This is a genomic window from Pseudomonas sp. UW4 (genome assembly GCF_000316175.1).
GTDB lineage: Bacteria > Pseudomonadota > Gammaproteobacteria > Pseudomonadales > Pseudomonadaceae > Aquipseudomonas > Aquipseudomonas laurylsulfatiphila.
This window is the reverse complement of the sequence record NC_019670.1, coordinates 4,668,279-4,723,503: the sequence shown is the minus strand read 5'-3', so window position 1 is coordinate 4,723,503 and position 55,225 is coordinate 4,668,279. Positions and strand designations below refer to the sequence as shown.

General features: G+C 59.5%; 52 protein-coding genes, 4 tRNA genes and 1 pseudogene (1 of these 57 running past the window's edge). 41 read left to right on the top strand and 16 right to left on the bottom strand.

What is annotated here, in order from left to right:
• Window positions 1-558: 558 nt before the first annotated feature.
• From cysM to relA, 3 genes are all read left to right on the top strand, one after another.
• Window positions 559-1,461, top strand: a complete 903-nt coding sequence (gene cysM, locus PPUTUW4_RS20845; RefSeq protein WP_015096444.1) for a cysteine synthase CysM — start codon at window positions 559-561, stop codon at window positions 1,459-1,461.
• A complete protein-coding gene (gene rlmD, locus PPUTUW4_RS20840; protein ID WP_015096443.1) occupies window positions 1,461-2,813 on the top strand; it encodes a 23S rRNA (uracil(1939)-C(5))-methyltransferase RlmD in 1,353 nt (450 codons plus the stop codon). Before cysM ends, rlmD begins: the two co-directional genes overlap by 1 nt.
• 122 nt (window positions 2,814-2,935) lie before the next feature.
• Entirely contained in the window at window positions 2,936-5,179 is a 2,244-nt protein-coding gene (gene relA, locus PPUTUW4_RS20835; RefSeq protein ID WP_015096442.1) for a GTP diphosphokinase, read from the top strand.
• A 13-nt stretch (window positions 5,180-5,192) separates the two neighbouring features.
• On the opposite strand, the pseudogene PPUTUW4_RS30390 reads toward relA, so the two are convergent.
• Window positions 5,193-5,273: pseudogene (locus PPUTUW4_RS30390) on the bottom strand (outer membrane lipoprotein carrier protein LolA); the annotation flags it as partial.
• Between the two features lie 44 nt (window positions 5,274-5,317).
• On the opposite strand from PPUTUW4_RS30390, the gene mazG reads away from it, so the two are divergent.
• The 3 genes from mazG to PPUTUW4_RS20820 all read left to right on the top strand — a co-directional run bounded on the left by mazG (window position 5,318) and on the right by PPUTUW4_RS20820 (window position 7,857).
• The gene (gene mazG / locus PPUTUW4_RS20830) at window positions 5,318-6,151 is read left to right on the top strand and encodes a nucleoside triphosphate pyrophosphohydrolase (RefSeq protein ID WP_007988772.1); all 834 of its coding nucleotides are present in this window, start codon (window positions 5,318-5,320) and stop codon (window positions 6,149-6,151) included.
• 28 nt (window positions 6,152-6,179) lie between these two features.
• Entirely contained in the window at window positions 6,180-6,722 is a 543-nt protein-coding gene (locus PPUTUW4_RS20825) for a DUF2058 domain-containing protein (protein WP_015096441.1), read from the top strand.
• 187 nt (window positions 6,723-6,909) lie between these two features.
• On the top strand, window positions 6,910-7,857 hold the full coding sequence (locus PPUTUW4_RS20820) for a hypothetical protein (protein ID WP_015096440.1): 948 nt from the start codon (window positions 6,910-6,912) through the stop codon (window positions 7,855-7,857).
• Between the two features lie 57 nt (window positions 7,858-7,914).
• Here the strand turns inward: PPUTUW4_RS20820 and PPUTUW4_RS20815 are convergent, their stop codons facing one another.
• The 6 genes from PPUTUW4_RS20815 to PPUTUW4_RS20790 form a co-directional block, all read right to left on the bottom strand.
• A complete protein-coding gene (locus PPUTUW4_RS20815; protein WP_007974549.1) occupies window positions 7,915-8,103 on the bottom strand; it encodes a hypothetical protein in 189 nt (62 codons plus the stop codon).
• 398 nt (window positions 8,104-8,501) lie between these two features.
• A complete protein-coding gene (fabB, locus tag PPUTUW4_RS20810; RefSeq protein WP_015096439.1) occupies window positions 8,502-9,722 on the bottom strand; it encodes a beta-ketoacyl-ACP synthase I in 1,221 nt (406 codons plus the stop codon).
• Window positions 9,723-9,733: 11 nt separating this feature from the next.
• Window positions 9,734-10,249, bottom strand: coding sequence for a 3-hydroxyacyl-[acyl-carrier-protein] dehydratase FabA (gene fabA, locus PPUTUW4_RS20805; protein WP_015096438.1), 516 nt, complete (start codon window positions 10,247-10,249; stop codon window positions 9,734-9,736).
• A 247-nt stretch (window positions 10,250-10,496) separates the two neighbouring features.
• Entirely contained in the window at window positions 10,497-12,398 is a 1,902-nt protein-coding gene (locus PPUTUW4_RS20800; protein ID WP_015096437.1) for an ATP-binding protein, read from the bottom strand.
• Window positions 12,395-13,327 carry a hypothetical protein gene (locus PPUTUW4_RS20795; RefSeq protein WP_015096436.1) on the bottom strand — a complete coding sequence of 311 codons (933 nt, stop codon included), beginning with the start codon at window positions 13,325-13,327 and terminating at the stop codon, window positions 12,395-12,397. The genes PPUTUW4_RS20800 and PPUTUW4_RS20795 overlap by 4 nt, the downstream gene beginning before the upstream one ends.
• Before the next feature lies 1 nt (window position 13,328).
• The gene (locus PPUTUW4_RS20790) at window positions 13,329-15,452 is read right to left on the bottom strand and encodes a TonB-dependent receptor (protein ID WP_015096435.1); all 2,124 of its coding nucleotides are present in this window, start codon (window positions 15,450-15,452) and stop codon (window positions 13,329-13,331) included.
• Between the two features lie 195 nt (window positions 15,453-15,647).
• Between PPUTUW4_RS20790 and PPUTUW4_RS20785 the strand changes: the two genes are divergently transcribed.
• From PPUTUW4_RS20785 to pyrF, 11 genes are all read left to right on the top strand, one after another.
• A complete protein-coding gene (locus PPUTUW4_RS20785; protein ID WP_015096434.1) occupies window positions 15,648-16,673 on the top strand; it encodes an NAD(P)H-dependent glycerol-3-phosphate dehydrogenase in 1,026 nt (341 codons plus the stop codon).
• 31 nt (window positions 16,674-16,704) lie between these two features.
• A complete protein-coding gene (locus PPUTUW4_RS20780; protein ID WP_007974561.1) occupies window positions 16,705-17,052 on the top strand; it encodes a DUF4389 domain-containing protein in 348 nt (115 codons plus the stop codon).
• Window positions 17,049-17,504 carry a phosphohistidine phosphatase SixA gene (gene sixA / locus PPUTUW4_RS20775; RefSeq protein WP_015096433.1) on the top strand — a complete coding sequence of 152 codons (456 nt, stop codon included), beginning with the start codon at window positions 17,049-17,051 and terminating at the stop codon, window positions 17,502-17,504. The genes PPUTUW4_RS20780 and sixA overlap by 4 nt, the downstream gene beginning before the upstream one ends.
• Window positions 17,505-17,704: 200 nt before the next feature.
• Window positions 17,705-19,372, top strand: coding sequence for an AMP-binding protein (locus PPUTUW4_RS20770; protein WP_015096432.1), 1,668 nt, complete (start codon window positions 17,705-17,707; stop codon window positions 19,370-19,372).
• A gap of 32 nt (window positions 19,373-19,404) precedes the next feature.
• Window positions 19,405-19,848 (top strand): hotdog fold thioesterase, encoded by a 444-nt coding sequence (locus tag PPUTUW4_RS20765; RefSeq protein WP_015096431.1) that lies wholly within the window; start codon window positions 19,405-19,407, stop codon window positions 19,846-19,848.
• A 126-nt stretch (window positions 19,849-19,974) separates the two neighbouring features.
• Window positions 19,975-20,781, top strand: coding sequence for an alpha/beta hydrolase (locus PPUTUW4_RS20760; RefSeq protein WP_015096430.1), 807 nt, complete (start codon window positions 19,975-19,977; stop codon window positions 20,779-20,781).
• The gene (locus tag PPUTUW4_RS20755; protein WP_015096429.1) at window positions 20,778-21,632 is read left to right on the top strand and encodes an alpha/beta hydrolase; all 855 of its coding nucleotides are present in this window, start codon (window positions 20,778-20,780) and stop codon (window positions 21,630-21,632) included. The genes PPUTUW4_RS20760 and PPUTUW4_RS20755 overlap by 4 nt, the downstream gene beginning before the upstream one ends.
• A gap of 50 nt (window positions 21,633-21,682) precedes the next feature.
• Window positions 21,683-22,342 carry a glutathione S-transferase N-terminal domain-containing protein gene (locus PPUTUW4_RS20750; protein WP_015096428.1) on the top strand — a complete coding sequence of 220 codons (660 nt, stop codon included), beginning with the start codon at window positions 21,683-21,685 and terminating at the stop codon, window positions 22,340-22,342.
• A gap of 8 nt (window positions 22,343-22,350) precedes the next feature.
• Window positions 22,351-23,157 (top strand): DUF4892 domain-containing protein, encoded by an 807-nt coding sequence (locus tag PPUTUW4_RS20745; protein WP_015096427.1) that lies wholly within the window; start codon window positions 22,351-22,353, stop codon window positions 23,155-23,157.
• 69 nt (window positions 23,158-23,226) lie between these two features.
• On the top strand, window positions 23,227-24,282 hold the full coding sequence (locus tag PPUTUW4_RS20740) for an AI-2E family transporter (RefSeq protein ID WP_015096426.1): 1,056 nt from the start codon (window positions 23,227-23,229) through the stop codon (window positions 24,280-24,282).
• A gap of 292 nt (window positions 24,283-24,574) precedes the next feature.
• Complete coding sequence (pyrF, locus tag PPUTUW4_RS20735) at window positions 24,575-25,273, top strand: orotidine-5'-phosphate decarboxylase (RefSeq protein WP_007974578.1); 699 nt, start codon at window positions 24,575-24,577, stop codon at window positions 25,271-25,273.
• Window positions 25,274-25,399: 126 nt separating this feature from the next.
• Here the strand turns inward: pyrF and PPUTUW4_RS20730 are convergent, their stop codons facing one another.
• Window positions 25,400-26,404, bottom strand: a complete 1,005-nt coding sequence (locus PPUTUW4_RS20730; protein ID WP_007974579.1) for an NADP-dependent oxidoreductase — start codon at window positions 26,402-26,404, stop codon at window positions 25,400-25,402.
• Window positions 26,405-26,640: 236 nt separating this feature from the next.
• Between PPUTUW4_RS20730 and PPUTUW4_RS20725 the strand changes: the two genes are divergently transcribed.
• The 3 genes from PPUTUW4_RS20725 to PPUTUW4_RS20715 all read left to right on the top strand — a co-directional run bounded on the left by PPUTUW4_RS20725 (window position 26,641) and on the right by PPUTUW4_RS20715 (window position 31,118).
• Window positions 26,641-27,402: an SDR family oxidoreductase gene (locus PPUTUW4_RS20725; protein WP_015096425.1), complete on the top strand. Its 762-nt coding sequence runs from the start codon at window positions 26,641-26,643 to the stop codon at window positions 27,400-27,402.
• A 257-nt stretch (window positions 27,403-27,659) separates the two neighbouring features.
• A complete protein-coding gene (locus PPUTUW4_RS20720; RefSeq protein WP_015096424.1) occupies window positions 27,660-29,045 on the top strand; it encodes a PLP-dependent aminotransferase family protein in 1,386 nt (461 codons plus the stop codon).
• 108 nt (window positions 29,046-29,153) lie between these two features.
• Window positions 29,154-31,118: a methyl-accepting chemotaxis protein gene (locus PPUTUW4_RS20715; protein WP_015096423.1), complete on the top strand. Its 1,965-nt coding sequence runs from the start codon at window positions 29,154-29,156 to the stop codon at window positions 31,116-31,118.
• Window positions 31,119-31,259: 141 nt separating this feature from the next.
• On the opposite strand, the gene PPUTUW4_RS20710 is transcribed toward PPUTUW4_RS20715, so the two are convergent.
• Window positions 31,260-32,018 carry a hypothetical protein gene (locus PPUTUW4_RS20710; RefSeq protein WP_041474938.1) on the bottom strand — a complete coding sequence of 253 codons (759 nt, stop codon included), beginning with the start codon at window positions 32,016-32,018 and terminating at the stop codon, window positions 31,260-31,262.
• A 383-nt stretch (window positions 32,019-32,401) separates the two neighbouring features.
• Between PPUTUW4_RS20710 and PPUTUW4_RS20705 the strand changes: the two genes are divergently transcribed.
• The 4 genes from PPUTUW4_RS20705 to PPUTUW4_RS20690 all read left to right on the top strand — a co-directional run bounded on the left by PPUTUW4_RS20705 (window position 32,402) and on the right by PPUTUW4_RS20690 (window position 32,814).
• A tRNA-Glu gene (locus PPUTUW4_RS20705) sits at window positions 32,402-32,477 on the top strand.
• Between the two features lie 2 nt (window positions 32,478-32,479).
• A tRNA-Gly gene (locus tag PPUTUW4_RS20700) sits at window positions 32,480-32,555 on the top strand.
• A 104-nt stretch (window positions 32,556-32,659) separates the two neighbouring features.
• A tRNA-Glu gene (locus PPUTUW4_RS20695) sits at window positions 32,660-32,735 on the top strand.
• Between the two features lie 3 nt (window positions 32,736-32,738).
• A tRNA-Gly gene (locus tag PPUTUW4_RS20690) sits at window positions 32,739-32,814 on the top strand.
• Window positions 32,815-32,872: 58 nt separating this feature from the next.
• Here PPUTUW4_RS20690 and PPUTUW4_RS20685 read toward each other — a convergent pair.
• On the bottom strand, window positions 32,873-33,742 hold the full coding sequence (locus PPUTUW4_RS20685; RefSeq protein WP_015096421.1) for a DNA-binding response regulator: 870 nt from the start codon (window positions 33,740-33,742) through the stop codon (window positions 32,873-32,875).
• On the opposite strand from PPUTUW4_RS20685, the gene PPUTUW4_RS29990 reads away from it, so the two are divergent.
• The 12 genes from PPUTUW4_RS29990 to PPUTUW4_RS20630 all read left to right on the top strand — a co-directional run bounded on the left by PPUTUW4_RS29990 (window position 33,689) and on the right by PPUTUW4_RS20630 (window position 44,263).
• Window positions 33,689-33,838: a hypothetical protein gene (locus tag PPUTUW4_RS29990; protein ID WP_162139250.1), complete on the top strand. Its 150-nt coding sequence runs from the start codon at window positions 33,689-33,691 to the stop codon at window positions 33,836-33,838. The genes PPUTUW4_RS20685 and PPUTUW4_RS29990 overlap by 54 nt on opposite strands.
• A 310-nt stretch (window positions 33,839-34,148) precedes the next feature.
• Window positions 34,149-34,340 (top strand): Flp family type IVb pilin, encoded by a 192-nt coding sequence (locus PPUTUW4_RS20680; RefSeq protein ID WP_041474937.1) that lies wholly within the window; start codon window positions 34,149-34,151, stop codon window positions 34,338-34,340.
• 196 nt (window positions 34,341-34,536) lie between these two features.
• Entirely contained in the window at window positions 34,537-35,064 is a 528-nt protein-coding gene (locus tag PPUTUW4_RS20675; protein ID WP_015096419.1) for a prepilin peptidase, read from the top strand.
• 2 nt (window positions 35,065-35,066) lie between these two features.
• Window positions 35,067-36,395, top strand: a complete 1,329-nt coding sequence (locus PPUTUW4_RS20670; RefSeq protein ID WP_015096418.1) for an ATPase AAA — start codon at window positions 35,067-35,069, stop codon at window positions 36,393-36,395.
• A 15-nt stretch (window positions 36,396-36,410) separates the two neighbouring features.
• Complete coding sequence (gene cpaB / locus PPUTUW4_RS20665; protein ID WP_015096417.1) at window positions 36,411-37,226, top strand: Flp pilus assembly protein CpaB; 816 nt, start codon at window positions 36,411-36,413, stop codon at window positions 37,224-37,226.
• A 75-nt stretch (window positions 37,227-37,301) separates the two neighbouring features.
• Complete coding sequence (locus PPUTUW4_RS20660) at window positions 37,302-38,645, top strand: pilus assembly protein TadG-related protein (RefSeq protein ID WP_015096416.1); 1,344 nt, start codon at window positions 37,302-37,304, stop codon at window positions 38,643-38,645.
• Window positions 38,646-38,654: 9 nt separating this feature from the next.
• Window positions 38,655-39,134 carry a TadE/TadG family type IV pilus assembly protein gene (locus tag PPUTUW4_RS20655; RefSeq protein WP_015096415.1) on the top strand — a complete coding sequence of 160 codons (480 nt, stop codon included), beginning with the start codon at window positions 38,655-38,657 and terminating at the stop codon, window positions 39,132-39,134.
• Window positions 39,134-39,628 (top strand): TadE/TadG family type IV pilus assembly protein, encoded by a 495-nt coding sequence (locus tag PPUTUW4_RS20650; RefSeq protein ID WP_015096414.1) that lies wholly within the window; start codon window positions 39,134-39,136, stop codon window positions 39,626-39,628. The genes PPUTUW4_RS20655 and PPUTUW4_RS20650 overlap by 1 nt, the downstream gene beginning before the upstream one ends.
• Entirely contained in the window at window positions 39,622-40,842 is a 1,221-nt protein-coding gene (locus PPUTUW4_RS20645; protein WP_015096413.1) for an AAA family ATPase, read from the top strand. The genes PPUTUW4_RS20650 and PPUTUW4_RS20645 overlap by 7 nt, the downstream gene beginning before the upstream one ends.
• 3 nt (window positions 40,843-40,845) lie before the next feature.
• Window positions 40,846-42,288: a CpaF family protein gene (locus PPUTUW4_RS20640; protein ID WP_015096412.1), complete on the top strand. Its 1,443-nt coding sequence runs from the start codon at window positions 40,846-40,848 to the stop codon at window positions 42,286-42,288.
• Window positions 42,285-43,271, top strand: a complete 987-nt coding sequence (locus tag PPUTUW4_RS20635) for a type II secretion system F family protein (RefSeq protein ID WP_015096411.1) — start codon at window positions 42,285-42,287, stop codon at window positions 43,269-43,271. The genes PPUTUW4_RS20640 and PPUTUW4_RS20635 overlap by 4 nt, the downstream gene beginning before the upstream one ends.
• Before the next feature lie 29 nt (window positions 43,272-43,300).
• Entirely contained in the window at window positions 43,301-44,263 is a 963-nt protein-coding gene (locus PPUTUW4_RS20630) for a type II secretion system F family protein (protein WP_015096410.1), read from the top strand.
• A 299-nt stretch (window positions 44,264-44,562) separates the two neighbouring features.
• Here the strand turns inward: PPUTUW4_RS20630 and PPUTUW4_RS20625 are convergent, their stop codons facing one another.
• The 4 genes from PPUTUW4_RS20625 to PPUTUW4_RS20610 form a co-directional block, all read right to left on the bottom strand.
• Window positions 44,563-44,838 carry a DUF3613 domain-containing protein gene (locus PPUTUW4_RS20625; RefSeq protein ID WP_015096409.1) on the bottom strand — a complete coding sequence of 92 codons (276 nt, stop codon included), beginning with the start codon at window positions 44,836-44,838 and terminating at the stop codon, window positions 44,563-44,565.
• Window positions 44,839-44,856: 18 nt separating this feature from the next.
• The gene (locus PPUTUW4_RS20620) at window positions 44,857-45,570 is read right to left on the bottom strand and encodes a tetratricopeptide repeat protein (protein ID WP_015096408.1); all 714 of its coding nucleotides are present in this window, start codon (window positions 45,568-45,570) and stop codon (window positions 44,857-44,859) included.
• Between the two features lie 119 nt (window positions 45,571-45,689).
• Entirely contained in the window at window positions 45,690-46,913 is a 1,224-nt protein-coding gene (locus PPUTUW4_RS20615) for a type II and III secretion system protein family protein (protein WP_015096407.1), read from the bottom strand.
• 648 nt (window positions 46,914-47,561) lie between these two features.
• Entirely contained in the window at window positions 47,562-48,188 is a 627-nt protein-coding gene (locus tag PPUTUW4_RS20610) for a hypothetical protein (protein ID WP_015096405.1), read from the bottom strand.
• Window positions 48,189-48,277: 89 nt separating this feature from the next.
• Here PPUTUW4_RS20610 and PPUTUW4_RS20605 point away from each other — a divergent pair, with 89 nt between their 5' ends.
• Window positions 48,278-49,276, top strand: coding sequence for a LysR family transcriptional regulator (locus PPUTUW4_RS20605; protein ID WP_015096404.1), 999 nt, complete (start codon window positions 48,278-48,280; stop codon window positions 49,274-49,276).
• Window positions 49,277-49,367: 91 nt separating this feature from the next.
• Here the strand turns inward: PPUTUW4_RS20605 and PPUTUW4_RS20600 are convergent, their stop codons facing one another.
• The gene (locus PPUTUW4_RS20600) at window positions 49,368-49,775 is read right to left on the bottom strand and encodes a PA2817 family protein (protein ID WP_007972361.1); all 408 of its coding nucleotides are present in this window, start codon (window positions 49,773-49,775) and stop codon (window positions 49,368-49,370) included.
• A 74-nt stretch (window positions 49,776-49,849) separates the two neighbouring features.
• The gene (locus PPUTUW4_RS20595; RefSeq protein ID WP_015096403.1) at window positions 49,850-52,297 is read right to left on the bottom strand and encodes an acyl-CoA dehydrogenase; all 2,448 of its coding nucleotides are present in this window, start codon (window positions 52,295-52,297) and stop codon (window positions 49,850-49,852) included.
• A 225-nt stretch (window positions 52,298-52,522) separates the two neighbouring features.
• On the opposite strand from PPUTUW4_RS20595, the gene PPUTUW4_RS20590 reads away from it, so the two are divergent.
• The 4 genes from PPUTUW4_RS20590 to PPUTUW4_RS20575 all read left to right on the top strand — a co-directional run.
• Window positions 52,523-53,182 carry a transglutaminase family protein gene (locus tag PPUTUW4_RS20590; RefSeq protein ID WP_015096402.1) on the top strand — a complete coding sequence of 220 codons (660 nt, stop codon included), beginning with the start codon at window positions 52,523-52,525 and terminating at the stop codon, window positions 53,180-53,182.
• A gap of 43 nt (window positions 53,183-53,225) precedes the next feature.
• Window positions 53,226-53,849 (top strand): glutathione S-transferase, encoded by a 624-nt coding sequence (locus tag PPUTUW4_RS20585; RefSeq protein ID WP_015096401.1) that lies wholly within the window; start codon window positions 53,226-53,228, stop codon window positions 53,847-53,849.
• Window positions 53,850-53,981: 132 nt separating this feature from the next.
• Window positions 53,982-54,914: an ABC transporter ATP-binding protein gene (locus tag PPUTUW4_RS20580; RefSeq protein WP_015096400.1), complete on the top strand. Its 933-nt coding sequence runs from the start codon at window positions 53,982-53,984 to the stop codon at window positions 54,912-54,914.
• Window positions 54,911-55,225 carry the beginning of an ABC transporter permease gene (locus PPUTUW4_RS20575; protein ID WP_015096399.1) on the top strand. Its footprint extends 465 nt past the window's final position, so only the first 315 of its 780 coding nucleotides appear in the window; it begins with the start codon at window positions 54,911-54,913; its stop codon lies beyond the right edge, outside the window. The genes PPUTUW4_RS20580 and PPUTUW4_RS20575 overlap by 4 nt, the downstream gene beginning before the upstream one ends.

Here is a 55,225-nt window from a genome sequence, read left to right as displayed (position 1 = left end):
GGTGAGCCGCTTCCTACTGCGGTAATCGTGGAGGAAATGTTTGCTTGTAGACAGCCATTCGTGCTGTTAATCGTAAAAGGGCCCTGTGCAATGACATCTGTATTAGCAGGTACGGAGCCGTTGTAGGTATTAAGAATGCTGGTACATGCTGCCGAAGCTTGAGTACTCGCCAGAATCAGGCTGGCGAGAGAAAGCGCAAAAAGTGTTTTCATCTCTATGCTCATTTGAAGTGGTCATCAATGTGATAGGTGGTGCGGAATTGCGTGAAGTGCACATTCCGCGTTACAAAAGACTATCCATGAAAACCATTGCCAACTAGTTCATGCATGCCGTCATGGGTTGCAGGAAATTTCTGATGGAGTGAGTTTTTCGTTCATATGGATCGAAGACTTCCGAGAGCCATTTAATGGGGGCAGCCCTCTGCTTGGTCCGGGCAGGACGCCGGATCAATAACCAGCCTTATTCCCATTAGCCATAAGCACCACACTTTGCGTGATATGGTCTGCGAACGTTTGCCGGTATGATAGGCGCCCCCGCAGTCTGGATTGCGAATACGCCATGACCTTGCAGTACCCAACCATCGCCGATTGCGTCGGCAACACTCCGCTGGTCCGTTTGCAGCGCCTGCCCGGCGCCACCAGCAATACCCTTTTGCTCAAGCTCGAAGGGAACAACCCGGCGGGTTCGGTCAAGGACCGTCCGGCGCTGTCGATGATCACCCGCGCCGAACTGCGCGGGCAGATCCACGCCGGCGATACGCTGATCGAAGCGACCTCGGGCAACACCGGGATCGCCCTGGCCATGGCCGCGGCGATCAAGGGTTACAAGATGATCCTGATCATGCCGGACAACTCCAGCGCCGAACGCAAGGCAGCCATGACCGCCTATGGCGCCGAACTGATCCTGGTCAGCCAGGAGCAGGGCATGGAAGGCGCCCGTGATCTCGCGCAGAAGATGGAAGCCGAAGGTCGCGGCAAGGTACTGGATCAGTTCGCCAACGGTGACAACCCCGAAGCGCACTACACCACCACCGGCCCGGAAATCTGGCGCCAGACCGAGGGCACCATCACCCATTTCGTCAGCTCCATGGGCACCACCGGGACCATCATGGGCGTGTCGCGCTACTTGAAAGAGCAGAACGACAACGTGCAAATCATCGGCCTGCAACCGATGGAAGGCTCGGCGATCCCGGGCATCCGCCGCTGGCCCCAGGAATACCTGCCGAAGATCTACCAGGCTGACCGCGTGGACCGCATCGTCGACATGGCCCAAAGCGAAGCCGAAGACGTGACCCGTCGGCTGGCCCGCGAAGAAGGCATTTTCTGTGGCGTGTCCTCGGGCGGTGCCGTGGCGGCAATGCTGCGCCTGTCCAAAGAAGTTGAAAACGCGGTGATCGTCGCGATCATTTGCGACCGTGGCGACCGTTACCTGTCGACCGGCATTTTCGACGCGCCCAACTGATGGCCAAGCATGAAAGAGGCCTGCGCTTCCAGCCCGCCGGTGGCAGCAAGGCCCCGCAAATCCCGACCGGTAAAAAGCAGCGCCTGACTATCGAGCGCCTGGCCAATGACGGTCGCGGCATCGCGTTTTTCGAAGGTCGCACCTGGTTCGTCATCGGTGCATTGGCCGGTGAGGAGATTGAAGCGCGTGTGCTCGGCGCCCACGGCAAAGTGGTCGAGGCGCGCACCGAGCGGGTGTTCAAGGCCAGTGAATCGCGCCGCCCGGCACCGTGCGCCCATGCCGGCCGTTGCGGCGGTTGCAGCGTGCAGCATTTGCCTCATAACGAACAACTCGCCCTGAAACAGCGCATGCTCGCCGAGCAGTTGTCGAAGGTCGCAGGCGTCGAACCCGAAGAGTGGGCGCCACCTTTGAGCGGTGCGGAATTCGCCTACCGGCGTCGCGCCCGCGTGGCGGTGCGCTGGGACATGAAGGCGAAAAAACTCGAAGTCGGTTTCCGTGCCGCCGGCAGCCAGGACATCATCGGCATCGATGATTGCCCGGTGCTGGTACAGCCCTTGCAGCCGATCATGACCCGCTTGCCGGAAATGTTGCGGCGCTTGAGCAAACCTCAGGCACTGGGGCACGTGGAGTTGTTCAGCGGCTCGACGCTGGCGGTTTTGCTGCGGCACATGGCACCGTTGTCTGAAGGTGACATGACCATCCTCAAGGATTTCTGCGCCTTCCATGAGGCCCAGTTGTGGCTGCATGGCGACGGTGAACCGCAACCGGTCGAGGCTGACCAGTCGTTGGGCTATCGTCTTGAACAGTGGGATCTGGAGCTGGCGTATCGGCCGGGAGACTTCATCCAGGTCAACGCTGGCGTCAACGAAGCGATGGTCGCCCAGGCGCTGGACTGGTTGAAGCCGACGGCGGATGAGCGCGTACTCGATCTGTTCTGCGGCCTGGGCAACTTTGCCTTGCCGCTGGCCAAGGCTGCTCGCGAAGTGGTGGCAGTGGAAGGTGTGCAGGTGATGGTCGACCGGGCGGCGGCGAATGCGGCTAGCAACAATCTGCATAACGCGAAGTTTTTTCAGGCCGATTTATCCCAGCCTTTGACGGGCGCAGAATGGGCCGCCGAAGGCTTTTGTGCGGTACTCTTGGACCCACCGCGTGACGGTGCTTTCGAGGTTGTGCGCAAGCTCAAGACCCTGGGCGCCGAGCGGTTGGTGTATGTGTCATGCAACCCGGCAACGCTGGCGCGCGACACGGTCGAATTGATCAAGCAGGGCTACCGGTTAAAACGTGCCGGGATTCTCGATATGTTTCCTCAAACGGCACATGTCGAGGCCATGGCGTTATTTGAAGCGAGCTAGGACGCTCGTCTGGTCCGACTGGCCCGCCCGTGCAGCCGCGCACCGAGCCCGACGTGGGCGCACAGGCAACGAAGGTCAGCGATTTGACGCATTGAATCTGCGTCGTAGGGAAGGTAAGCAAGATGGTACAGGTGAGAGCACACCAGCCGATCAACACTGACGGCAGTATCAATCTCGAGGCTTGGCTCGATCACGCGGTGAGTGTCGATCTGGCACTGGATCGCGAAGCCTTGAAGGAAGCCTGCGAGTACGCTCGCGAGGCCGAACAACAAGCCAATGCGGCACAGAATCTGTGGTCGGAAGGTAATTCGACTTTCCGTACCGGACTTGAGATCGCCGAGATCCTCGCCGATCTCAAACTCGACCAGGACTCTTTGGTCGCCGCGATCCTGTATCGAGGCGTACGCGAAGGCCAGATCAAGTTGCCGGCGGTCAGCCAGCGCTTCGGTCCGGTGGTGGCCAAACTCATCGATGGCGTGCTGCGCATGGCCGCGATCAGCGACAGCCTGAGCCCGCGAAAATCCCTGGTGCTGGGCACCCAGGGCCAGGTGGAAAACCTGCGCAAGATGCTGGTGGCCATGGTCGATGACGTTCGCGTCGCCCTGATCAAGCTGGCCGAACGTACGTGCGCCATCCGTGCGGTGAAAACCGCCGATGACGAAAAGCGCAACCGCGTGGCCCGTGAAGTCTTCGACATTTATGCGCCACTGGCCCACCGCCTGGGTATCGGCCACATCAAGTGGGAACTGGAAGACTTGTCCTTCCGTTACCTGGAGCCGGACCAGTACAAGCAGATCGCCAAGTTGCTCCATGAGCGGCGACTGGATCGCGAGCGCTTCATCAGCGACGTGATGAGCCAGCTGAAAAACGAATTGCAGGCCACCGGCGTCGATGCCGACATCAGCGGCCGGGCCAAACACATCTATTCGATCTGGCGCAAAATGCAGCGCAAAGGCCTGGAGTTCAGCCAGATCTACGACGTGCGTGCCGTTCGCGTGCTGGTGCCGGAAATGCGCGACTGCTACACCGCGCTCGGCATTGTCCACACCCTGTGGCGGCACATCCCGAAAGAGTTCGACGACTACATCGCCAACCCCAAGGAAAACGGCTATCGCTCGCTGCATACGGCGGTGATCGGGCCTGAGGGCAAGGTGCTGGAAGTGCAGATCCGCACCCACGCGATGCATGAGGAAGCCGAGCTCGGCGTGTGCGCGCACTGGCGCTACAAGGGCACCGACGTCAAGTCCGGTTCCAATCACTACGAAGAGAAAATCTCCTGGCTGCGTCAGGTGCTCGAATGGCATGAGGAGCTGGGCGACATCGGTGGCCTGGCCGAACAGCTGCGGGTCGATATCGAGCCCGACCGGGTCTATATCTTCACCCCGGACGGCCATGCCATCGACTTGCCCAAAGGCGCGACGCCGCTGGACTTCGCTTACCGCGTACACACCGAAATCGGCCACAACTGCCGTGGCGCCAAGATCAACGGGCGCATCGTGCCGCTCAACTACAGCCTGCAAACCGGTGAACAGGTCGAGATCATCACCAGCAAGCACGGCACCCCGAGCCGTGACTGGCTGAACCCGAACCTGGGCTACGTCACCACGTCGCGGGCACGGGCGAAGATCGTTCACTGGTTCAAGTTGCAGGCTCGCGACCAGAACGTCGCGGCCGGTAAAACCCTGCTTGAGCGTGAGCTCAATCGCCTCGGTCTGCCGGCGGTGGATTTCGACAAGCTGGCCGACAAGGCCAACATGAAAACCGCTGAAGACCTGTTCGCCGCCCTCGGTGCCGGCGACTTGCGTCTGGCGCAACTGGTCAACCTGGCGCAGCAACTGGTCGAGCCGGAGCGCGGCAACGAACAGCTGGAATTGATTCCGCGCAAAGCCACGGGCTACAAACCGGGCAAGCGCGGTGATATCCAGATCCAGGGCGTCGGCAACCTGATGACCCAGATGGCTGGCTGCTGCCAGCCATTACCGGGCGATGCCATCGTCGGCTACATCACCCAGGGTCGTGGCGTGAGCATTCACCGTCAGGACTGCGCTTCGGTGCTGCAGCTGGCCGGGCGCGAGCCCGAGCGGATAATCCAGGTCAGTTGGGGGCCGGTACCGGTGCTCACCTATCCGGTGGACATCGTCATCCGCGCCTACGACCGTTCCGGTTTGCTGCGTGATGTGTCGCAAGTGCTGCTCAACGAGCGGATCAACGTGCTGGCGGTCAACACCCGCTCGAACAAGGAGGACAACACCGCGCTGATGTCCCTGACCATCGAGATTCCGGGGCTGGATGCGTTGGGGCGGTTGCTGGGGCGGATTTCCCAGTTGCCGAACATCATCGAAACGCGGCGTAACCGTACGCCATAAAACGGGAGCGCTTTATTGTAGGAGCGAGCTCGCTCGCGAAGAACCGGAGGGCGACGCGTTGATTCAGAACGCCCGCGTCATCGTTAACGTCCATCGCGAGCAAGCTCGCTCCTACAGGGAGCGGGCAGAGATTGATCGATGTATTCACTTGAAGATTTGCTACACCTGATGAACCGCCTGCGCGACCCGCAGTACGGTTGCCCATGGGACATCAAGCAAACTTACGCCACCATCGTCCCGCACACCCTTGAGGAAGCCTACGAAGTCGCCGACGCGATCGAACGCGGTGACTTCGATCACTTGCAGGGCGAGTTGGGCGATCTGCTGTTCCAGGTGGTGTATTACAGCCAGTTGGCTCGCGAAGAAGGGCGCTTCGAGTTCGCCGGCGTAGTCGACAGCATCACCCGCAAACTGATCCGCCGTCATCCCCACGTGTTCCCCACCGGTGACCTGTATGCGCCTCTGGATGTTCCGCGCCTGAGTGAAGAGCAGGTCAAGCAGCGCTGGGAAGAGATCAAGGCCGAAGAACGTGCGGAGAAATCTTCGGCACCCGAACAGTTGTCGTTGCTCGATGACGTCCCCGCGGCATTGCCGGCGCTGTCCCGTTCGGCAAAATTGCAGAAACGCGCGGGGCAGGTCGGCTTTGACTGGCCGGACGCCTTGCCGGTGCTCGATAAAGTGCGTGAGGAGCTCGATGAAGTGCTCGAAGCCATGTCGGAAAACGATCCCGAAGCCGTTGCCGACGAGATCGGCGACCTGCTGTTTTCCGTGGTCAATCTGGCGCGGCATCTCAAGGTTGATCCGGAAACCGCACTGCGTGGTGCCAACGGCAAGTTTGAAAGACGCTTTCGTTTTATCGAACAGGCATTGCGCGATACCCGTCGTCCCATGGAAGATTGCACCCTCGAAGAGTTGGACGCCTTGTGGGGCGAAGCCAAACGTCAGGAAAAGAATTTGCCCAGCTGCGGTTGAGCCGTAGCCCAAGTGAGTAATAAGCACCATGAGCATTTCCCTTCGCGACCAGTTGCTCAAAGCAGGGCTGGTCAACCAGAAGCAGGCCAAGCAGGTCAGCAAAGACAAGCAGAAACAACAGCGCCTGGCCCACAAAGGCCAGATCGAGCTGGATGACTCCCAGCAGCGCGCGGCGCAGGAAGCCATGGCCGAGAAGGTCAAGCGCGATCAGGAACTCAACCGCCAGCAGCAGGAGAAAGCCGAAGCCAAGGCCCGTGCCGCGCAGGTCAAGCAACTGATCGAAGTCTCGCGCCTGCCGAAACTGACGACCGAGGATTACTACAATTTCGTCGACGACAAGAAGGTCAAGCGCATCTGCGTCAACACCCTGATGCGCAACAAGCTCAGCAGCGGATCGTTGGCCATCGTGCATCACGCTGGCGGCTACGAAGTGATTCCGCGCGAGGCGGCGCTGAAGATTCAGGAGCGCGATCCGCAGCGCATCGTGCAGCTCAATGTGCAGACTGAAGAGGTCATCGCCGAGGACGATCCGTACGCGGCCTATAAGATTCCTGATGACCTGATGTGGTAACAGATTCAATGCTCTAGCGGGCTTACATGTTTGCTAGTACTTTGCATGATTTATACATTGAGCCCGAAAGATTGTATCGATACGATCTTTCGGGTTTTCTTTTGCCAGGAAATAATGTCTTTTTATAAGGGTGTTTGTGTCTTGAGAAAGCAAATGGAATGAACTTTAGTGTCCAAGGATGGAATAAATGTTTGTCAGTATCGCTTCGTTACGCCAATCCACTTTCAAGTCGCAGCTTTCACAGGCGCGACCGCTCGGGCAATCCATTCACGATTATCTGGACGATGAACTTGTCGCTCGTGCCGAGCTTGTACGCCGAAAAATCAAGATCGCTGCAAAAGCTGCTCGCGAGGATCATGGCGAGACCGCTTGTGTTTTCTTTACCCTGCCTGAGTTCTTCTGGAACATTCCCTGGCGCGAGGTCCGCAATGAAGAGGAGCTCCATGAGCTGAACTCTGCCTATCTGGAGAAAGTGCCAGCGTGTATAGCTTTGTTGATGACCGAACTGCCAGTGGAACGCTATGGCAAGATTGTATTGCTGGCGGGAAGCTGTGCGACCCTCATCAAGGTTGGAGAAGGTGAGTCGAGTTATTACGATGTTATTAATTACTTGCTGGCGATCACCAATAAAGAATATGAAGGTGATATTCCTTTGATGTCGATGTGGCCAAAGCGCCATGTGTCAGGTATCGATTTTGGCAAGCACCTGGCTTCGGTAGGAGACTTTTGGCTATTCAAAATTTCCGAGGAAATCGAGATCAGGGTGAAGAAGCTCGGCAGCGTGTGGGCTGAGCACAGTTATTTCGGGGGTTATGAAGGGAAGTTCATCAATAGCCTCGTCAATGGCTGCCCTTTTGCAATCAACTTGTGCCTGGATTACGACAGTCTCAAAGAAGGCGAGCGCGACGTTCAGGTTGAGCTGATCGAGGCGAAAATCGATTTCCTGATCGCCTGCGGCATGAGTTTCGACTATGCCAAGCGTCATCCGTCTTCGCTGCAGTTTTCGATCCGCAATGACGGAATGGGCGATGGCGAGGTCGAGGTGGTCAGGCTTCAAGCGGGCTGGATTGTTGAAAGTGTCCCTTCGGTGCCGATCGAAGATGACCTTCATTTGACGCTGATCGAGGTTGTCTGATGTGGATGCAGCCTGCCCGGCAGTAAAGGGCAGGCTGCACCGTGGTCGAGTCTGTTTTCAACCGGTTGCGAGCTCGCGTTTGCGCTCGAGCATTTCCAGTTCGGCCCTGTAGTTTTGCGCGTCGGCCTCGGAATGGAACATACCGACCAGCAGGTCTTGTTGGTGCACGTCCCAGATCCGGATGCCGGCGGCTACACCCTCGTGGGATTTATGTGAATCGTCGCGTTCAGTTACTTTGACAGTCATCTGCTAGCTCCAATCTCTGTTATCTGCAGCAAGGCGTGTGCAGGTCTCTGTTATAGAGTTTGGTAGCTTGCTAAGTAAATAACCGAGTTTGGTAACGGTTTTTTGCAAAAACGGATACAGTCCTGCAGCCCGCTAAATGCGCGACATTCGGTCGCAGGCCATTGAGTTTCATGACAAAGGTTTCATGTTTGTGACGATGAAACTGCAGGCTGAATGCAAAACCTGTGGGAGCGGGCTTGCTCGCGAAAGCGATTTAACATTCAACATGGATGTCGGCTGACTCACCGCTTTCGCGAGCAAGCCCGCTCCCACAAGGATGTGGTGTTGCCCTGTTTTCAGACGAAAAAAACGCCCCGAACCAGTCGGGGCGTTTTTTTGTGCGGCTCAGCAGCGGGAAATTACTTGCCTTCCCAGCGCTTCAGTACCAGCGTGGCATTGGTGCCACCGAAACCGAAGCTGTTGCTCATCACGGTGTTGATGGTGGCGTTTTCGCGGGTCTTGGTCAGCACCGGCAGGTCGGCCACTTCAGGGTCCAGTTCGTCGATGTTGGCGGAGCCGGCAATGAAGTTGCCTTCCATCATCAGCATGCAGTAGATCGCTTCGTGAACGCCGGCGGCGCCCAGGGAGTGACCCGACAGGCTCTTGGTGGAGCTGATGGCCGGAGCCTTGTCGCCGAACACTTCACGCACGCCTTTCATTTCCGCGACGTCGCCGACCGGGGTCGAGGTGCCGTGGGTGTTCAGGTAGTCGATCGGGGTGTCGACGGTGGACAGCGCCTGCTGCATGCAGCGGATTGCGCCTTCGCCGCTCGGGGCGACCATGTCGTAGCCGTCGGAGGTCGCGCCGTAGCCGACGATTTCCGCGTAGATCTTCGCGCCGCGGGCCAGAGCATGTTCCAGCTCTTCGACCACGACCATGCCGCCACCGCCGGCGATGACGAAACCGTCACGGTCGGCGTCGTAGGCGCGGGAGGCCTGTTCCGGGGTGTCGTTGCGCTTGCTGGACAGGGCGCCCATGGCGTCGAACAGGAACGACTGGCTCCAGTGCTCTTCTTCACCGCCACCGGCAAAGACGATGTCCTGCTTGCCCATCTGGATCTGTTCCATGGCGGTACCGATGCAGTGAGCACTGGTGGCGCAGGCAGATGCGATGGAGTAGTTCAGGCCCTTGATCTTGAACGGAGTGGCCAGGCAAGCGGAAACGGTGCTGCTCATGGTCCGCGTGACGCGGTATGGGCCGACGCGCTTGACGCCTTTCTCGCGCAGGATGTCCAGCGCTTCCATCTGGTTCAGGGTCGATGCGCCACCGGAGCCGGCGATCAGGCCGGTACGCGGGTTGGAAACCTGCTCTTCGGTCAGGCCCGAGTCGGTGATGGCGTCTTTCATGGCCAGGTAGGCATAAGCTGCCGCATGGCCGACGAAGCGATAGATCTTGCGATCGATCAGTTCTTCAAGGTTGAGGTCGATGGAGCCGGAAACCTGGCTACGCAGACCCATTTCGGCATATTCCGGGTTGAACCGGATGCCAGGGCGGCTTGCACGCAGGTTAGCGGAGACGGTCTCTTTGTCATTGCCCAGGCAAGAAACGATGCCCAGACCAGTGATAACGACGCGGCGCATGCGGATAACCCTTAGAAGTTGTCAGTGGAGGTGAACACGCCGACCCGGAGGCCTTCGGCGGTGTAGATTTCGCGACCGTCGACAGTGACCGAACCGTCGGCGATAGCCAGGTTCAGCTTGCCTTTGAGGACGCGCTTGATATGAATGTTATAGGTGACTTTCCTGGCGGTCGGCAGGACCTGGCCGAAGAATTTCACTTCGCCCGAACCCAGCGCACGGCCACGGCCCGGCAGGCCTTGCCAGCCCAGGAAGAAGCCGACCAGTTGCCACATGGCGTCGAGGCCCAGGCAGCCCGGCATCACCGGATCGCCTTCGAAGTGGCAGGCGAAGAACCACAGGTCCGGATTGATATCCAGCTCGGCGACCAATTCACCTTTGCCGTACTTGCCACCTTCTTCGCTGATCAGGGTGATGCGATCAACCATCAGCATGTTCGGGGCGGGCAGTTGCGCGTTACCAGGGCCGAACAGCTCACCGCGACTGCAGCGCAGCAGGTCTTCCCGGGTAAAGGCGTTTTGTTTGGTCATGCGAGCTCCTCAATAGTCCCATGCGGCAGGTGGGGCAAATCTTCCCGGCCGATCGAAGCGTTCATGCCTCGAACCGGCAGCCTACTCATAGACTATTGCGTTGTGGTGAAAGTCACAGCACCAAGGACATGAATGTACACTTGTGCACTGAAATTATTATTCAAGCCCCTTTTCGGGCCTGTCGAGGTGCCTAAGACTGCCGCACTTTCGCCTTTCACGCCAGTCGCAGATGGTCGAAAGGCCTGTACTACTGCACCCACCGCTGCAGAATTTGTTGCAGATCAGTCCGTTTGAATGGCTTGGCCAGGTAATCGTTCATCCCTGCCGACAGACAGGCCTCTCGATCGCCCTGCAAGGCGTTGGCGGTCAGGGCGATGATCGGCAGGTCGGTGCACCCGGGTAACTGGCGAATTTGCCGGGTGGCTTCATAGCCATCGATGATCGGCAAGCGGCAGTCCATCAGGATCGCTTCGAAAATCAGGCTCTCGGCACTGCGTACCGCCTGCGCGCCGTCGGCGGCGACACTGACCTTGAAGCCGAGGCTGCGCAACATGGCTTCGATGACCGTCTGGTTGACCGGGTTGTCTTCGACCAGCAGCACATTGCGCCCTTCGCCGTCGCTGTTGCCGGTTTGCGCGCGGGGGAGCAACAGTGGCTGCGTCTGCTGGTGCAGGGCCAGGGGAATTTCCAGGGTGAACACCGAGCCGCGGCCTTCCTCGCTCTGCGCGCGCAAGGTGCCGCCCATGCGCTCGGCGAGGGTGCGGGCAATCGGCAGGCCCAGTCCGGTGCCGCCGTAGCGTCTTGAAATGGAGCTGTCGGCCTGCTGGAAAGCGTTGAACATCAATTCCAGGCTTTCGGCCGGGATGCCAATGCCGCTGTCGCGCACGGTGCAGGTGAACCACAGCAGTTCGTGATCCAGCGACTGCCATTGCGCCTCCAGGGTGACGCGGCCCTGCTCGGTGAACTTCAGCGCGTTGCCGACCAGGTTGACCAGTATCTGCCGGATACGCGTCGGGTCACCCTTGACCTGCAGGCCGCGCATGTCGTCGGGGATCATCAGTTGCAGGTCGAGACCGCGTTGCGCGGCGCTGTGCTGGAACGACTGGGCGCAACTGCCTATCAGGTCGGCGAGGTTGAAGGGGATGTGCTCCAGTTCCAGCTCCGAACGTTCGATCCGCGAGAAATCCAGGATGTCGTTGATGACCTTGAGCAAGTGCTCGGTGGACTCCGAGGCCAGCGCCGCGTACTCCACCTGCTCTTCGGTCATGTCGGTGGTTTCCAGCAACTGCAGCATGCCCAGAACGCCATTCATCGGCGTGCGCAGTTCATGGCTCATCATGGCGAGGAAGTCGGATTTGGCGTTGTTGGCTTTTTCCGCCTCTTCGCGGGTCTGGATCAACTGCGCCATGGCCTGGTGCTGTTCGCGGCTGGCCTGTTCGAGGCCGCTGGCGAGGTTGTTGATGTGTTGCGACAGTGCCCCCAGCTCAGTGTCATCGACAATCGGCAGCGGTGTTTTGTAATCGCCGGCCTGGATCGCCTTGACGGCATTGCCGATATCACGGATCGGTTGCGACAGGCTGCTCGCCAGGCGTCGGGCCACGAGGAAGGTAAATAGCAGGGCAAACAGCGCCAGAATGGCAGCCTTGAGCACGATTTCCTGCTGGCGCCGGCTGAACGCATCGTTGGACAGCCCGACGATCACCCGGCCGAGGTAGTCCTCGGTGGGGGCGGCAGTGGCGGTTTTGCTGCTCTGGAAAAAGTCATTGTGCAAAGCGATTCGCTGGAGCCGTATGGGTGCCTGGAACACTTCGAGCTGTTGCGCGCGATTGTGGTGTTCGTTCGGTTGTTCGACGTATACCAGAACCCGGTTGGCGCTGTCCTGGACTTCCAGAAAGCTCACGTTGGGCGTGGCCAGCGTCGCCTTGAGCAAGGTTTCAAGTACTTCGCTGTTGCCCGAAATCACCCCGTACTCGGCGGCGGGGGCCAGTTGGTTGGCAATCAACTGGCCGGTGTGGGAGATTTCCTGACGCAGATCCTGGATGCGCACGAAGGTGAAGAAGCTGATCAGCAACAAGGTCAGCAGCAGGGCAGGGCCGAGGCTGATGAGTTGGGTGCGGGTGTTGATGTCCCAGCGACGGCGCAGGTTCATGGGCGGCGTTCTCCTTCAGCCAGCAATGTGGCGACAGACGCTTCGTTTATCTCTTCGATACCCAGGGAGCGCGCCACCTGGGGATTGCTCGCGACCTTGAATCGATGGGGATAGTGCGAGCGCGGCCAGGTGGCCGGTGGCCGGTCGAGCAATTCGTCGAGGACCGCCAGCCAATCACTCTGGTCGCTGTAGGTGCTGGCCAGGCTCCCGGCCTTGACGAAACTCGCGTTGGGGCCGATCAGTGCCATTTGCCGCGAGTAGCTGCTCAGCAGCAGGTTCTTTGCGGTTTGCGGGTTGTACAGGTCGGCGTCGTCCAGTCCCAGCAACACGTCGCTGTTCTTGAGCAAGGACTGTAACGGGCGGCTGTCGTGAATGTTGTCCCAGCGTTGGGTGACCACCTCAAGGCCCAGGGGGAGGGCGGCCTGACGCAGCTCATCCAGCAGGAATTCACTGTGGTTGTCGTAGAGCACGCCGATGCGTTTGGCTTGGGGTAACAGGGTGCGGGTCAGGCGTAACTGGCGGTCCGGCGGTGGATCGCTCCACAGCAGGCAAAGGCGCGCCGGCAGCGAGCTGTTCAAGCGTTGCCGGGCTTGCAGGCGGCTGATGCGCAGCACCAGTGTCGCCGGGCCCTGGACGTCCTGCAGGCGCCAGTCGAGGCTGGGCAGGTCGAGGAGAATCAAGCGGATATTTTCCGGCAGTTGTTCCGGTACCGGCAAACTGGCCAGCGCCTGGAATCGCACGTTGTCGTTCGGTCGCAACTCGCTCAGGGCCTGGGTAAACGCCCGCACACCGGGGCTGTCTTCGGTCCCCGTGAGCAAAATCTCGGCCGCGTTGCTCGCCAGGCTGCCCAGCATGCCGGTGAACAACAGGCAAAGCATCGCCAGTAACCGGCCCAAGGTCGGTGTTCTCCAGGCCGGGCGATACGGCATCTTAAAGTTCCAGCTCAGCACTGAAGTACATCACATGGCGCTGGTCATAATGGTTATCGATGAAGGTGGTCGGCTGATTGTCCAGACGTTGCTGGAGCACCCCGGCCAGCTCCAGGCTGGCCTTGCCCAAGGCGATACGTTTGGCGATGCGCGCATCGACCCGTTCGAAGCGGTAACCATTGAGGGCGTCGTCGCCATAATAGAAAAGCGCACTGTTCCAGCCCTGGCCCCAATCGCGCAGCCATCCGGCCGAACCACTGTTGCTTGCAGTCTGCCTGGCATCCAGCGGATTGCTGGCGTCGGCATCGACGTAGGCAAAGGTCAGTCGCAGCCGATCGAAGCTGCCGACACGCCAGTCGAGCTGGGTTTCGGCTCCCGAAAAACGCTCCTTGTTGGCGTTGCTGGCGATGTACTGATTGTTGCGCAGCGGTTCACTGATCATGCCGGTGATTTCGTCGTGGAACAGCTTCACGTCGAGTGCCAGCCCCGCTTCGGGGAAGTAGCCGTTGTAGCCCAGCTCCCGGGAGCGCATGTGCTCTTGATCGAGGTCGCCGGGGCCACGGGTCTTGACGAAGTAACGGGCGCTGGACTGGCCAAAGGCACCGGGCCTGAGGTTGGTGACCTGATAACTCCAGTTGACGTTGTTCTCGAACATGTCCGGCGAACGGATGGCCTCGGAGTACACCGCACGCAAGCCGTGGCGCGGGTTGATCAGGTAGTTGACCGCCACGCGGGGTGTCAGTGAGCTGCCGATCAATCGGGCATCTTCGAACATGGCACCGCCTTGCAGCAGCCAGTGTTCGCTGGCACGCCACTCGATCTGGCCAAACACCCGCCAGGTTCTGTCATCGAGTGTGCCATTGAAGTAAGTCTCGGAATCCGCCCGGTCGTAACGATAGTTCATCCCGCTGACCAGTCGCAGGTTATCGGCAAGGCTCAGGGTGTCCTGCAGTTCAAGGTCGTAGCGCGTTTCCCGGGTGCTCTGGTCGATGTCACCGCAAACGGTCTGGTTCGCACCGTTGCGCCATTGATCGAGTACCTGGTTGGCCAGCGCCTGCTCGGCGGGTGTGCCAGCCGGGGCACCACGGTCGGTGAAGCGTGTGATATTGCGGGCCAGGCGTTCGGTGTAGTTCGGGTTCAGTTGCCAGAGCTCGGTCAGTTGCGGGCTGAACGAAATTTCTGCGTCGCAGGCGCGCCAGGTTTGCTGGCGATCCCAGTGTTGGGCCGAGCCCTGAATATAAAGGCTGTGATCGGGATTGATGTCCAGGTTCCAGCGCAATGACCCGGCGTAGTCCTTGGAGGTGACGTCGGAGTCGTTGCCGGCGCGGGTAATTCCCGGAAACACCGGCCGGTAGGTATAGGGCCGCTGGTTGGTGCCGTCCTTGGCATTCAATTGCCAATCAAGGCTTTGCCGTTCGTCGAGGCTCTGGCTGACGGCGAGGTTGAAGCGATCGAGGCGACGACTGTCATGGTAATCAGCGCCGGTTCGGTCGGTGTCGAAGCCGTCGTCTTGCTGACCGGACAGGGACAGGCGCATGTCACCATCCTCCCAGCCCAGGCCCTGGCTGGCGTAAAAGTCGTTGATGCCGCGTTGGCCCCGGGTGACCTTCATGCGCGTACCGTGACTGTCGGCCGGCCGCCGGGTAATGATGTTCACCACCGCCATCAGCGCGTTGGCACCGTAGCTGACGGTATTGGGTCCGCGAAAGACTTCGATGCGCTCGATGTCTTCCATGGCCACCGGAATGTCGCTCCAGTCGACGGTGGAAAGGCCGGCGCGATACACCGAGCGCCCGTCGATCAGCACTTGCATGCGTCGCGCTTCAGTTGCATTGGTGCCGTGGTAGTTCACCGCGGCCTGGTTGCCGCTGATGTTGCCGACCATCATCCCCGGCACCAGGCGCAGCAGTTCGCTGATGTCACGGGCACCGGTGGCGTGGATCAGGGCGCTGTCGATCACCGTCATGCTGCCCGGCACGGCAGCGGGCGACTGCTTCAAGCGCGTGGCGGTGAGCACTTGCGGCAGCGGTTCGCTGTCCAGGAACAGGTCGTCGGCCAGCACCGGCGAGCTGAAAATCAGCGCCAGTACCAGAGGCGAACGCGGTGAAGGAGCACCCGGAGACACAACACATCCCTGTCAGTGATTGATGGCGCGCATGTTAACCGAGCCGAATGACTTTTCCATTCACGATGTCTGCATTTTCCTCGGTTTTATTGGTCTTCTTCCTACGGGTGCAGGTATTTGATGTCGGGGCTGGCCGCCGATGGGCTGCCCCGTATAATGCCGACATCGCCACTGGTATGGATTAACGGATTGCATATGACTGAACAGCGCCCGATTGCGGTCCTGGGAGGCGGAAGTTTTGGAACCGCCGTGGCTAATCTGCTGGCCGAGAACGGGCATCAGGTCCTTCAGTGGATGCGTGACCCCGAACAGGCCGAGGCCATTCGGGTCAATCGCGAAAACCCGCGTTACCTCAAAGGCATCAAGATTCTGCCCGGTGTTACCCCGGTCACCGACTTGCAAGCCACCCTGGATGCCTGCGACCTGTGTTTCGTCGCATTGCCCTCCAGCGCGCTGCGCTCGGTGCTGGTGCCGCACGCCGAACGCTTGCGCGGCAAAATGCTGGTGAGCCTGACCAAAGGCATCGAAGCCCACACGTTCAAGTTGATGAGCGAGATCCTTGAAGAGATCGCCCCGCAGGCACGCATCGGCGTTCTGTCCGGCCCCAACCTGGCCCGCGAAATCGCCGAACATGCGCTGACGGCCACGGTGGTTGCCAGTGAAGACGAAGAACTGTGCCAGCAGGTTCAGGCCGCGCTGCACGGCCGCACCTTTCGTGTTTATGCCAGCGCCGACCGTTTCGGCGTGGAACTGGGCGGTGCGTTGAAAAACGTCTACGCGATCATCGCCGGCATGGCGGTGGCGCTGGGCATGGGGGAAAACACCAAGAGCATGCTGATCACCCGGGCACTGGCGGAAATGACCCGCTTCGCGGTGAATCAGGGCGCCAACCCGATGACCTTCCTGGGCCTGGCCGGCGTGGGCGACTTGATCGTGACCTGTTCTTCGCCAAAGAGCCGCAACTATCAGGTCGGCTTTGCCCTCGGTCAGGGCCTGAGCCTGGACGAGGCCGTCACGCGCCTGGGTGAAGTCGCCGAAGGGGTCAACACCCTTAAAGTACTCAAGGCCAAGTCCCAGGAGGTTGGCGTGTACATGCCGCTGGTCGCCGGGTTGCACGCGATCCTGTTCGAAGGCCGCACGCTGGAGCAGGTCATCGGTCTGTTAATGCGTGGCGAGCCGAAAACCGACGTCGACTTTATTTCCACCAGTGGTTTCAATTAATCACGCTTGCCAGAAAAGCAGGGAGTTGCGCATGAACGATCCAAAAGTAGAAGCCAAGTATGAATCCATCCTGTTGCGCGTGTTGTGGATGATCGTCTTCGTGCTGGTGTGGCAAGTCGCGCAGTTCATCCTCGGCGCCGTCGTGCTGGTGCAGTTGATCTATCGTTTGTTCTATGGCGCCCCAAGCGCCAGCCTGATGAACTTTGGCGACAGCCTGAGCCAGTTTCTGGCGCAGATCGGTCGTTTCGGCAGCTTTCACAGCGACCAGAAGCCTTGGCCGTTCGCCGACTGGCCGACGCCGCGTACGCCGGAAGGTGAGGCGCCGCATGTCGTGGCACCGGCACCGCATCCGGCCCGAGATGAGGAACCCAAGCTATGAAACTCTGGGTATTGCGTCATGGTGAAGCTGTACCGCACGGCTCCCGGCCCCACGATTCGGAGCGGGAGTTGACGGACCACGGTCGTGAAGAGGTGCTGCGCAGCGCCGCGCTATTGATCGGGCAACCGCTGACGGCGATATACGCAAGTCCGTACCTGCGAGCGCAGCAAACGGCACAACTGGTGCGCGAAACACTGGGGTTCGAGCCGGAAATCCGCACTGTCGAGTGGCTGACACCGGACACCGAGCCGGACAAGGTCGCCGAGCAAATGGTGGCGGTGAGCGATGTCCTGTTGGTCAGTCACAATCCGCTGGTGGGGAATTTGTTGAGCTATCTGCAACATGGCGCGGGACATCCACCGGATCGGGTTAGCACCGCGGGCCTGGCCGAACTCGAGAGCAATGAGTTGGTGGTCGGGTCGATGAGGCTCAACAGCATCAAGCATCCTTAGCTCCGCTTTTCTGTGGGAGCGTGGCTTGCCCGCGAAGGCATCGACTCGGTTATGCCTGATAAACCGCGGAGCCTGCATCGCGGGCAAGCCACGCTCCCACAGGTACGTCATAACCCGAAAAGTTTTGTATGAAATAGTCAACCAAGCACTTGCTTGGTTGACTACGCTTGCTCCAGACCAAAAACAAAGGAGCGAGTCGCATGTCTGCTGCTTTTCGTTTGCCGCTGGACGTTTTCTACGAGCGTGAGGCCCGTCATCCCCGCCAGCGCTTTCTGGTCCAGCCTGTCGGCGGCGGCCAGGTCGAGACCCTGACCTGGGCCGATGTCGGTCATCAGGCACGCTGTGCCGCCCACTGGCTGCGAGCACGGGAACTGCCACAGGGCAGCCATATCGCCCTGATCTCGAAGAATTGTGCGCACTGGATCATTGCCGACCTGGCGATCTGGATGGCCGGGCACGTTTCGGTGCCGTTGTATCCCAACCTCACCGCCGAGTCGGTTGCCCAGGTGCTCGAACACTCGGAGGCGGCCCTGGCGTTCATCGGCAAGCTCGACGACTGGCCAGGCATGTCCCGTGGCGTCAGCCCCGACCTGCCGACCATCAGCCTGCCCCTGCATCCGCCAGGTACGTTCGACTTCAGTTGGGCTGACCTGCAAGGCAGCTCGCCGATCCAGGACGATCCGAAACCTGCCGCCGATCAACTGGCGACCATCATTTACACCTCCGGCACCACGGGCATGCCAAAAGGCGTGATGCACAGCTTCGGCACTCTGGGGTTCGCCACCACACGCGGCACTGCGTTGTTTGGCCTCAACGAGTCGGACCGGTTGTTGTCCTACCTGCCGCTGTGCCACGTTGCCGAACGGATGTTCGTCGAACTTGCGTCGATTTATACTGGCCAAACGGTATTTTTCGCCGAGAGTCTCGATACCTTCCTCACCGACCTGCAGCGTGCACGCCCGACCGCACTGTTTGGCGTGCCGCGTATCTGGACCAAATTCCAGATGGGCGTGTACAGCAAGATCCCGGCAAAACGTCTCGACTTCCTGCTTGGCCTGCCGATCATCGGCAAACGGGTCGGGCATAAAGTCCTCGTCGGGTTGGGTCTGGATGCGTTGCGCATTGCGTTGTCCGGCGCGGCTCCGGTGCCGCAGACCTTGTTGCAGTGGTACCGCAAACTGGGACTGGACGTGCTGGAGGTCTACGGCATGACCGAGAGTTGCGGTTACTCCCACATCGGCATGCCGGGCCAGAACAAACCGGGCTGGATCGGCAAGCCGTGCCCGGAAGTTGAAGTGCGGATCGCCGAGACGGGGGAGGTCATGGTGCGCAGTGGCGCGACCATGCTCGGCTATTTCAAGGAACCGGAAAAAACCGCTGACACCATTACCGAGGATGGCTTCCTGCGCACCGGCGACAAGGGCGAGCAAGACGCCGAAGGCAATCTGCGCCTGACCGGGCGCCTGAAGGAAATCTTCAAGACCAGCAAAGGCAAATACGTGGCGCCGGCACCGATTGAAAACCGCCTGGCCGTGCATTCGCGTATCGAACAGGTGTGCGTGGTGGGCGATGGCTTGAGTGCGCCGTTGGGGTTGTGCGTGTTGTCGGCGGTCGGCCAACAGGATGCCGGCGGGGCCGCACGCGCCGGTCTGCATTCGAGCCTGGAAAAGCTGCTGGAAGAAGTCAACGGCGCGCTCGACAAGCATGAACAGCTGCGGCGCCTGGTGGTGGTCAAGGACAGTTGGGCCGTGGAAAACGGCTTTCTCACCCCGACGCTGAAGATCAAGCGCAATGTGATCGAAGCGGCGTACGGTGAGCGTTTTGAAGAATGGAGCGAGCGCAGCGAAGCGGTGCTGTGGCAGGATTGATCCACCAACAAAACCAACAAGGAACCCCTGCGATGAGTCTGTGGCGCACCACTCCCAACATCGAGCAGTTGAACGCGATCCAGAAAAATACCATCGGCGAATTGCTGGACATCCGTTTCGAAGCTTTTGACGATGAGTCCCTGACCGCCAGCATGGTCGTCGATCACCGCACCCATCAGCCTTACGGCTTGCTGCATGGCGGTGCGTCGGTGGTGCTGGCCGAATCGGTCGGCTCGATGGCCAGCTACCTGTGCATCGATGCCAGCAAGTTCTATTGCGTGGGCCTGGAAATCAACGCCAACCATTTGCGCGGCCTGCGCAGCGGGCGGGTGACGGCGGTGGCCAAGCCGATCCACATCGGCCGCACGACCCATGTCTGGGACATTCGGCTGACCAGCGATGAGGGCAAGGCCAGCTGTGTGTCGCGGTTGACCATGGCGGTGGTGCCGCTGGGTGAGAATCCGCCGTTACGTTGACGGTTTGAAATCAAAAGATCGCAACCTGCGGCAGCTCCTGCCACCATTCCTGGTAGTTATGGTCATTGCTGTAGGACACGGTCTTACGGACAATCAACGCCTGTTCTCGCTTATGGATTTGCAGGTATGTCGCAACAGATCTTTTTCGCCCACGCCAATGGTTTTCCTTCGGGGACCTACGGCAAGTTGTTTGCGGCGCTGGCACCGGAGTTTCAGGTGACGCATCTGGAGCAGCACGCCCACGACCCGCGTTATCCGGCGGACGACAACTGGTACAACCTGGTGGATGAGCTGATCCATCACCTGCAACAACAGGCCGAGCCCGTGTGGGGCGTCGGTCACTCCTTCGGCGGGGTGTTGCACCTGCATGCGGCCTTGCGCTGCCCTGAGCTGTATCGCGGGGTGGTGATGCTCGACTCGCCAGTGCTGACCCGAGCCGATCAATGGGTCATACGTGCGGCCAAACGCTTCGGTTTCATCGACCGTCTGACGCCGGCCGGCCGTACCCTGGGTCGCCGTGAAGAGTTCACCGACCTGGAAAGCGCCCGGAAATACTTTGCCGGTAAAACCCTGTTTCGCGGTTTCGACCCCGAATGCTTCGATGCCTACCTGCAACATGGCTTGCACCAGGTCGGCGACAAGCTGCGCCTGCGGTTCGACCCGGCCACGGAAATCAGCATCTATCGCGGCGTGCCGCACACCAGCCCGGGCAGCACCCGCAAGTTGCAAGTGCCACTGGCGGTGGTTCGCGGGCACAACAGCCGCGTGGTGATGCGCCATCACGCCAGTTCGGTCGACCGCCTGCCGTTGGGTGAGTCGTTGACCATGCCCGGCGGCCACATGTTTCCGCTCGAGCGTCCCCTTGATACCGCGCAAATGCTCAAAGGCCTGTTCCATCGCTGGGACGGCCGTCGACAACAGGATTGCGCATGAGCCACGCCGTCGAAGAAGTTCGCCTGAGCCTGCCGCACATCGAGCTGGCGGCACACCTGTTCGGTCCTGAAGACGGTTTGCCGGTCATTGCCCTGCATGGCTGGCTGGACAACGCCAACAGCTTTGCCCGTCTGGCCCCCAAGCTCAAAGGCCTGCGCATCATCGCGCTGGACATGGCCGGTCACGGTCATTCCGGGCATCGCCCGCCGGGAGCCGGTTACGCCATGTGGGACTATGCCCACGATGTGCTGCAAGTCGCCGAACAGCTTGGACTGAAGAAGTTTGCGCTGATGGGGCATTCGATGGGCGCCATCGCTTCGCTGATCATCGCCGGATCGATGCCGGATCGGGTCACCCACCTGGCGTTGATCGACGGCATCATTCCTCCTACAGACAAAGGTGAAAACGCTGCCGAGCGCATGGGCATGGCCCTGCAGGCGCAACTGGATCTGCGGGAGAAACGCAAACCGGTCTACGACACCCTCGACCGCGCCATCGAAGCTCGCATGAAGGGCCTGGTGGCGGTCAGCCGCGAGGCCGCGGAACTGCTGGCGCAGCGTGGTCTGATGCCGGTATCGGGCGGTTATACCTGGCGCACCGACAATCGCCTCACGCTGCCATCGCCACTGCGCCTGACCACCGAGCAGGCCATGGCCTTCGTCCAGCGGGTCAAATGTCCTGCAACGCTGGTGGTCGCTGCCGACGGCATGCTCGCCAAACACCCCGAGTTGCTGGAGCGTCTACCCTTTAGCCGGGAACAACTGCCAGGCGGCCACCATTTGCACCTGAATGACGAGTCCGGTGCCGACCTTGTCGCAGACTGTTTCAATCGGTTTTTCGCCATTCCTTGACTTGCGCCGGGCAACTGTCGAGGCTTGGCGGGTTGAAAAGGGAGACAACCATGATAGATCTCTACACCGCTGCGACCCCGAATGGCCACAAGGTCTCTATCGTGCTCGAGGAACTCGGCCTGCCCTACAGGGTGCATGCCTTGAGTTTCGACAAGAAGGAGCAGAAGTCCGCGGACTTCCTCAAGATCAACCCCAATGGCCGGATTCCGGCGATTGTCGACCGCGCCAACGGCGATTTCGCTGTGTTCGAGTCCGGCGCCATCCTGATCTACCTCGCAGAACAGACTGGCAAACTGATGCCGAGCGACCCGAAGGGGCGTTCGCTGGTGTTGCAGTGGCTGATGTTCCAGATGGGGGGCATCGGCCCGATGCAGGGCCAGGCCAACGTATTTTTCCGCTACTTTCCGGAAAAACTCCAGGGCGCCATCGACCGCTATCAGCATGAAACCCGTCGCCTCTACGAAGTGCTCGACACGCGTTTGCAAAGCGTGGAGTTCCTCGCCGGCGAGTACAGCATTGCCGACATCGCTACCTTTCCCTGGGTGCGCGGTTACGAGTGGTCGGGCGTCTCGGTGGAGGGCTTGACAGCGTTGCAACGCTGGATGGCAACCCTGGAGGCCCGACCGGCGGTACAGTGTGGTCTGCAGGTACCGCAACGCGCCGATGAAGCCAGTGTCATCAAGGGCGCCCAGGCCATGCTGATCCGATGAGTCTATCCATGCGTTCATTCAGTTTGCTGGTGCTGTGCAGTTTCAGTCCCTTGTTGTTCGCCGCCGATGTTCCGGGCAGTCAGGACCTGCCGATAGTGCCGCGCATGGTCGACGCCCAGATTGTCGACTATCGCCCCGCCGTCGAACTGGAGCGGATCTACCCCTTGGGCTCGATCCGCAAGATCAGTGGCCAGTTACGTTTCGACGGTCAGGTCAGTGCCCGTGGCAACGTCACTTCGGTGACCTACGAGTTGCCACCGGAGCATTCATCCATCGAGGCGTTCACCGCTGCCCGCGAGGCTTTGCAAAAACAGGACGCCGGGTTGCTCTTTTGGTGCCAGGCGCGCGATTGCGGCGAAAGCAGCCTCTGGGCCAATGAAGTCTTCGGCAACGCCAAGCTGTACGGCGCCGATGATCAACAAGCCTATTTGCTGCTGCGACTTGCCGCGCCACGGGACAACACGCTCGTCGCGCTGTACAGCATCACCCGCGGCAATCGCAAAGCCTACCTGCATGTCGAGCAGTTCGACGCTACGGCACCGCTGGGTGAGTTGTTGCCGACCTCCGCGACTTTGCTGCGTGAACTCAAGAGCACCGGCGAACTGGATTTTTCCACGTTGAGTGGCGCACCTGACGAGACCTGGCTGCGCCTGATTTCCCGCGGACTGAATCTGGACACCACCTTGCGGGTCAGTATTTCCGGAGCGAACGCCGAAGCCTGGCGTCAGGCCCTGATTGCCCAGGGCGTGCGTGCCGCGCGGATGGAAGCCGGCAGTGCCGAGGGCTCTGGCCTGCACATCGAGCTATTGCGGTAGGCTGTACCGGGCGAGCGTGCACACTGCGTTCGTCTACTCTTTTGCTGACTGATATTTTCGGGATTTTCGATGATCAATAACGATCGCCTGTTGGTGCAGATCCTGCTCGTGGTGCTGTTCGGCGCGAGCTTCTGGGTGATGGCACCGTTCTGGTCGGCGATGTTCTGGGCCGCAGTCCTGGCATTTGCCAGTTGGCCGCTGATGCGCTTGCTGACCCGTTGGCTCAATGGCCGCGAGTCTCTGGCGGCGGCATTGCTGACACTGGGCTGGATGTTGCTGGTCGCGGCACCGCTGGTGTGGCTGGGTTTCAACCTTGCCGATCATGTGCGTGATGCCACCGCATTCATCAAGGATGCGCAGGTCGAGGGGTTACCCGAAGCACCGGTCTGGCTGGGTTCGATTCCCTTGGTGGGCGAGCGGTTGGTCGGGATCTGGAACAGCATCGATGAGCAGGGCGCGGCGATGATGGTGGCGCTCAAGCCTTATCTGGGGCAGGTGGGTAACTGGTTGCTGGCGCGCAGCGCGCAGATCGGCGGCGGTATTCTCGAACTGACCCTGAGCATGGTCTTCGTGTTCTTTTTCTATCGTGACGGACCGCGCCTGGCGGCGTTTGTGCACACATTGCTGGAACGGCTGATCGGTGAACGGGCCGGCTACTACATTGAACTGGTGGCAGGCACGGTGCAGCGGGTGGTGAACGGTGTAATTGGCACAGCGGCGGCCCAAGCGATCCTGGCGCTGATCGGGTTCCTGATTGCTGGCGTACCGGGTGCGCTGGTACTCGGCATTGTCACCTTCATGCTCAGCCTGATCCCGATGGGGCCGCCGCTGGTGTGGATTCCGGCGACCGCGTGGCTGGCCTGGAAAGGCGAGTACGGGATGGCCATATTCCTCGGCATCTGGGGCACATTCGTCATCAGCGGTGTCGACAACGTGCTCAAGCCGTACCTGATCAGCCGTGGCGGTAACCTGCCGCTGGTCATTGTGCTGCTTGGGGTGTTTGGCGGGTTGATTGCCTTTGGCTTTATCGGCCTGTTCATCGGCCCGACATTGCTGGCGGTGGCCTATAGCCTGTTGATCGACTGGAGCAAGACTCAGGCACGGGCTGAGGATCGCCTGCCCTGAAGGTCCAGGATCCGTAGCCCACTGAGCCGCTGAGGGGCAGTGGGCTTTTTGTTGCGGTACAGGGCCTCATCGCGAGCAGGCTCGCTCCCACAAAGGGTAGGTGTGGCTTACAAATACGTGGTAGACGGATAACTGCAGTCACGGGGGTTCTTCCAGTGTCAACTGCCCGCCCTATGGCCTCGGGGGCTAGTCTTGCCTGAGCCATTTCGACGATTTACCGATCATCGGGTCCCGCAGCGGCGCTGGTTCCGCTACAATGCGCGCCGATTTCGACTTGCCTGAGAGCCCACTCATGTCCGCCTGCCAGACTCCTATCATCGTCGCCCTGGATTTCCCTACCCGTGACGCCGCACTGAAGCTGGCCGATCAGTTGGACCCGAAGCTGTGCCGGGTCAAAGTCGGTAAAGAACTCTTCACCAGCTGCGCTTCGGAAATCGTCGGCACCCTGCGCGACAAGGGTTTCGAAGTGTTCCTGGACCTCAAGTTCCACGACATCCCGAACACCACCGCGATGGCCGTCAAGGCCGCTGCGGAAATGGGCGTGTGGATGGTCAACGTGCATTGCTCCGGCGGCCTGCGCATGATGGCCGCGTGCCGTGAAGTGCTGGACCAGCGCAGTGGTCCCAAACCACTGCTGATCGGCGTGACCGTGTTGACCAGCATGGAGCGTGAAGATCTGGCAGGTATCGGTCTGGACATCGAGCCGCAAGAGCAGGTTCTGCGTCTGGCCGCCCTGGCGGAAAAAGCCGGGATGGACGGCCTGGTGTGCTCGGCCCTGGAAGCCCAGGCGCTGAAATCGGCACATCCGTCGCTGCAACTGGTGACCCCGGGGATTCGTCCGGCGGGCAGTGCCCAGGACGATCAGCGTCGCATCCTGACGCCACGTCAGGCACTGGATGCCGGTTCCGACTATCTGGTGATCGGCCGTCCGATCAGCCAGGCGGCTGATCCGGCGAAGGCGTTGGCTTCGGTCGTGGCTGAACTGGCTTAACCCGACACCGAAAATCAAAATGTGGGAGCGGGCTTGCTCGCGAATGCGGTGGATCAGTCAATAAATATGTCGGCTGACACTCCCTCTTCGCGAGCAAGCCCGCTCCCACATTGGTTTGTGGTTGCCTTAGATCTTCAGCACCAACTTCCCGAAGTTCTCGCCGTTGAACAATTTCATCAGCGTCTCCGGGAACGTCTCCAGTCCTTCGACGATGTCTTCCTTGCTCTTGAGTTGCCCCTTGGCCATCCAGCCGGCCATTTCCTGGGCGGCGCTGGCGTATTGGGCGGCGTAGTCCATCACCACAAAACCTTCCATGCGCGCGCGGTTGACCAGCAGCGACAGGTAATTGGCCGGCCCCTTGACCGCTTCCTTGTTGTTGTACTGGCTGATGGCACCGCAGATCACCACCCGCGCCTTCATGTTCAGGCGGCTCAACACCGCGTCGAGAATGTCGCCCCCCACATTGTCGAAATACACGTCGACACCTTTCGGGCACTCGCGCTTGAGGCCGGCGAGGACGTCTTCGCTCTTGTAGTCGATAGCACCGTCGAAACCCAGTTCATCGATCAGGAACTTGCACTTGTCCGCGCCGCCGGCGATGCCAACCACCCGGCAGCCTTTGATCTTGGCGATCTGCCCGGCAATGCTGCCCACGGCGCCGGCCGCCCCCGACAGCACCACGGTGTCACCGGCCTTCGGCGCGCCAACGTCGAGCAGGGCGAAGTAGGCCGTCATCCCGGTCATGCCCAGTGCTGACAAGTAACGTGGCAGCGGTGCCAGTTTCGGATCGACCTTGTAGAAACCTCGCGGCTCGCCGAGGAAAAAATCCTGCACCCCGAGGGCGCCGTTAACGTAGTCCCCGACTGCGAAGCCCGGATTGTTCGACGCGATGACTTTGCCCACGCCCAAGGCGCGCATGACTTCGCCGAGTCCGACCGGCGGGATGTAGGACTTGCCCTCGTTCATCCAGCCGCGCATGGCCGGATCCAGGGACAGGTATTGGTTTTCGACCAGGATCTGGCCCGCTGCCGGCTCACCGACCGGTACTTCCTGGTAGGTGAATGTCTCGCGGGTCGCCGCGCCAACCGGACGTTTGGCGAGCAGGAATTGGCGATTGGTCTGGGAGGTCATGACAGGCACTCAAGATGAATGAAGCTTTGTTGATAGCCGGTCAGCGCCGATGCCGCAAGTTCGGCTGATGCGGCGAATGCAGGTTGATCCAGTGCAGTGATAGTTGGTACGGCAGTTCCATCACTGCAACTCATGGGCGCCCAACCGGAGTCCTGATAGTGCTGCCGCGTTCAGCACCTCCATGGCTAGACTGGCCCTGCGCGATTCCCCGCTTAATTCTCTTCGAGGACATAACAATGAGCATGACGTTTTCCGGCCAGGTGGTTGTGGTGACAGGCGGGGCTGCCGGTATTGGCCGCGCGACCGCCCAGGCATTTGCCGCCGAGGGGCTTAAGGTCGTAGTGGCCGATATGGACACGGCGGGCGGCGAGGGCACGGTGGCGCTGATTCGTACGGCCGGTGGCGAGGCGACCTTCGTGCGCTGCAACGTTACCCTGGAAAGCGATGTTAAAAATCTGATGGAGGAGGTGATCAATACTTACGGTCGCCTTGACTATGCCTTCAACAATGCCGGCATCGAAATCGAGAAAGGCAAGCTGGCCGACGGTTCGCTCGACGAGTTCGACGCAATCATGGGCGTCAACGTCAAAGGCGTCTGGCTGTGCATGAAGTACCAGTTGCCGCTGCTGCTGGCGCAAGGGGGCGGCGCGATCGTCAATACGGCTTCGGTGGCGGGCCTGGGGGCAGCGCCGAAAATGAGCATCTACGCAGCCTCCAAGCATGCGGTGATCGGCCTGACCAAGTCAGCGGCCATTGAGTACGCCAAGAAAAAGATCCGGGTCAACGCCGTATGCCCGGCGGTGATCGACACCGACATGTTCCGTCGCGCTTATGAAGCCGACCCGAAAAAAGCCGAGTTCGCCAACGCCATGCATCCGGTCGGTCGCATCGGCAAGGTCGAAGAAATCGCCAGCGCGGTGCTGTATCTGTGCAGCGATGGCGCGGCGTTCACCACAGGGCACTCATTGGCCGTGGACGGTGGCGTGACAGCGTTCTGAAGCAATGCATCGCTACCAAGGAAAAGTTGCAACCTGTGGGAGCGAGCCTGCTCGCGAAGAGGGCGTATCAGTCGAAATTAATATCGGCTGACACAGCGCTTTCGCGAGCAGGCTCGCTCCCACAGTTTTTTGGTTCCGGGCCGGGCAATGTGTTTCAAATAAATAGATCGAATGGTTTTGGCGGCGTTGTCGCACATGCCTTCGAACTCTCCTGTGATTAACTGCTTCCCGCAAAATCAACAGGAGTTTGCTTGCTCATGGAGTTGAGAATCGACCGACAGGCGCTGGTGCCCGTCGTACAGCAAATTGTTGACGCGCTGACTTGCTGGCTCCATTCCAGCGGGGTATCGCCCGGTACACGCCTGCCTTCGGTGCGACAGATCGCGCGGATCAATTTGCTCAGTCAATCAAGCGTCACTCAGGCCTGTGAACGCCTGGTGACGCAGGGGATGCTGGTGGCAGGTCATGGGGCCGGCTATACGGTTGCCGACCCGGCATTGGTCGCGAACGCAAGGCACGAGCCCGCGTGGTTTGAGGGGGGCGAACATGAGTATGGGCCGTGGTCGGGTGAGTTGAGGCTGGGCTGTGGCGGGCTGCCTGAAAGCTGGCGCGAGACCGACGATCTGATCTACGCGATCCGGCAAGTCAGTCGTACCGATACGGCCAGTCTGTTCAACTACAGCACCCCGCTGGGTTTGCCAGCCTTGCGGCAACAGATACTCAAGCGCCTCAGGCAACTGGACATCCAGGTACAGGACAACCGGATCATGACCACGGCGGGTGCCAGTCAGGGGCTCGACCTGATTGTGCGGGCACTGTTCAAGGCCGGTGATTGTGTGGTCGTGGAGAGTCCCGGTTATCCGGTGCTGTTCGATCTGCTCAGGCTGCAAGGCATCCACATGGTCGAGGTGCCGCGAACACCGCGCGGGCCGGACGTGGACGTACTTGAGTCGGTGCTGGCCAAGCACCGACCCCAAGGGCTGTTCATCAATAGCTTCTTTCACAACCCGACCGGCAGCAACCTTTCGCCCGGGGTGGCGCGTCGTGTGCTGCAACTGGCCAGGGCCTTTGGCGTGCAGGTGATCGAGGACGACGTTTATGCGGATTTGCGCAGCGGTTGCGGTACGCGACTGGCTGCGCTGGACGACAGCGTGGTCTACGTTGGCAGCTATTCCAAGACCCTCAGCAGTTCCTTGCGGGTCGGTTTCGTGGTGGCCGATTGCACAGTCATTACGCGTCTGGCCGAGGTCAAGATGATCTCTGGCATGGGCGCCTCGCGATTTTGCGAGTCCGTGCTGGCGTGCCTGTTGGCTAACGGTGCCTACGGCAAACTGGTGCAACGTCAGCGCCAACGCTTGAACAACGACCGGCTGGCAGTGTTGCAAATGCTCGAGGATGCCGAATGGGAAGTCTTCGGCAAGCCGGCGGGAGGCCTGTTTATCTGGGCGCGGTCACGAATGTCCGACTACGATCAGGTGCTGGCCCGGGCACGGCGTCTGGGTGTGGTGTTGTCATCGAAGACCGCCTTCAACGCCTCGGGTGGGGCCAGTGACTGGCAGCGTATCAATGTGGCTTATGCCTGCGACCCGCGTGCCCGTGCGTTCTTTCAGGTCACTGCTCGGGATCGACCTCAAGCGTTCTGAAAGCGACGTTGGCGTAGCTTTTTGCCATTATTCCGGCGCCAGAGCCTTGTGTTGCCACTGGCCCGTTGCGAATCTGCGTCTACAGACTTTGGCAGGGGACTAAGTGCAATGAATTCGGCCGTGCAAGGACGTTTTGCCAACCTCGGTATGGCGAAAAAACTGGGTGTCGGGTTTGTCCTGGTGCTGTTATTGACTGCGCTGGTGGCGGGCATTGGCGTGTGGTCCCTGCAAACCATCAGCCAGCGCTTCGACGGACTCAAGCAAATGTCATCGCTCAACAGCGGTTTGCTCAAGGTCCGGTTGCTGGAGCAGGAATACGCCTTGCACGGCAATCCGAAAACCGTCGATGCCCTGCACGAGGGCGTCGATGGCTTGATCGCACTGGCCGGCCAGCTCAAGGCCGCGTCGGCGGCCAATGTGCCGGTGATGAATGATGTCGAACAGTCACTGAGCGCTTATCGCAAGGCCTTCGACGAGTTTGTCTCGCTCACCCAGGCCAAGGACCTGGCGCTGGAAATGGCCAGTTGGTCGGTGTCCAGCGTGGCCAATAATCTTGATGTATTGCAATCCGGGCTTGCCGATGACGGCGCTTATACGCTGAAAGATTCCGAAGGCAAGGACGGCGCGCAATTCATCGAGCAGGCCGGTCAGGTCAGCCAGGTTTCGCGCTTGATGCTGCAAGCCATGAATGAAGCGCGCGTGCGCCTGGATCAAAGCCGCAAAGGCGACGACAGCGCCGGGCAGGGCAAGATCGAACAGGCCAGCCAGGCATTGGCCCAGGCCGAGCAGCTCAAGACCACGGTCAAGGACGAGGGTTACCAGACCGTCCTCAATGAGGTGACGGGTCATATCGCCGGTTTCAGTGACAAGCTCGCCGAGTACACCGGCCTGCTGGAACAGGAAAAAACCGTTTATCAACAACTGCACCAACGCGCAGCCCAAGTGGTTGAGCGGGTGGATCAGGCTTATGTCGCTGAAGATCAGGCGATGCAGGCCGAACTGAAAAAGAACTCGATGCTGATCCTTGGCTCTTCCGCTCTGGCGTTGCTGGTCGGGCTCGTTGCTGCGTGGTTCATCACCCGGTTGATCGTGGCCCCGCTGCGCAGGGTGATTCATGTGGCGCAGCAGATTGCCTCAGGGGATTTGAGTGCGACCATTGACGTGACCCGGCGTGACGAAATTGGCCAGTTGATGCAGGCCATGCAACAAATGGGCGCCGGGCTCAGCCATATCGTCAGCGGCTTGCAGTCGGGTATCGAACAGCTGGCCACTTCCGCCCAATCGCTGTCGGCAGTGACGGAACAGACCAATCTCGAAGTCAGCACGCAGAAAGAGGAAACCGAACAGGTCGCCACCGCGATGAATCAGATGACGGCCACGGTGCATGATGTCGCGCGCAACGCAGAGGAAGCAGCCCTGGCGGCGCAAACGGCTGACGGCAAGGTTGAAACTGGTCAGCAGGTGGTGCGCCAGAGCATGGCGCGGATCGAGCAGTTGGCGGACTCGGCCAACTCGGCCAGCTCGAGCATTGAAAGCCTGAGTGCGGAAATCCAGAACATCGGCACGGTCTTGAGTGTGATCAAAAGCGTGGCAGAGCAGACCAACCTGCTGGCATTGAACGCGGCGATCGAGGCGGCCCGGGCGGGTGAGCAGGGCAGGGGCTTTGCGGTGGTGGCCGATGAAGTGCGTGCACTGGCCAGGCGAACCCAGCAATCGACCGAGGAAATCGAGCGCCTGGTCAGCGCTTTGCGCTCGGCGGCGCAGTCGTCGGTGCAGCAGATCCAGAGCAGCGGCGAGTTGGTGAAGCTGGCGGTCAGCGATGCCTTGCAGACCGAGAGCGCACTGGGAAGTATTGCGGCGGCGGTATCGTTGATTCAGCAGATGAACCAGCAGATTGCCGCGGCGGCCGAGGAACAGAGCTCGGTGGCCGAAGAGATCAACCGCAGTGTCACCAGCATTCGTGCCAGTGCCGATCAATCATCGCTGGCGATGCAGGGCAATGCCGCCTCCAGTATCGAGTTGGCGCAACTGGGGGTTGAGCTGAAGGGGATGGTGGGGCATTTCAGGCTGTAGGAGCGAGCTTGCTCGCGATGGCCGCAAAGACAACGCGCGTTGACTGGTTGAGCGCGGTGTTCTGGAGTCCATCGCGAGCAAGCTCGCTCCTACAGAAGAACAAAAAAAGCCACCTTGCGGTGGCTTTTCTGTTTTCGCTGATCAGTCGTAGATCACTTTCTTTTTCCAGTCCGCGTCAGCTTCGACGTCTTTGAGGCCTTCGGTCAATTGGTTGACCTCGCCTTCGACCGGCGCAATGCGATCCATGACCTGGTCATTGGCGCGGGCCAGGAGTTTTTCCAGGTATTCCAGTTGCTCGGCGTAGACCTGTGGTTCCTGTTGCTTGCGCAGGTATTGCACGCCGCGCTCGAATGCCAGGCGAGCCTGCCCGGGCTGGTTCTGTTGTAGAGAGTGCTGGCCGAGGTTGTTGAAGAACTCGATGTGCAGCAGCACCAGGATATGGCGCACTTCACGAATCCAGCGCTTGGCTTCGCTGGGGGGCAGGAAGCCGTCTTGTGCCGCGCGGGTGATTTGCCCGTGCAGGGCTTCGAGCAGGAAACGTACATCCTTGGCCTTGGCTTCGGTCTGGATTGGTGCCGGCGGATTGTTGACCGGGATCGATTCACCTTGGCCGACAAGGGCTTCCAGTTCGGCGATCCGTGCCTTGAGGTTGGCACTGGATTTTTCCAGGTTGAGCAGGCGCTGGCAGACGTTCAGTTCCAGGCGGGTCAACAGCAGTTTGAGTGCAGGGGTCATCAACTGGCCGGGGAAAGTCTCGGTGATTTCGCCGCAGCGTCGCAGGCGATCGTTGAGTTCAATCTTGGTACGGGCTTTTTCCAGTTTGCTGTTTTCCACCACATGGTTCATGTAGCCAATGGCGATCAACAGTGCGATCCCGGCTACAACTAGCAGGGTGATCATGAGTGGCGTCACCGGTAAGACCTCTTTTTAGGGTACGCATGCGAGTCTGGTGGCTTGGCATTTGAGCGCCTGGGCCCGCATGAAGGGTTGGATCGGACATGCCTGCGCTTATATCGGCCGCAGCCTCGCTTCTATAAATGGTGGCACGCGATATACAGATTGCCATCACTGGAGGACTATAACGCCTTGGCGGGTGCCAGAATATAGGCGTCAAACACCGGGCAGCGGAAAATCCGCAAAGGCGTCCAAAAGCAGGGGGAAGTCATTGATTTAAATAAATTTATATCAGGGGGTTGACGACCTCTCAATCCATCCATAGAATGCGCGCCACTTGCAGCGTAAAGCACACAGCGAAACGAAGCAGGGAGTGAATGTTGTAGTGTGTCCCCTTCGTCTAGTGGCCTAGGACACCGCCCTTTCACGGCGGTAACAGGGGTTCGAGTCCCCTAGGGGACGCCAATGCGGGAATAGCTCAGTTGGTAGAGCACGACCTTGCCAAGGTCGGGGTCGCGAGTTCGAGTCTCGTTTCCCGCTCCAATTTTAAACAGCGTTGCTTTCGGGCAGGGCTGAGTGAAACCAGAACCAAGTCTTCGGATGCGGATCTGGGCACCGAAACACACACCATGTGTTCCGGGCAGCGTGTCCCCTTCGTCTAGTGGCCTAGGACACCGCCCTTTCACGGCGGTAACAGGGGTTCGAGTCCCCTAGGGGACGCCATTTGCGGGAATAGCTCAGTTGGTAGAGCACGACCTTGCCAAGGTCGGGGTCGCGAGTTCGAGTCTCGTTTCCCGCTCCATATTTAACGAAAACGCCGCTCATTGAGCGGCGTTTTTGTTTGCGCGTGAAAAACCGGATCAACCGCTGAGGCTCTGTACCAGGCTTTCGAGCGCTTCAGTGGTTTTCTCATCCTGCACCTGTTGCGCAACTGCGGCCGCTTTGAGTTGGCGTGTCAGGCGGTATTCGCTGGGTGTGCAGTTTGCGAACTGTTTGAAGGCACGGGCGAAGTAGGAAGGATCCTTGAAACCGGCCTCATAGCCGATGCTGGTAATCGGCATCTGGCTGTTGTCGAGCAGATCTTTGGCGAAGTTCATGCGCTTGTCCAGGATGTAATCCGTGAAGCCAAGCCCATTGGCTTCCTTGAACAGGCGGCTGAAGCGAAATGTTGTCATGCCGCAACGCTGCGCCAATTCCCTCTGATCGATGCTGTCTCGAAAGTGCTGTTCGATGTACAGCATGACATTGCTCAGCGCCTGGTGTTTTTGGTGTCCTGAGGTCCGCCGGATGCTGTCCGGCAGGGTCGGAGAGTGGTCGATTTGCGATGACTTGCCCTGGCCGTTGGCATTTCGGCGCAGCTCGCAGAGCTGCACCACCGCCGTCAGGTAGCGCTTCTTCTCGGTGGTCGAGAGCGGGAGCACCATGTATTCCCAGACGCTGGAGCGCATGGCCCATACAGCCAGTTCCTCCGAGTGCTGCACGGTGAACATGGTGATCGGGATGCTGGGGGTGGTGCGCTTGATCTCCAGCAATAGCTTCAAACCCGGAGTGTCAGGGCGATCAAAATGGACGCAGATCATGTCTGCCTGTTCCCTGACGGGCAACACGGAGTTTTTTGCCAGTTTGCAGTCGCAGGCGTCCTCGAACTGCGTGACGAGTTCTTTCGTGGACCGATCATGAGTCAGATCGAACCACAGGAGCGATGGCCTTTTGGTCAAATTGGACGTCATGTCTCTACTCTTGAGGTTCTGGTGACTCTCTTTGCCAGTATTACCAATGTGCCATCAATTTGCAGATTAAATCCTGATATAAAAGATGATTTTTAGTTCTATTCGCTCTATGGGTTATCTGGAAGGCAGCTCCGGGCGATTATTTGCTCGGGTGTCTTCGGAAAAACCGGGCTTAACCGCCTGTCGCTTGTGAATCAATGGCAATTGCCTTTGCGTTTCAATACCTTGTTTACCCCCTCCGTTACTTCTGTAAAGGCCAAAGCTGCATATTTGGCCACCCCGCAAAAAAGTCCTAGCGATGCGCAAAATCTTCCTAACGCCTTTGCCTTGCCCCTGACTAGTGTTGCATCAGGCAGCGCAGAAAGTACTGCCTCAGAAAAAACAACATTCGAGTGAGGTGGGCAAAATGATCATGCAAACAATCAAGGCTTCGGTAGTGAAGTTCATCAAAGACGAAGATGGTCTGACCGTTGTGGAGTACGCGGTAGCCGGCGGGTTGGTTACTGCGCTTGTCGTCACAATCTTCACGAACCTTGGAGTAGCAGTTCAAACCAAAATGCAGACACTGTGCACCGCGATCAGAGGAAGCGCTTGCTGAAAACTCCCGCTGGGGGACGCGTCGATGTACATGGGACAGCCGGTTGCCGCTATTTCTGATAGGGCGCCGGTCCCCTACTTAATGGACTTCGCGTTGTTCCTGTCAATTTGCGTAGGGAACGCAAATCACTGCGCTGTTCAAGGCCGCCAACAGCAATGTTGGGTGCTAACGATTAATACCCGCAGGGAGACATGCCATGTCCACGGAACTGGTATCGATGGTTTTACTGATAGGACTTTTGGGCGTGGCGGTGGTGAGCGATCTGCTTCGCCACCGTATTCCCAACATGCTCGTCCTGGTGGGTCTTGCCTTGGGATTGATCGGCCAAATGTATTCAGGTGGTGTCAGCGGATTAGGTGACAGCCTGCTGGGCATCCTGATCTGTTTTGCGCTGTTTCTGCCGATGTACGCCTTCGGTGGCATGGCTGCCGGTGACGTCAAGTTGATGGCCATGGTCGGCAGTTTTCTACCGTTCCAGTTCGCGTTGGGGGCTGCAATGTTCAGCCTGATAGCCGGCGGCGTATGCGGTTTGTTGATCGTGCTGGTTCGCGGTCAATTGCGTCAGACTCTGGGGCGCTATTGGCTGATTCTTAGGGCGCAGGCTTATCTGGCGCCAACTTCAGATGAAGTAGCCGGCAAGCCTTTCCCATATTCGATTGCAATATTGATCGGCACTTTGAGCAGCATCTACTGGCAACTCGTTGTCGTTGGATTCGGAGGTTAGACATGCACGTCATCGTCGATAGTGATGCCTACCCCAGCGATCGGGGTGCGGTGCAACGGCTGGCTCCTCAACCTTGCACTATCCGTGAAACCGGTCTGACCGACAGTTTTCTCGGCGAGTTGGTGTGCAAACATTTGTTTGATGCTGGCGTGCTGGACATGACGCGGCTGGTGGAGCGCCTGGCGCTGACCGGCGCGGTACTTGAAGAGGTCCTGGCGTTTCTGCGCAAGGATGGCCGTGTCGAAGTGCTGGGTCAGGCGAGTCAAACGGGCGGACAGATGCTGCGCTACGGCCTGACCGAACGTGGTCGCAGTGCAGCCCGCGATGCCCTTTCGCGCAGTGGTTACATCGGTGCGGCACCCTTCCCGGTGAGTACCTACCGCTCCCTGATCAAGCTACAGACCATTCACCATGGTCGCATCAACGCCAACGATATGCGCAATGCCCTGGCTGGCGTTGTGCTCACGGAGGAGATGCTCGATCAGTTGGGTGTGGCGATGAACTCCGGGCGCGCGATCATGATCTATGGCCCCGCCGGTACCGGCAAGACTTATGTCAGCAGTCGACTGATCCGTCTGTTTGCCGAGGCCATCTGGGTCCCTCATGCCATCGTCATCAACGAGTCGGTGATCGAGATTTATGACCCGCAGGTGCATCAGCGGCTCGATGACAACGTTCAGCAGAACAGTCTGATGCTCAACGAAGGGATCGACCGTCGTCTGCTGTGCTGCAAACGCCCGATCGTCATCACGGGCGGAGAGTTGAGCATGGAACAGCTGGACGTTCGCTATGACCCCTTTACCCGTCAATACCAGGCCGCCTTGCAGCTCAAGGCCAGCAATGGCCTGTTCATCATCGACGACATGGGGCGTCAGCGCATGGCCCCCGCCGAACTGTTGAATCGCTGGATCGTCCCGATGGAAGAGAAGCGTGACTTTCTCAACCTGGGCGGCGGTCGGCATTGTGAGCTGCCGTTCGATCTGATTCTGGTGTTTTCCACCAACCTCAATCCCCTGGAACTGGCTGATGAGGCCTTCCTTCGCCGGATTGGCTACAAGGTGCAGTTCGGTTACCTGAAGCCCGAGCAGTACGAAAAGATCTGGCGTCAGGAAAGCGAGCGTCTGGGCATTTCCTATGACCCGCTGTTGGTGCGTTATGTACTGCAAAGGCTTTATGCAAGTGAAGGCATGCCCCTGGTGCCTTGCCATCCCCGCGATCTCCTGAACATGGCACTCGATCGCCAGCGTTATATAGGCGGTTCCGGACCACTGTCACCGAAAGAGTTGGAATGGGCCTGGCACAACTACTTCGTCCAGCTCGACTTTCTTTGATGCGGAGATACTGACATGAGCTCTCGTACGCTAACCCTGATAGGCGTTTCCCTGGCCATGGGCCTTGGGGCTGCATGGATGGCCGACTCCTGGCTGAGCGCGCGGCTCAATGCCAGCCCGGATGACCACCTTCGAAGCGTGGTGGTCGCCACGGTGGAGATTCCATTCGGGCAGATGGTCGAGGCCCAGCAGGTCACGACCGTACGCATGCCCATGGATACGATCCCGGACGATGCCTTCGATGCCAGCGAAAAAGCCGTGGGCAAGATCGCAACCTTCGACATTCTGCGGGGCGACATCGTGCGTGGTGCACGTCTGAGCGAGCACCTGGGTGGCAGCACCCTGGCCTCTTTGATTGCGCCTGACAAACGCGCCATATCGGTGCGGGTGGACGATGTGGTCGGCGTGGGTGGATTCCTGTTGCCGGGTAACCGTGTCGATGTACTGGCAACCAAAACCACCAATGCTGGCAGTAACAGCGCCATGTCCAGGACCATTCTCGAGAACTTGCGGGTGTTGGCGGTGGATCAGACTGCAGGTACCGACAAGACGCAACCGGTAGTGGTGCGAGCAGTGACCCTGGAGATGTCGACCGCTGAAGCGGAAGCCCTGGTCACGGCGCAGACGGAAGGCAAGTTGCAACTGGCGCTGCGTAACCCGCTGAACCTCGAGAAGAAAGCAGCGAGCGTTGCGCCTGCCACGCCTGTTGCCCCGGCCATGGCTGTGGCCACCGCCGAGGCGCCAAAACGTGTGGTACCGCGCAGCAGTGGCGAGGGTGGGGGTATCACTGTTATCCGCGGGACCGAAGCCAAAGTAGTCAACATCCGCTGACAGGGCACAACCGGTATCCGGGCACCAGGGTATTGGCGGAGCCGATCCAGACCAGTATCGGCAATCGAGGGCTTGATGATGAATCTTAATATTCAGCGGCCGTTAACTTCGACGCCAAGGCGCCAGGAAGGATCGGTGAGTGCATTGATGGTGATCGCGTTGGCGGCGATGGCCATGATGGCGGCGTTGGCTCTGGACGGCGGGCATCTGATGCTGAACAAAACGCGGTTGCAGAATGCGGTGGACGCCGCCGCCCTCAGTGGCGCCAAAACCCTGAGTCAGGTAGAGGGTGGTGCCAATAGTGCTAGCACGACGCGTACCGCCGCCCTCAATACGTTGGTACAGAATGCCAATGCCACGGGCAACAATGAATTGGCCACGGCGGTCGGCGGCAATGCAGGTGCATTTGCAGTGGTGGAACTGGCAAGCAGCGTCTACGGCCCGTTCTCCTACCCTGGGCCGGCGAATGCCAAGTACGTTCGGGTATCGGTATCGAGCTATAACCTGACGGGATTTTTCTGGAACTTCGCCCAGGCATTCGGCTCTGGTGGCTTGGGAACCAAAGCGGTGGCGGCGATCGCCACCGCTGGGCCCAGCCCTACCAGCCCTTGCGATCTGGCACCTTTGATGGTTTGTGGCGACCCGACTCAATACAACCCGAGCGCTGGCATGTTCTGGGGCTTCCAGTTTGGTGATTTGCAGGTATTGAAGACGGCTGCCGGCAATTCCTCGCCCATTGGTCCTGGCAACTTTCAGTTGCTCGATTTTGGCTCGGGTGGCAGTGCGGTCCGGGAGGATCTGGCCGGTGGTGGCAAGGTCTGTCGCAATGTGGGGCAAAGTGTTCAGACCTCCCCTGGCAATATGGTCGGCCCTGCGTCTCAAGGCCTGAATACGCGCTTCGGCATCTACAACGGTCCGGTCAGTGCCTCGGACTATCCGCCAGACCTGGTGACCACGTCCAGCAACCCCGCGATTACTTACGACGACTCAGTCAATCCCCCCCAAGTGAAGTACCAGGGGCAAACCGTCACCTCGAACAATGGCAATCTCACGGCGGGCACCAACGCGATATTTGACTACAACGACTGGCGTGGGAGTGTTGCCGCGTGTGTGGCAGGGGGCAGTGGCTGTGAGAGCAATGGGGTGTTCGAGCGCCGGATGCTGAAAATCGTGGTGGGCGACTGCTCCGGGAAAAATAACGGTGCAACCTCGATCCCTGTCCTCGGTTTTGGCTGCTATTTCGTGGTGCAGCCAATGGATGGCGGTGGCGGGGACGCGCAGATCTTCGGCCAGTTCGTGAAGGAGTGCGAAGGCGACAACGTGGCCGGCCCCTCGCCGTCAACCGATTCCGGCCCGCAGATCATTCAGCTCTACAAAACCTATCTCAACGGCAGCGGTACTCCGAGCACTGACTCGTAGGGGGGCGTCATGAGACTTCATGGGTTTAAACATCCGCAGCGCCAGCAAGGCCTCGCCATGGTGGAGTTCACCCTCGTCCTGCCGGTGTTGCTGCTGATGTTGCTGGCATTCGGTGAGTTCGGCCGCATGCTCTATCAGTACAACCTGCTACTGCAGGCCAGTCGCGATGCCGACCGTTTCGTCGCCAGTCAGGCCTGGGACTCGACGCTGGGTACTGTCGCTCTTAGCGATACGCTACTGACCCAGACGAAAAACGTTGCGGTGTATGGCGTACCAGCCAATACCGGGACCGCTGTGGTGTCAGGGTTGACGACTGGCAACGTGGTCGTTGCCGCAGTGGGCACCGACCATGTGCGGGTCACCATCACTTACACGTTCTGCCCGGTGATTGGCGCTGGCAATTGCGCCGGATCGATTCCCGGTTTTTTTGGTAATCAGATTGCACTGGGCATTCCGCTGGTTGCCACTACCGTGATGAGGGCCCTGTGATGAATAGAAAACACATGCGCGGCACCTATACGGTGGAGTTCGCCATCGTTGGTCTGCTGGTGTTCACGCTGTTGTTCGGCGTAGTGGAAATGGGCCGCCTGTACTTTACGGTCAATGCGCTGGATGAAGCCGTGCGCCGTGGTACACGCCTGGCGGCGGTGTGCAATATCAGCGATCCAGTGGTGTTGCGGCGGGCAATATTCAACGCGGCGGGCGATGCAGGCAATAGCCAGCTGATTGGCAACCTGGCCACCACCAACCTGACGTTGACCTATCTGGACGCAAACGGTGCCCAGGTGGCCAACCCCGCTGACACTGTCAGCGCCAACGGTTTTCGTGCCATCCGCTATGTCCAGTTGAGTCTTCAAAACTTCGTTTTCAATCTGTTTATTCCCGGGTTCGGCGCGTCCATTACCTTGCCTGCATTCAGGGCAACGTTGCCACGTGAAAGCCTCGGGCGTCATTCCGATTCCGGGGAGATCACGCCATGCTGAATACCAAGGATACCCCGCTCTCCAGTTCGACCGGCAAAGCCGGGCTCAGGTTGCTGATCAGCAGCCGTGATGCCACGTCGTTGCGCGACCTGCAGAGCGTCTGCCAACGCATGCCCAGCCTGGAGGTGAGTACTCGGCTGGTGAGCAACGGGCATGTCGACCCGCTCTACGGTCTGGACCGGATGCCCGATCTGTTGCTATTGCGCGTTAGCCATCTGTGGCGCGAGGAGCTGGCGGCACTGTTGCAGCGCCCGGCCCATGAGCGTCCGCCGATGTTGGTGTGCGGACTGCTGAGCGAACAGGAAGGCATGCGTCTGGCGATGCAGGCCGGCGCCCGTGACGTGCTGCCCGAGCCCGTAGCCGAGACGGAACTGGTCGCCGCCTTGAATCGGCTGGTCATGGAGGTTCGGACCGGCAGCGGGACAGAAGGGAAATTGCTCGCCGTGATCAGCGCCAAGGGTGGATCGGGCGGCACCATGCTGGCTTGCAACCTGGCTCAGCAGCTGAGCATGAAGGGCGGCAGTACCCTGTTGCTGGATATGGACTTGCAATTTGGCAGCGTGACGCATTACCTGGATGTGGCGCAAACCCACAGCCATCTTGAGGTGTTGCATCAGATCGACGGCATGGACAGTGTTGCACTACGGGGTTTTTGCAGTCACTTCAGCCCGACCTTACATGTGCTGGGTGGCCGGGCCGGTGAGCTGTGTCTGCCGCAGGATGCCCAACCCGAGCAACTTGATACCTTGATGCAGTTGGCTCGTGCCAGCTATGACTGGGTAGTGATCGATCTGCCGCGGCAAATCGACCACCTCACCGGCTCCGTGCTGGAACAGGTCGATCGGGTGTACGTGGTGGTGCAGCAGAGCGTCAGCCATCTGCGGGATGCCAGCTCCCTGGTGCGGATTCTTCGCGAAGACCTGGGCGTGCGCGGGGATCAATTGCAGATCGTGGTCAACCGCTATGACAAGTCGGCAGCGGTCAGCCTCAAGGATATCGGCGAGGCGCTGCGCTGCACGAACCTGTCGAAATTACCCAACGACTTCAACCTGGTCAGCCAGAGTCAGAACACTGGCGTGCCGTTGGGTCTGCATGCGCCGAAGGCGGCGATTACCGTTGCCCTGCGCAACGTGGCCGATGACCTGCTGGGCAACCAGATGGCTGGAAAAAAAGGTGTATTCAAACGCGCCTTCAACCGTTTTTTCGGGGGGTGACCCATGATCAGCGACTTTCGTAACCGCTTGCGTAAACAGTCCGGTAAACCCGCCACATCGCAGGCTAACCTGCCGGGTGACGATCTGCTGGATCCGGCAGTGGAAGAAATGGCGTGGGAACGTGCAACGCCGGACGTTCTTTATGAAACCAGAAGTCAGGTCACCCCTGTGGAAGCCGAGTGGCGAGAAAAGATCTACCAGCAGTTGCTCAAGGTCATGGACCTGTCCTTGCTGGACTCCCTTGAGCAGGCAGAGGCCACGCGGCAGATTCGCGATATTTGCCAGCGCCTGCTCGATGAGCATTCGGCACCGGTGAGTACGTCCAGCCGCCAGTTGATCATCAAGCAGATCACCGACGAGGTGCTCGGACTTGGTCCTCTGGAGCCGTTGCTGGCCGATCACAGCGTGTCCGATATTCTGGTCAATGGCTTTGCCTCGGTCTATGTCGAGCGCTTCGGCAAACTGCAACGCACCGATGTGCGCTTTCGCGATGATCAGCATTTGCTGAACATCATCGACCGCATCGTCTCCAGCCTGGGGCGGCGTATCGACGAGTCCTCGCCCTTGGTGGACGCCCGGCTCAAGGACGGTTCGCGGGTCAACGCGATTATCCCGCCGCTGGCCATCGACGGCCCGAGCATGTCGATCCGGCGCTTTGCGGTGGACCTGCTCAATACCGATAGCCTGATCCAGGTGGGGACGTTGACCCCGGCCATTGCCTTGCTACTCAAGGCGATTGTCCGTGGGCGCTTGAACGTGCTGATTTCCGGCGGTACCGGCAGCGGCAAGACCACCATGCTCAATGTCCTGTCCAGTTTCATTCCGCAAAACGAGCGGATCGTCACCATCGAGGACTCGGCCGAACTGCAACTGCAACAGCCCCACGTGGTGCGCCTTGAAACCCGACCTTCGAACATCGAGGGGCGCGGCGAGGTGAGCCAGCGGGAGTTGGTGCGCAACAGCCTACGGATGCGTCCGGACCGCATCGTGATCGGCGAAGTGCGCGGCGCCGAGGCGCTGGACATGCTGACGGCGATGAACACCGGTCACGACGGTTCGCTGACCACGATCCACGCCAACACCGCGCGCGATGCGTTGGGGCGGATCGAGAACATGGTATCGATGACCGGGGCGACCTTCCCGATCAAGGCCATGCGTCAGCAGATCGCATCGGCCATCGATGTGGTGATCCAGCTGGAACGCCAGGAGGACGGCAAGCGCCGCCTGGTCAGTGTGCAGGAAATCAACGGCATGGAGGGCGAGATCATCACCATGACCGAAATATTCTCCTTCGCGCGCCATGGCATGGGCGAAAACGGCGAGGTACTCGGGGAATATCGACCCAGCGGCATGATCCCCGCTTTCCGCGATGTGCTGGCCAAGCGCGGCATCGAGTTGCCGCTTGCGATGTTCAGGCCTGAGTGGATGGAGGCACGGCAGTCATGAACAATATTCCTGGTGAATTCATTCTGATGTTCCTCGGCATGGTGTTTATCGCCGTCTTCCTCCTGTCCCAGAGCGTGGCTGTACCAGTGTTTGGCGAGGCCGGCAAGATGCGCAAGCGCATCCGCGGCCGCTTGCATGTACTGGAGAAAGCCAACAATCAGCCCAACATGCAGACAGTGTTGCGACAGAAATACCTGACACGTTTGTCGCCCCTGGAGGCCAGGCTTGAGCAGCTGCCCTTTATGGAAGCATTGACGCAAATGATTGAGCAGTCCGGGCACGAATACCGGGCTTATCGGGTATTGCTGCTCGGGCTGGTGTTGGGTGTTTGGGCGGGTTTCTTGATCTGGGTGGTCTCTCCCGTCTGGTGGATGGCGCTGATGGCGGGCTTCGTAGTTTTCTGGATACCCATACTGAAAATCTCTCGCGACCGTGGCAAGCGTTTCGCAGCGTTTGAGGAAGGCCTGCCGGATGCGCTGGATGCCATGTGCCGCGCTCTGCGCGCCGGGCACCCATTCAACGAAACCCTGCGTCTGGTGGCCGAGGAACACAAGGGGCCGGTCGCTCAGGAATTCGGCCTGACCTTCTCCGATATCAACTATGGCAACGATGTACGCCGGGCCATGCTCGGCCTGCTGGAGAGGATGCCAAGCATGACGGTGATGATGCTGGTGACCTCGATCCTCATTCATCGCGAGACCGGCGGCAATCTGACCGAGGTGCTGGAGCGTCTGAGTCGGCTGATTCGCGGGCGCTTTCGCTTTCAGCGCAAAGTCAAAACCCTGTCGGCGGAAGGGCGCATGTCGGCCTGGGTGCTGGTGGCTATTCCCTTCGTGCTGGCGATCTCGATCATACTCACCACCCCCAGTTACATGCCTGTGCTGATCAATGATCCCATCGGCCACAAGCTGATCATCGGGGCGTTCTGCGCCATGTTGATCGGGATTTTCTGGATACGCAAAATCATCCGGATTCAGGTTTAAGCGGTGTTCGCTACCGGGAGGTACAGATCATGGATTTTTTGCTCGGGTTGCTCAGTCGGGTCACGGGAAACGAGGAGATGGCACGCCTGTTGTTCCTTGGCGCTATCGGTTTGAGTACGGTGCTTGTGGTCGTCGCTGTGATCTTGCTGATGCAGGGTCTTCAGGACCCGGTGCAGCGTCGACTGGCGCTTATCAAGCGTGGTCATTTAGGCAACACGACCGGGCAGGACGCTCCAGGTAACCTGCAACTGTTGCTGGAGCGGGTCGGCCAGCGCTTTGCCTCGGCCGATCCGGCTCAGACGTCTGTCACCCAGACCCTGTTGATCCATGCGGGATACCGCTCCTCGTCGGCGGTACAGATGTACTGGGCAGTGCGCTTGATGTTGCCGCTGTTTTTGATCGGCGTTGCCTTGCTGCTGTTGCCGATGATTCCCAAGATTTCCCTGATCACGGGGTTGCTGTTGGTATTCGTGGTGGCCGCTATCGGATGGTTGGTGCCGGCGCTGTATGTCGCCAAGCGCAAGCAGTTGCGACAAGGTCGGCTGCGTGCTGCGTTTCCGGATGCACTGGATCTGATGGTGGTGTGCGTGGAGTCGGGCTTGGCCTTGCCCACGACCATCGAACGGGTGGCTGAGGAGATGTCGGTCAGTCAGGTCGAACTGGCTGAAGAACTAGCCTTGGTCAATGCGCAAATCCGCGCGGGCATATCCAGTACCGAGGCGCTCAAGCAACTGGCCGTACGCACGGGCCTGGATGATGTACAAGGTCTGGTCAGCCTGTTGGCACAGAGTATCCGTTTTGGTACCAGCGTGGCCGACACTTTGCGCATCTATGCAGATGAGTTCCGTGACCGGCGTACGCAGGCTGCCGAAGAGATGGGGGCGAAAATCAGTACCAAGCTGATATTTCCACTGATTTTTTGCCTGTGGCCGAGCTTCTTTCTGGTCGCTATCGGCCCGGCCATGATCGGGGTACTCAGAGCATTCGGGTGAGGTTAAACGGCCTGAGGCTGTCGAGCACGATGGCCACGCCACCCGAGCCTGATCTGCACTTAATCTACACATCTCCCGTAGGAGCTGCCGCAGGCTGCGATCTTTTGATTTTTCTGGCAGACAATTTGTTGCCTAGGCCTTTAATTCAAAAGATCGCAGCCTGCGGCAGCTTCGGGGGTAATTCGGTAAGGATTGGATAATGCGTAGATACCACTGCTTTCCTGCACACGACATAAAGCCCGGCTTTGCAGCCAGGCCACTCTGAACGAAGCCAGAAACTGATCACCCATCGACATGCCTCAGTTGTCGCCGCCGATGGTCATTTGTCCCGCTGCATCCTGGTCATAAAATTCCGGAATCGGGAAGTTGAAGCTATTCAGCCAGCGCTGCATGGCCAGGTCACGTTCGGTGGCCGAAGCGGTTTGCAGGTGAGGGGAGGCAACCACACCGCGAATCTGCAGCTGCAACCACTGCTCGGTGCCTTGTTGATACGGCGAAGAAGGGCCCGGTTCAATGGCCCAGGCAGTGGTGGACAGGCAAGCCATGCACCCGATCAACAGCCTTTTGGTCTTCATCTCGACTCCTCGTACGTTCTACTTGTTCGCACTGGAAGAGGCATCAGCTACCTCAGTCTTGCGATTCCCATCGGTAGCCACCACTTTTTTGGTGGAGGCCTTGAGTTTTTCCGCGCGGGTTTGAGCCTCTACGACTTGCTTGGGGCTCAAGTCGGCGCGGGTCACGAGTTCGGCGGCCGCCTTCCAGTTATCCTGATAGATCAGCAACGTCACCATATTGAGTGCCGCCAGTGTGTTCGCCTGCTTGAGCTCCATGGCGGTCATGAACTCAAAGCGTGCTTCAGGGATCCGTCGCTGATTGAGGTAGACGACCCCCAGGTCATTGCGCATTCTGTCGTCGGTGGGGGCCATCTTCACCGCACGCTCAAGGTGAGTGGCAGCGCTGGCGTTATCATTTCTGGCAGCGGCCAACTGGCCCAGGCCATGTTCCCCTTCAGCCGCCAGACAGGTGCCAAGCAAGCTTTCGTACAAAGGCTGCGCGTCGCCGCTACGCCCCATCAAGCGCAGTACTCGGGCCTTGCGCAGGCGAACCTGGACCAGGTTGTCGGGCAATCCTTCCAGATTCGCCAGGCTGGCATATAAACGGCCTTCTTCGGCCATGTTGTCGGCCAGGTTCAGGGACAGTTCTTGCTCCGAACCGGGCTTGGCACAGCTGGCCGGTCGCGAAGACAGGCCATTGCTGGCACAACCTGCGAGCATTAATGTCGCCGTTATTGCAATGATTGCTTTCATCGAAGGTCCTCTTGCGACAACCCGTTGAACGCCTGGCCAATGGCAGTACAGCCGGCCCGGCAAGCGTTCAAAGTCACCGTTACGAGTGAGTGCGAGGTCAGTCCGGTTCAGGCTTCGGTTCATTGCGAGAGCCCGCTGAGACTGTCGAAGTCGCCATTCTCCAGGAAGAACATGCGGTAGAAGTTCGGGTCGTAATTGCGCAGCTGCTCGCCAGGCAATGACGGCAGTTGTGCATTGGCAGCCAGTGGCTGGACCAGATGCGGAGTGACGATCATCAGCAGCTCGCGCTCTTCACGGTTGATGGTGTTGTCGCGGAAAAACGCGCCCAGAACCGGGATATCGCCCAGCCCCGGAAACTTGTTCACCTGGGAATCGTTGTGGGAGCTGATCAGGCCGCTGATGACGAAGCTTTCGCCGTCGGCCAGGGAGATGCTGGTATCGGTGCGGCGCACGGTCAGGGCCGGGACTACCGTGCCGGCGATGCTCACGGCGTTGGTGAAGTCCAGCTCACTGACTTCCGGCGCCACCTTCAGCGCGATACGGTTTTTCCCGACTATGGTCGGCGTCAGGGTCAAGCGGATACCGAACTCCTTGTACTCGATGAAAATGTTATCGCTGCCTGAACTGGGCACCGGAATCGGAATCTCACCGCCGGCCAGGAAGCTCGCACTCTGCCCGCTGAGCGCTACCAGGCTTGGCCGCGCCAGGGTGTAGGCGAAACCGCTGCCCTCCAGCGCGTTGAGCGCCACCAGGGTACTGCCGGTAGCAAACGTGAGGTTGAACTGGTCGTTTCTCACCGGTATCGACGGCGTGACAATGCCGCCAATGCTGGGCAAGGTTCTCGGCGCGCCGAACAGCCAGTTGCCGCGGACGCCGAAAATCGAGGCGGAGGCTTCCTTGAGTTTGGTCCGGCTGACTTCAACGAAGCGGATATCGGTCTGCACCTGGCTCGGCAGCAGCGGGTCGTCGGAAGGCACCGACGGCACGCTGGTCAGCGCCGACGTGGCCCTGCCCTTGACGAACACCATGGCTTGGCGTGGCGTTTTCGAACAGGCGGTCCAGACCATCAGGCTGGTGGTCCCCGGCGCAATGCCCGTGAGTATGAACGCGTTGCTGCCGCTGGGTTGCACGTCGGCAACTTTCGGATCACCCACCGCCAGCTGCGTTACCGGAACGGGGCTGCGCAGTTCATTCTGCAGTCCCTGACCGACCTCGTACGTTGTTGGCCAATTGTCCAGTTGCGGACAATTGGCCGGCGCGGCCTGGGCCGCATCCACGCTGAGGCCCATCCAGAGCAGGCCATGGAAAATTCGCTTGAAAGCGGGCACGGGACGAAGGCTCATCAAGTACATCCTCACTGAATAGGCCAATCTTGGACAGACTGCGCTGTCTCGGATCACTTCACGGGGATCGGGCTATCCCCCCAATGCGCCAGACCACTTATCCATGGCCTTGGCGTTATTCCTTGCGTGCTACACACGAGCGGGCGCAATTCGCTGATCTGGCTGGATAGCGAACGACCTCTGCTGAAACGGTTTTCAATGATCCGGTGACCCGGATTGCCGGCAAGAGCGATACTTGCGGCCATGGACTGCGCTGTCCGCTGTCCTGGTTTCCCCTGAAAGTATTCGGCAATGCAGGTACAGAGCCGGAAAACGCCTGTCAGGATCATGGTGAGGTAACTCCTTTTGCCAATCCGCTATCTGATCACTGAAGCTAACGTGGAAATTCGAGCCGTTATGACTTCTTGTTGTTTGACGTTAGTTCAATCAAGCCAAAGTGCCATGACTTAAAGGAAAACTATTGGTGCAAAGACTGGAACAGGCGGTCGGGCAGGGTCGTAGCGCAGTGCGGTTGCCGGATGTTGACGGGTTGTACTTAAGCAAAAAAAGGCCCGCCAGTCTGACTGGGCGGGCTTTTTGCGTTACGGGCAATGCTTGCATCGATAAAATCAGGCGTCTTTCACGAACGCCCCCACGAACACCCAGTGCTCAGTCCACGTGATAGTGGACCGACAGCGTGCCTTTTTTCTGCGAAAGGGAGGCGATGGTGACCGCACCCAAATCCTTCAAACTGCGTACATGGGTACCGCCACAACCGTAGGCGGGCAGTTCACCGAAACCGATTTCCCGGGCGCCTTCGCGCAGTGAGGTCAGGCGCGGCAGGTCGTGGTCGATCCACTGCCCGATGCCATGCTCAATGACCTGGGCCTCGACGTCTTGCGCGCAATTGCCCGGCTTGAATTGCACACGGCCTTCACCAGGCCAGTGATGCGCCTTGATCGGCATCCAGCCCATGGTTTGTACAAAGTGGCCGATCAAATGGCCAGCCGAATGCATGCGCGTGTTGAACATTCGGCGTTGTTCGTCGACGCGGATTGGCGTCATCCCGGTTTTTACCGGCTGGTCGACAAAATGAATGATCCGCTCGGGATCCTGAACCACGCGCAGCACCTGGCTTTCGCCGATCCAGCCAGTGTCGCAAGGCTGTCCACCGCCCTGGGGGTGGAACAGGGTCGCGCGCAAGACCACGGCAAACTCGTTTTCGTGGGGGGTGCATTCCAGGACTTCCACGTTGGCCTTGAGCTCATCACTATGGAAAAAAAGGCGCAGCGTCATATTCCAGGCTCGTATTGGGAATCAGTTTCTATTATAGAAAGCCTGTAAATACGTGATAATCCGGGCAAACATCAAAGGACTGTTGCGTTGTGAGCATAAATCTTCCACTGCCGCTGCTCGGTGAAATGGCGATATTCGTCAAGGTTGTCGAGACGGGCAGTTTCTCCGAGGCAGCTCGTCAGTTGGGCTCTTCGCCCTCGGCGGTCAGTCGGAGCATTTCGCGCCTGGAGAAGGCGCTTGCCACCCGGTTGCTGCAACGAACCACGCGCAAGTTGCGACTGAGCGACGGTGGCGAGGAGGTGTTCAAGCGGTGCCAGGAAATGGTCAATGCCGCGCGATCAGTGATGGAAATCAGTGGTCAGTTCACGGATGAACCCGAGGGGAGGGTGCGTATCAGCGTGCCGAAAGCGGTGGGCCGAATCGTGATTCATCCGCACATGCCGGAGTTCTTGCGGCGTTATCCCAAGGTGGATGTGGAACTGTTGCTCGAGGACCGCCAGGTCGATTTGATCGACGATCATGTCGACCTGGCGATTCGCATCACCGATCGGCCGCCTGCGGGGCTGGTGGGGCGGCGGTTGCTGACCATCGATCATATGCTCTGCGCCACTCCACAGTATCTGGCCGAGCACGGGACGCCGACTCATCCCCATGACTTGCTCAATCACAGTTGCATTTACCTGGGCGAAACACCCAGCGACGCACGCTGGAAATTCAAGAAAGGCGGCAAGACGGTAACCGTGGGAGTGCGCGGGCGATATGCCGCCAATCACACCGGCGTGCGTTATGGCGCGGTGTTGCAGCACATCGGCATTGGCAGCCTGCCGTATTTCACGGCGCGCCATGCCCTGGAGAAGGGTTTGATGGTGCAAGTGCTGCCGGACTGGACCTTTCTGGCGTCCTATCACGGCGGCGCCTGGTTGCTGCATTCGCCAACCCGATACCTGCCGCCCAAGCTGCGGGTGTTGATCGACTATCTGGTGGAATGTCTGGCGAAGGAGCCGACGCTGGGCAAGCCGGGTCGGTCGAATGGTCCGGGCTGGTCGCCATCGGAGTATGAACTGCCGGAGAGTGACGGCTTGTTTTGAAGGTGGAAAAAAAGATCGCAGCCTTCGGCAGCTCCTACAGGAAATATGCGATCCAAAGCAGGAGCTGCCGAAGGCTGCGATCTTTTGCAGATCAGTGCTTGCTGTCCTGGTTGGACAACGCCAGCAGCTGCTTTTCCTGGTTCCAGTCGAAAGGTTCGTCGTTCTGTTCGGCTTCGAAGCGACGCTCTTCCAGGGCCTGGTACAGGTCGATTTCATCATCGGGCATGTAATGCAGGCAGTCACCGGCGAAATACCACAGCAGGTCGCGCGGCACCAGGTGTGCGATTTGCGGATAGCGAGTGATGACCTGGCACAGAATGTCCTGGCCCAGGTACTGGCTTTCGATCGGGTCGACAGGCAGTAACGCCAGCAGCTCGTCGAAGCGCTCGAGGAACAAGGCATGGCTTTCGTCGGGAACCTGCTCGGCCTCACCTACGGCGACCAGGATGCTGCGCAGGTGGTCGAGTAAAACGAGATGATCGGCAACGATGTTGGACACGAGATAAGTCCTCAAGAGCAAAACGGGCGCGGGAGTATAAAGCGCCCGCGCCCGTTTTTACATGCTTGAAGGGATCAGCGGACTTTTCCTCCGGCCAGTGCCAATTCCTCTTGGTCAAAGTCATCGACATCGATCACCTTGCGCCGGGCCGCTTCGGCTTCACGCAGGGTTTGCGCTTCCACCGGTTGCAACACACCAGCCTCGAGCGCGGCATCGATCAGCGACTCGCCAGCCAGCGGTTTGACCTGGCCGCTCTTGAGTGCCACATGCAGTTTTTTCTGCAGCGGCTGAGCGGCACTCAACAGGTTACAGGCGTGTTGCAAGGCGCCGACCGGATCGTCGCTCGCCTGTGGGCGATAGCAACCCAGGAGCAATTCCTCCAGGGCGGGGTCGCCCTTGGCGCGACCAATCAAGGCAGCGACTTCGGCAGCGAGTTTGTCCGATGGCCCTTTGTGTCGGCGACCGAACGGGAACACGATCACCCGCAACAGGCAGGCCACGACTTTGTTCGGGAAGTTGCTCAGCAGTTCATCCATGGCCCGTTCCGCCTGCCCCAGGCTTTCTTCCATGGCCCAGCTCACCAGCGGCGTCATGTACTGCGGTGTATCGAGATCGTGGTAGCGCTTGAGTGCGGCAGAAGCCAGGTAAAGGTTGCTCAGTACGTCACCCAGACGTGCGGACAGGCGTTCCCGGCGTTTGAGTGCGCCGCCCAGCAACATCATGCTGAGGTCGGCGAGCAGGGCGAAAGCAGCGGCCTGACGATTGAGGGCGCGGAAGTAACCCTGGCTGAGTTTGTCACCCTGGGTGTGTTCCAGGTGCCCGAAACCGAGATTCAGCACCAGTGTACTGGCGGCGTTGCCCACGGCAAAACCGATGTGCTTGAGCAGCAGGCCATCGAATTCCCTGAGCGCCTGATCCTTGTCTTCACGGCCGGCCAGGGCCATTTCCTTGAGCACGAAAGGATGGCAGCGGATCGCGCCCTGGCCAAAGATCATCAGGTTGCGCGAGAGAATGTTCGCGCCTTCCACCGTGATAAAAATCGGCGCGCCGTTCCATTTGCGGCTCAGGTAATTGTTCGGCCCCATGATGATTGCCTTGCCGCCGTGCACATCCATGGCATCGCTGATGCAGTCGCGGCCGCGCTCGGTCAGGTGGTACTTGAGAATCGCCGACAGCACCGACGGTTTCTCGCCCAGGTCGACCGCATTGGCGGTCAGCATGCGGGCGGCGTCCATCATCCAGGCATTGCCGCCAATGCGGGCCATGGCTTCCTGGATGCCTTCGAACGAAGCAATCGGTACATTGAACTGCTCGCGAACCTGCGCGTATTGGCCCGTCACCAGGCTGGTGAACTTGGCCATGCCGGTGCCCACCGCCGGCAGGGAAATCGAACGCCCCACCGACAGGCAATTCATCAGCATCATCCAGCCCTTGCCGAGCATTTCCTGGCCGCCAATGAGGAACTCCAGCGGGACGAACACGTCCTTGCCCGAGTTCGGGCCATTCATGAACGCGGCGCCCAACGGCAGATGCCGGCGGCCGATCTCGACACCTTCGGTGTCGGTCGGAATCAGCGCCAGGCTGATGCCCAGGTCTTCCTTGTCGCCCAGCAGGTGATCCGGGTCATAGGCCTTGAAGGCCAGGCCGAGGAGGGTAGCCACCGGGCCGAGGGTGATGTAACGCTTTTCCCAGTTCAGGCGCAGGCCGAGAACCTCCTGGCCTTCCCATTCACCTTTGCAGATCACCCCGGAGTCCGGCATGCCGCCCGCGTCGGAGCCGGCCAGCGGACCGGTAAGGGCAAAGCACGGGATGTCGTCGCCGCGAGCCAGGCGTGGCAGGTAATGATTGCGTTGTTCGTCGGTGCCGTAGTGCAGCAACAATTCGGCCGGGCCGAGGGAGTTGGGGACCATCACGGTGGAGGCGAGGTCGCCGCTGTGGCTCGCCAGTTTCATCGCCACCTGCGAGTGGGCATAGGCAGAGAAGCCTTTGCCGCCAAACTCTTTGGGGATGATCAGGGCGAAAAAACCGTTGTCCTTGATGAACGTCCAGGCTTCAGGCGGCAGATCCATGGTTTGACCGAGTTGCCATTCATTGACCATGGTGCAGAGTGTTTCGGTCGGCCCGTCGATGAAAGCCTGTTCTTCTTCGTTCAATTGCGCTTTGGGATAGGACAGCAGTTTGCTCCAGTCCGGACGGCCACTGAACAGCTCTCCGTCCCACCACACCGTACCGGCGTCGATGGCATCGCGTTCGGTTTGCGACATCGGCGGCAGGGTTTTCTGGAACCAGTTGAACATCGGCGCGCTGAACCATTTGCGACGCAGGTCGGGCAGCAGCAAGGGCGCGGCGACGGCAGCGATCAATACCCAGAAAACCAGCAGCAACCAGCCCGGCGCGCGGCTGAAAGCGCCCATGGCCACGACATAGGCGGCCACGATGACCAGGGCGGGTAGCGGGGCGATGCGGCGGTGGGCCAGATAAGCAATACCGACCAGCAGAACCAGTATCCACAACAGCAGCATATTTATTCCTCCGTGAAACCAGGGCGAACCAGCCCTCAGAGCTTAGACGGCATCCGCAAAACAGGCAGGTGGTCACCCAGGATGATTTTCGTGCGCCAGATGGGCCGCACACGTGGGAAAAACTCTCATTGAACGAGCGGCAATGCGCCCATGTTTGGCCGAAACGTCGTTATCTCTGTGCTGAAGCTCTCGCTAGACTCGGGGCTTCCCCTGGAGATTATTCTCATGCACGAGTACCTGAGTCCCGGCCGCTTCATCGATAGTGACCATCCGTCCGTGGTGGAGTTCGCCGAAAAACACCGTGGTGCCAGTCGCGATCCGCTTGAGCAGGCGATCAGTCTCTATTACGCCGTGCGCGAAGCGGTGCGCTACAACCCGTACACCTTCAGTCGCGATCCGCAGACCCTGCGCGGCAGTCATGCATTGGCGACCGGGGAGAGTTATTGCGTGCCCAAGGCTACATTGTTGGCAGCTGCCGCGCGGCATTGTGGGATTCCCACGCGGATCGGCCTGGCGGATGTGCGCAATCATTTGTCGACGCCACGGCTGCTTGAGTTGCTCAAGAGCGACATGTTCGCCATGCACGGCTACACCGAGTTTTATTTGCAGGGTCGCTGGATCAAGGCGACGCCGGCGTTCAACCGCAAACTCTGCGACCTGTTCAATGTGGCGCCGCTGGAATTCGACGGGATCAACGACAGCGTTTTTCATCCCTTCAACCGCGATGGCGCGAAGCTGATGGAGTACCTCGTCGATCACGGCCAGTTCGCTGACGTCCCCGAAACGTTCTTTTTCGAACACCTGGAAAAATGCTATCCGCACCTGTTCGGTGAACAGCAGCCACCGCTGTTGGGTGACATGCAGACTGATTTGAGTCGCCCCTGATCCGGCGTATGCTGCCTGCCCACTTACCAAAAAAGAGGCGGTCATGCTGAAGATCTGGGGTCGGAAAAACTCGTCGAATGTCAGAAAGCCATTGTGGGCCGCAGAAGAGCTGGGCCTGGCCTATGAGGCTATCGATGCCGGTGGCGCCTTTGGTGTCGTCGATACGCCTGAGTACCGCGCGATGAACCCCAACGGTCGAGTGCCGGTGATCGAGGACGATGGTTTCGTGTTGTGGGAGTCCAATGCCATCGTGCGTTACCTGATGGCCCGCCATGCCGCCGACACGGCCTGGTACCCCGCGGATCTGCAAGCCCGTGCCACTGCCGACAAATGGATGGACTGGACCACCTCAAGCTTTGCCGGCCCGTTCCGTACCCTGTTCTGGGGTGTTCTGCGTACCCCGGCAGACCAGCAGGACTGGCCCGCCATCAAGGCGGCGATCAGGGAATGCGACACACTGCTGGCGATGGCCGACCAGGCGTTGGCGAACAAGCCCTACCTGTCCGGAGACGAGATCGGCATGGGTGATATTCCCCTGGGCAGTTTCATTTATGCCTGGTTCGAGATGCCGATCGAGCGTGCGCCACTACCGCATCTGCAGGCCTGGTACGCGCGGTTGAAACAGCGTCCGGCGTATCAAAAGGCGGTCATGACCGCGTTGACTTAATACTCACTATCGACACGCTTGACTGTACTTGTGAGGCGGCGACAAGCACCATTGTGCCAAGTTGTTGCGGTTGTATTGTTCGCCGCCGCCCATACTTATCCCTTTCTTCCCTTCTTGGTGCGTAAATCAGATATGAGTTCCGCTCTGTCCATCCGGCAGCTAACCAAAACCTACGGCAACGGTTTCCAGGCCCTGAGTGGTATCGATCTGGACGTCGCCGAAGGTGACTTTTTCGCCTTGCTCGGCCCCAACGGCGCCGGCAAATCCACGACCATCGGCATTCTCTCGACCCTGGTGAACAAGACCAGCGGCACGGTGAATATCTTCGGTCACGACCTGGACAAAAATCCTGCGCAGCTCAAGCGCTGCATCGGCGTGGTGCCTCAGGAATTCAACTTCAACCAGTTCGAAAAGACCTTCGACATCGTCGTGACCCAGGCCGGCTACTACGGCATCCCGGCGAAAATCGCCAAGGAACGCGCCGAACAGTACCTGACCCAGCTGGGCCTGTGGGACAAGAAGGACGTGCCGTCGCGTTCACTGTCCGGCGGCATGAAGCGTCGCCTGATGATCGCTCGCGCGCTGGTTCATGAACCGCGCCTGCTGATCCTCGACGAACCGACTGCCGGGGTGGACATCGAGCTGCGTCGCTCGATGTGGAGCTTCCTCACTGAGCTGAACGAGAAAGGCATCACCATCATCCTCACCACCCATTATCTGGAAGAGGCTGAGCAGTTGTGCCGCAACATCGGCATCATCGACCACGGCACCATCGTCGAGAACACCAGCATGCGTCAGTTGCTCAGCCAACTGCATGTCGAAACCTTTTTGCTGGACCTCAAGGGCGACCTGCCCGCCGCGCCTCAGTTGCTCGGCTACCCGTCCCGGCTGGTCGACAGCCACACCCTGGAAGTCCAGGTGGAAAAGTCCATGGGCATCACCGCGCTGTTCACCCAGCTGGCGCAGCAGAACATCGAAGTGCTGAGCCTGCGTAACAAAACCAATCGCCTTGAGGAGTTGTTCGTGTCCCTGGTGGAGAAAAATCTGTCGAAGGTGGCGGTATGAGTTCCGAGTTGCGCCCCAACCTCATTGCCCTCAACACCATCGTTTACCGTGAAGTCCGGCGTTTCACCCGGATCTGGCCGCAGACCCTGCTGCCGCCAGCCATCACCATGGTCCTGTACTTCGTGATCTTCGGTAACCTGATCGGTCGGCAAATCGGCGACATGGGTGGCTTCACCTACATGGAGTACATCGTGCCGGGGCTGATCATGATGTCGGTGATCACCAACTCCTACGGCAACGTGGTATCGAGTTTCTTCGGCAGCAAATTCCAGCGTTCCATCGAAGAACTGATGGTCTCGCCACTGTCGCCG

What these genes read in the sequence shown, in the direction of transcription:
- PPUTUW4_RS20620 (WP_015096408.1), bottom strand. Translation starts at nt 45,570, where the DNA reads ATGAAAGCAATCATTGCAATAACGGCGACATTAATGCTCGCAGGTTGT.
- PPUTUW4_RS20685 (WP_015096421.1), bottom strand. Translation starts at nt 33,742, where the DNA reads ATGACGTCCAATTTGACCAAAAGGCCATCGCTCCTGTGGTTCGATCTG.
- PPUTUW4_RS20770 (WP_015096432.1), top strand. Translation starts at nt 17,705, where the DNA reads ATGTCTGCTGCTTTTCGTTTGCCGCTGGACGTTTTCTACGAGCGTGAG.
- PPUTUW4_RS20675 (WP_015096419.1), top strand. Translation starts at nt 34,537, where the DNA reads ATGTCCACGGAACTGGTATCGATGGTTTTACTGATAGGACTTTTGGGC.
- cpaB (WP_015096417.1), top strand. Translation starts at nt 36,411, where the DNA reads ATGAGCTCTCGTACGCTAACCCTGATAGGCGTTTCCCTGGCCATGGGC.
- cysM (WP_015096444.1), top strand. Translation starts at nt 559, where the DNA reads ATGACCTTGCAGTACCCAACCATCGCCGATTGCGTCGGCAACACTCCG.
- PPUTUW4_RS20740 (WP_015096426.1), top strand. Translation starts at nt 23,227, where the DNA reads ATGATCAATAACGATCGCCTGTTGGTGCAGATCCTGCTCGTGGTGCTG.
- PPUTUW4_RS20720 (WP_015096424.1), top strand. Translation starts at nt 27,660, where the DNA reads ATGGAGTTGAGAATCGACCGACAGGCGCTGGTGCCCGTCGTACAGCAA.
- relA (WP_015096442.1), top strand. Translation starts at nt 2,936, where the DNA reads ATGGTACAGGTGAGAGCACACCAGCCGATCAACACTGACGGCAGTATC.
- mazG (WP_007988772.1), top strand. Translation starts at nt 5,318, where the DNA reads ATGTATTCACTTGAAGATTTGCTACACCTGATGAACCGCCTGCGCGAC.
- PPUTUW4_RS20785 (WP_015096434.1), top strand. Translation starts at nt 15,648, where the DNA reads ATGACTGAACAGCGCCCGATTGCGGTCCTGGGAGGCGGAAGTTTTGGA.
- PPUTUW4_RS20585 (WP_015096401.1), top strand. Translation starts at nt 53,226, where the DNA reads ATGCTGAAGATCTGGGGTCGGAAAAACTCGTCGAATGTCAGAAAGCCA.
- PPUTUW4_RS20680 (WP_041474937.1), top strand. Translation starts at nt 34,149, where the DNA reads ATGATCATGCAAACAATCAAGGCTTCGGTAGTGAAGTTCATCAAAGAC.
- PPUTUW4_RS20645 (WP_015096413.1), top strand. Translation starts at nt 39,622, where the DNA reads ATGCTGAATACCAAGGATACCCCGCTCTCCAGTTCGACCGGCAAAGCC.
- PPUTUW4_RS20670 (WP_015096418.1), top strand. Translation starts at nt 35,067, where the DNA reads ATGCACGTCATCGTCGATAGTGATGCCTACCCCAGCGATCGGGGTGCG.
- PPUTUW4_RS20760 (WP_015096430.1), top strand. Translation starts at nt 19,975, where the DNA reads ATGTCGCAACAGATCTTTTTCGCCCACGCCAATGGTTTTCCTTCGGGG.
- fabA (WP_015096438.1), bottom strand. Translation starts at nt 10,249, where the DNA reads ATGACCAAACAAAACGCCTTTACCCGGGAAGACCTGCTGCGCTGCAGT.
- PPUTUW4_RS20765 (WP_015096431.1), top strand. Translation starts at nt 19,405, where the DNA reads ATGAGTCTGTGGCGCACCACTCCCAACATCGAGCAGTTGAACGCGATC.
- PPUTUW4_RS20640 (WP_015096412.1), top strand. Translation starts at nt 40,846, where the DNA reads ATGATCAGCGACTTTCGTAACCGCTTGCGTAAACAGTCCGGTAAACCC.
- PPUTUW4_RS20745 (WP_015096427.1), top strand. Translation starts at nt 22,351, where the DNA reads ATGCGTTCATTCAGTTTGCTGGTGCTGTGCAGTTTCAGTCCCTTGTTG.
- PPUTUW4_RS20800 (WP_015096437.1), bottom strand. Translation starts at nt 12,398, where the DNA reads ATGAACCTGCGCCGTCGCTGGGACATCAACACCCGCACCCAACTCATC.
- PPUTUW4_RS20825 (WP_015096441.1), top strand. Translation starts at nt 6,180, where the DNA reads ATGAGCATTTCCCTTCGCGACCAGTTGCTCAAAGCAGGGCTGGTCAAC.
- PPUTUW4_RS20795 (WP_015096436.1), bottom strand. Translation starts at nt 13,327, where the DNA reads ATGCCGTATCGCCCGGCCTGGAGAACACCGACCTTGGGCCGGTTACTG.
- PPUTUW4_RS20595 (WP_015096403.1), bottom strand. Translation starts at nt 52,297, where the DNA reads ATGCTGCTGTTGTGGATACTGGTTCTGCTGGTCGGTATTGCTTATCTG.
- pyrF (WP_007974578.1), top strand. Translation starts at nt 24,575, where the DNA reads ATGTCCGCCTGCCAGACTCCTATCATCGTCGCCCTGGATTTCCCTACC.
- PPUTUW4_RS20610 (WP_015096405.1), bottom strand. Translation starts at nt 48,188, where the DNA reads ATGACGCTGCGCCTTTTTTTCCATAGTGATGAGCTCAAGGCCAACGTG.
- PPUTUW4_RS20580 (WP_015096400.1), top strand. Translation starts at nt 53,982, where the DNA reads ATGAGTTCCGCTCTGTCCATCCGGCAGCTAACCAAAACCTACGGCAAC.
- PPUTUW4_RS20615 (WP_015096407.1), bottom strand. Translation starts at nt 46,913, where the DNA reads ATGAGCCTTCGTCCCGTGCCCGCTTTCAAGCGAATTTTCCATGGCCTG.
- PPUTUW4_RS20590 (WP_015096402.1), top strand. Translation starts at nt 52,523, where the DNA reads ATGCACGAGTACCTGAGTCCCGGCCGCTTCATCGATAGTGACCATCCG.
- sixA (WP_015096433.1), top strand. Translation starts at nt 17,049, where the DNA reads ATGAAACTCTGGGTATTGCGTCATGGTGAAGCTGTACCGCACGGCTCC.
- PPUTUW4_RS20635 (WP_015096411.1), top strand. Translation starts at nt 42,285, where the DNA reads ATGAACAATATTCCTGGTGAATTCATTCTGATGTTCCTCGGCATGGTG.
- PPUTUW4_RS20815 (WP_007974549.1), bottom strand. Translation starts at nt 8,103, where the DNA reads ATGACTGTCAAAGTAACTGAACGCGACGATTCACATAAATCCCACGAG.
- PPUTUW4_RS20820 (WP_015096440.1), top strand. Translation starts at nt 6,910, where the DNA reads ATGTTTGTCAGTATCGCTTCGTTACGCCAATCCACTTTCAAGTCGCAG.
- PPUTUW4_RS20625 (WP_015096409.1), bottom strand. Translation starts at nt 44,838, where the DNA reads ATGAAGACCAAAAGGCTGTTGATCGGGTGCATGGCTTGCCTGTCCACC.
- PPUTUW4_RS20660 (WP_015096416.1), top strand. Translation starts at nt 37,302, where the DNA reads ATGATGAATCTTAATATTCAGCGGCCGTTAACTTCGACGCCAAGGCGC.
- PPUTUW4_RS29990 (WP_162139250.1), top strand. Translation starts at nt 33,689, where the DNA reads ATGAGTCAGATCGAACCACAGGAGCGATGGCCTTTTGGTCAAATTGGA.
- PPUTUW4_RS20730 (WP_007974579.1), bottom strand. Translation starts at nt 26,404, where the DNA reads ATGACCTCCCAGACCAATCGCCAATTCCTGCTCGCCAAACGTCCGGTT.
- PPUTUW4_RS20655 (WP_015096415.1), top strand. Translation starts at nt 38,655, where the DNA reads ATGAGACTTCATGGGTTTAAACATCCGCAGCGCCAGCAAGGCCTCGCC.
- PPUTUW4_RS20750 (WP_015096428.1), top strand. Translation starts at nt 21,683, where the DNA reads ATGATAGATCTCTACACCGCTGCGACCCCGAATGGCCACAAGGTCTCT.
- PPUTUW4_RS20725 (WP_015096425.1), top strand. Translation starts at nt 26,641, where the DNA reads ATGAGCATGACGTTTTCCGGCCAGGTGGTTGTGGTGACAGGCGGGGCT.
- PPUTUW4_RS20630 (WP_015096410.1), top strand. Translation starts at nt 43,301, where the DNA reads ATGGATTTTTTGCTCGGGTTGCTCAGTCGGGTCACGGGAAACGAGGAG.
- PPUTUW4_RS20755 (WP_015096429.1), top strand. Translation starts at nt 20,778, where the DNA reads ATGAGCCACGCCGTCGAAGAAGTTCGCCTGAGCCTGCCGCACATCGAG.
- PPUTUW4_RS20780 (WP_007974561.1), top strand. Translation starts at nt 16,705, where the DNA reads ATGAACGATCCAAAAGTAGAAGCCAAGTATGAATCCATCCTGTTGCGC.
- PPUTUW4_RS20710 (WP_041474938.1), bottom strand. Translation starts at nt 32,018, where the DNA reads ATGATCACCCTGCTAGTTGTAGCCGGGATCGCACTGTTGATCGCCATT.
- PPUTUW4_RS20650 (WP_015096414.1), top strand. Translation starts at nt 39,134, where the DNA reads ATGAATAGAAAACACATGCGCGGCACCTATACGGTGGAGTTCGCCATC.
- fabB (WP_015096439.1), bottom strand. Translation starts at nt 9,722, where the DNA reads ATGCGCCGCGTCGTTATCACTGGTCTGGGCATCGTTTCTTGCCTGGGC.
- rlmD (WP_015096443.1), top strand. Translation starts at nt 1,461, where the DNA reads ATGGCCAAGCATGAAAGAGGCCTGCGCTTCCAGCCCGCCGGTGGCAGC.
- PPUTUW4_RS20715 (WP_015096423.1), top strand. Translation starts at nt 29,154, where the DNA reads ATGAATTCGGCCGTGCAAGGACGTTTTGCCAACCTCGGTATGGCGAAA.